We start from the raw sequence: 57,671 nt of genomic DNA, 5'->3' as shown, positions 1-57,671 counted from the left end.
AGCGGCTTGCTGCGACTCGGTTAGCTGAGCAGCAGCGCACGTGGAAAATAACAAACCGCATAGTGCGCCGATAAGAATGTGCTTAATCAATGTTCGGTCCCTCATAACGAATCTTGGTGGCTTGAACCGGCGCAAAGGCCGGCCCTTTATAAACGCGGTCGGAGGTGCAATAACCGTCCAGTCGCCGCCCTAGCTTGGCAGCACACTCACGGTATTCAGCGCGCATATTTGCGTTACCCGGCCCCAATTCCAGAACTCGCTCAGCCATAAACAAGTTAAGCCGTACCCTATTTTCACAGTAGGTCAGCCCTGCCTGCTCCGGACGCACCCCATTGCGGTTCATGCAGATAAGCGCATCCTCGAATTGACGTTGCGCATCGGGCTTGCGCGAGATCCAGATCAGGCATTGGTGAATGGCCTGTTGTTGCAACAACCAAGCTTCGTTCTCACGGAAATGTTCGGGGTCCTTGCCTTCCTCTTTGATGGTAAATGCCCGGGGGGTGCTGATCAGCGCCATCAGCAGCGGCCCCAATGCCTGGGGCGGCAGGTTCAGCACCCAGTCATGCATGACTTCCTGGTTTTTGCCCCGTTTCAAGGTGTAGGCGATCTGCCCGCCGCGGCCGCCGTCGGTCAGGGCCTGATAGAGGGCCTTGATCGTCATGTAACCGCGCAGGTAGAGAAACCCCACGTCAATATTGAGGGCGCCCAGAAACCCCAGTTGCTTGACCAACTGCAAGGCGTCGCTGTCGATCCACTCCAGGTTTTTGTAGTGGTTCCTGGCCATTTCCCGGCACACCAACTCCAGCAGTTGGCCCACGCATTCGTAGCCAATCTCGAACGACATATAGCCTTTGAGGCCCACGCCCCAGATCAGCGAGCGTTGGATGGAGAAGATGAAGCGGCCCTTATGCAGTTGCAGTTTCAGCTCGCCCGAGAGGCCGGCGCCCACACCGGCTGCCACTTCAATGTCGAGCTTGGCCAAGGGCAGCCAGGGGTTGTTCGGGCTGCGGTGGGGGACCGGAGCCGGGGGCAGCACGCTGGCCGGTGGGTACCAGTAGAGTTGGCCGCTGAGCTTGCAACCGGCTTGCGCACCCACGAACAGATTGAACTTGCCCAGCTCGCCTTTCTTCTCGGCGATGTCCAGCCCGGCGATGCTGGTGTAGCCGGTTGCCTGATCCAGAGTCAGGTCGCGGGCCAGCAGCAGACTGGCACCGGTAAACCCCCAGGCCTTGGCGCTCAAGTTGAGCGATAACCGGCCTAAATCCAGGGTTCGACGGCTGCCGTCGTAAGCGATGTAGCTGGGCGTCAGGGGCAGGGCGTTGCTGCGTTTGGGCAGTTCGACATTGAACAGGCTGACCTCACCGCGCCACAGGGCGACATCCAGGGTCAATTGGGCGTTGAGAACTTGCGCGCCCTTGCCCTTTTTCCATTGCGGCCCCTGCACCTTGAACGCGGTTTGCTGCATGCGGTCTGCCGGCAGCAGGCAACGTATCAGCTGTGCCTGGGTGCTGTTGTCGAACAACATCATGTTGCGCAGTTGTCGATCCTCGAAAACCATGGCCTTGAGGGTGGCTCCCCAGCGCTGGCGTTTATCCTGCGCTTGCAGGCTTTCAACCTGAAAGCCGCTGGCCTCTAGAGCGGCAAAGAACTGCTCGGGCACAAACAGGCCATTGTCATCGAACCAGGGGCCTTTTTCGTCTAGCGGATGCGCGCCCTCCTGCTGTAGCCAGGTGCTGAACACCTGATCATCGTCCGCTTGCTTGGCAATCGACTTCGGCAACACCTTAAGGCCGCCGGACGCTGCGCCGAGTACGTCCATGCCCAGCTTGGCGAAGTTCTTGAGGCTGATGTGATTCAACACATCCAAGGCATCTGCGCTGCTGAATTCGCGCAGAGGAATGTCCATCTTGACCAGGCGTTCGATGGGTTGGGGGCTATAGCTTTGCGGGTCCCAGAGAAACAGGCGCGGCGGCAGCGAATCTCGCACCCGCGCCTCAGCGGCGTCTTTGATCTGTTGCGCCTCTTCGTTCAAGCGACGCCACTGGTCTTGCAGTTCAGTAAAAATCTCCCCGGGCGGCGCGACGTTACCGGCTGTGGCCGACACCCAGTGCGCGTAGCGCTCCTCTATACGCACTTCGAGGGCGCGGCGTTCGGCCAAGAGTTTGCCGTAGGCCTGAAAGTCTTCGCTGCCTTGGTTTTGATCATCCGGGCTGAGGGCAAACTCGGGAACGGCGATGCCGCACTCGGCGAGGTTGACAATGGCATCCAGGTAGCTGCGCATTGGCGCCTCAAGGTTGAGGATATTGATCCGGACACCGCGCAGCGCCCTCTCATCGACCACACCGCTGCTGATGAATGTTTCGTGCAGCTTCTTGTAGTCTCGCAGGTGCTCCCAGTACGTCGCGATGTTGCGGCCGCCGGGATCGAACAGGGTGAAACCGCGCTCGACCGCCTTGCGTTGCTCGGCGATATAGACATCCACCGCGTCACGGGCCTCCAAGGCACGCGGGGTGTAGAACACTCCGTTCTCACGTTTGTAGCCAAGGGCCTCTGCACGGCGATAGCCAATCTCATCCAGCTCGGCAATGTTCTGTTGGTGCTTTATGACCCGACGCTGGCTATGGAACAGCGCGCGCTCGGCCTGCATGGCTGCCGTGCTGTCACCCTTGGCCTTGGCGATCTCCCAATCGCTGCGGTACTGGGCTTGTTTGTCCGGTTCTTCGAGGAGCGTGGCTTTGCTGTGTTCATATCGGTGGCGTTCGCCGGTATCGCTTTCGCTGACTTCGAGAAAAGCCTCAGGGCCAGGGGTGATGAAATAGTCCAGCAAGCCGGAGTCGGCAATGCTGCTCATGCGCGCCGCTCTGTCGCTATCAACGGTCTGTTGGCGCAGGAGGAGGATGTTCTCCTGCAACTGATCCTTGACCCGCTTGGGCAATAACCAGAATCGACGCTGGCCGGTGACATAGATGATGTCATGGTAGTTTTTGCTGCAACCGGGCTGGGTGTCCCGGCAGTTCACCTCAGGGTCTACGGCTGCGCTCGGCCCATCAGCCGGGAGCTGTATCGGGAAGTCCGAGTCAGTATTCACTTGCGCTTCAGACGTACCTGTCATGTCAGATTTCCAATCGCTGTATTTTTTCGAATGCCGGTAATTCGCTGCGCAGCACCTCCATCAGGCGAGGATGTTCCCGGAGCGAGCGTTGGCTCAGATGGGGTAGCAAAGGGCCCAGGTGTCGTCCTTCATCAACCCCGTGCTCCACAAGCAGGCGCAGGTTAGCCAGCACTCGCGGCAGTTGTTCGTCGGCCAGGCTGCCTGCCGTTTCGGCTTGATAGGCACGCACCCAATACCACCAGCGGATTTCATCCGCAGCGGGCAGGGTGCTGTCAGGCAAGCGCAGTGGGTAGCCCACATCATGGGAAACCTCACTGACGACCTCAGCCTGCTCCCAGACGCGCCACATCCGGTCGTCGGGATGCGCCGGTGGGGTGTAGACGCTATGCCAGGGGCCAAAGAGGAATGGGCTGGCGGTCGTTAGCGCCAACGCACTCCAAAATGCCGGATCGTAAAATCGCGCCAGGGCCGCACCGTGAGTTGGGCTATGCATCTGCAGCAAGCGACGGGCGTGCTGCAGTGCCTTGGACGGGTCAGTGTTGGAGGTCAACAGGACGCCGGAGCGGCGGGCCTGGCAGAGCCTCGCGACCTCCGATAGCGCCGGGCTTTGCACGTCTACGTGCAACCAAAGCGGGCTCACCTGATTGAGCTCGGCAAACGCAGTGCCTTGAAAAACCTGTTCGATATGCGACACGCCAGTCAGTTGATAGAGCTGCTCCAGAACACGAGGTTGTCGCACGTTGTCGACGAGGCAATACACCTGGCGCTTACCCGCATGGCTCCAGGGTTCCGCAGTTACCGGTCGTTTAAGGAACTCACTCAGCCACGTAGACATGTGCAATCCTCGCGTTTGCAAACACCGTTGGTTTGCAGGCCACAGGTCGGTATCAATGGCAGCCCCTGCCGGCTTTTGCGTAAAAACGGATTGAGCAGCGCAGATGCCGGCAGACTTCCCGGCTTATCCCCATCCGCCACCCGCAACGGCCCCGGCAACAACGGCGCCGCACCAGTGCCACTGCCCGGGCTGCCGCCGGAGTTGTTATTGACCAGGGCGCCGCTGAGGGCCACGCCGCTGCCGTCGATCTTGATCCAGCTACCGCCGCCCTTGAGGGTCAGTTCGCTGCCGGCTTCGAGCACCACTTTCAGGCCACTGGCGAGGTGGATTTCCTGGCCGGCCTCGATGAACAGGCCGTTGCCCAGTTGCAGGTGCTGGCTGCCGGCGATGCTCAGGTGATCACTGGCGCGGGCTTCGACTTTGCGCTCGCCATGCACGGTGTGGTGTTCTTCGGCCTTGAGTTCGCTGTAGCTGTTGGCCTCCACCGTGTCGTGGCGCTGGTGGCCGACGCGGATTTTCTGGTCGTGCTGGACCTGCTGATCCCAGTCGCGCTGGGCGTGGATGAAGATCTGCTCGGCGCCTTGTTTGTCTTCGATGCGCAGTTCGTTGAAGCCGCCGCCGTCGGGGCTGCTCAAGGTCTTGAAGGTGCTGCGGGTCTTGTGCGCCGGCAGCGGATAGGGGACGACGTTTTCCTTGTGGTACAGGCAGCCGGTGATCAGGGGCTGGTCGGGGTCGCCTTCGAGGAAGGTCACCAGCACTTCCATGCCGACCCGGGGGACGGCGATGGCGCCGTACCAGGCGCCGGCCCAGGCCGAGGACACCCGAAGCCAGCAGCTGCTCTTGTCGTTGCCCTGGCCCTCGCGGTCCCAGTGAAACTGCACCTTGACCCGGCCGTGGGCGTCGGTGTGGATGTCCTCGTCCTGAGGGCCGGTGACCTTGGCGGTCTGGCTGCCAAGAATCCGCGGCTTGGGGTGTTCCAAGGGCGGGCGATGGGGCACTTCCCAGGGGGTGGCGGTGAAGCGGTTGCGGTAGCCCTGGTGAAAGCCTTTTCCGGCCCGGATGTCGCTGGTGATGGACTCTTCCAGCACCTGCGGCTGTTTGCCTTCGTGGAGGACTTCGGTCAGCAGCCACAGGTCGTTCCAGGCCGGGTGGGGGTGCCCGCTCAGGGGCAGGAAATGCCCGCTGCGCAGGCTTGGCTGGTCGCTGTGGCCGCTGGCCTGGCGGTAGTCGCTGCGGTGCCGTTCCAGGGCGCGCCTGGCCAGATGCTTGCCGCGCTCGCGGTCGGTGAAGCGTCCGGGGTAGGCGTAGTCTTCAAGGTCCGGCTCGGCTTTTGGCTCTTGCGGTTTGGCCGCTCCCTGCATCAGCAGGCGCGGTTTTTCGAAGTCGTAGTCGCGGCGCGTGGTGCGGCTGGGGCGCGCCTCCAAGCGCAGCTCGAAACGCTTGATCACCGGCTCGCTGGCCACCAGGCCGGAGTCTTGCCGGTAGGCCACCGGGGCCAGTTTGCGGAACACCGTCTGGTCTTCGCCGAACACCAGTCGATGCCCGTCGCGGCTGTGCTGAAAGTGGTAGTGCAGGCCCTCTTCCTCGCACAGGCGCTGGATGAAGCGCAGGTCCGATTCGTCGTACTGCACGCAGTACTCGCGCTCCGGGTAGGGGCCGGCGAGGTGGAAGTGGTAGTCGTTGCCGAGGATGCCGTGTTCCTCCAGCACCCGGGCGATGATCTGCGGCACGCTCAGGTGCTGGAAGATCCGTTGGTTGATGCGCTGGCCCAGATAGGCCAGGCGTGGGCCGAGGGTGATCTGGTAGTGGCTCAGGCGACGACCGCGGTCGCCTTGGGCAATGCGCTGGATCTGCCCGTGAATGCCGCTGCCATCAGCCGCCAGTTGCAGGAAGGCCGGGGTGTGCAGCAGCGCGTCCAGGTCCAGGTTGGAGCGTTCGCTGACCAGCTCCAGGTCGAAGGCAAAGGGCCGGCTGATGCGTTCCCGGCCCTGCAGGCCGAGCACTTGAAAGTCGTGGGGGCGACCCTCCAGGGTCAGGCTGAAATGCGTCTGGTCGGCGGCGGCGAACATTCCCTGTGCCTCGATGCGGGCAGTGCAACTGCTGGATGAATAAGGGCCCGGACCAGCGAAGCTGGCCAGGGCGCGGTAAGGGTCGAGCGGCCTTCCTTAGCCGGTGACCGGGGTCCGCCAGTCATCGGAGCCGGAAGTGCCGGAGACTTCGTGGGTCCAGGTGATCTTGCGGTAGGTGAAGTGCACGTCTTCCAGGTGGGTGAAGTGGGCATTGCCCGGGTCCTGGCAGTTGTGCATGTAGTCCTTGATGTCGACGATGATCGCGTCCTCAAGGGTGGTGGTGTAGTAGTGCTCCTGGGTGCCGGCGGCGGAGGTGCGGTACCACTGGATGACGATCTCGGTCAGGCGCTCGCCCGAGGTCAGCGCCGCCAGCAGCAGCGGCGAAGCCTTGTCGAAGACCTTGGTGATGATCACCGGCTTGTGCACCCGCTGGCCGGTGGGCTGGCCGGACTGCGGATCGCGGGGAATGATCACTTCGTGCTGAAAGCCCTGGACCATGACCTGGTCTTCATGACCTTCCTGGTAGGTGTTACCCACGGAATCGGCGGTAAAGGCCCCGGCGGTGATCAGCCCCTGTTTGGTGCCGGTGACCGACATATACGCTGGCGTTGCCATGCATGCTCTCCTTGCAAATCACTAAAGAAACCCCGGCCGGATGACCGTGGGCTGCAGGAGTGATTACAAGGTCTGTGCCAGCAACTGATTAGTTGTTTTGAATCAGTGAGTTACTGATTAATTGGCGGTGTTTGGCGGACTTTTTCGAGGAAATACCGGGAAAAGTGCGCAACATGTTGCGCAGTGCTGTGCAAGATCTTGCGCACCTTGAAGCAGGCCATGCAGCAAGGCCATTACCGCGATCTGTGCACAGGCTTATCCACAGATGACTGCGCAAGATGTTGCGCAGTTGCAAGATTATCCACAGAGGGCGGGGTTTAGTCGTTTGGCTGCTATCACCGCGCCTCGGGTCCTGGCACCTGCCAACCACCGCCCAGGGCCTTGTACAGGGCAATGCTCGACTGCAGCCGCGACAGCCGCAGTTGCACGTTCAGATCCTGGGCGGCGTACAGGGTGCGTTGGGTATCGAGCACCGTCAGCAGGTCTTCGGCGCCGGCCTGGTAGCGGCTCTGGGCGATCTCGAAGGCCCGTTGCGCCTGATTCAACTCCTCGCTCTGCCACTGACGTTGCTGGTCCAGGCCGCGAATGCTGTTGAGGGCTTTTTCCACGTCGGCAAAACCGTTGATGATCGCCCCGCGATAGCTTTCCAGCAGTTCTGCTTGGCGGGCCGTGGCCTTGTCCCGTTCGGCGCTCAGGCGCCCGGCGTTGAAGATCGGCGCCACCAGCCCGGCGCCGAGGTTGTAGAAGGGACTGCGCAGCAGGTCCGGGGCGTGGCTGGCGCCGGAGCCGAGGCTGGCGGTCAGGGTTACGCTGGGCAGCATCGCTGCGCGCGCCACTTTGACGTCGGTCTGGGCTGCGGCCAGTCTGGCTTCGGCGCTGGCAATGTCCGGGCGCCGGGTCAGCAGGTCGCTGGGGACGCCGGCGTTGATGCTCGGCCATTGCAGTTGGGCGAAGTCCTGTTGGCCCAGGTTGAGCCCCTGCACCGGTTGCCCGAGCAGGGCGGCGAGGGTGATCCGGGCTTCCTCGGCCTGTTGTTGCAGCAGGGGCAACTGGCGTTGCTGGGCGGCGACCAGGCTGCGTTGCTGGGCCAGCTCCAGGGCGGTGGCCGAGCCCGAGTCGTAGCGGGTCTGCACCAGCTTGAGCACGTTCAGGGCGTTGTCCAGATTCAGCCGGGCGATGCGGCTTTGTTCGCTCAGCGCCAGGGCCTGGGTGTAGCTGTTGGCGACGCCGCTGAGCAGGGTTAGCTCCACGGTGGCGCGGTCGAACTCGCTGGCCTTGACGCCCAGCAGGGCGCTGTCGCGGGCGGCTCGCCGGCCGCCCCAGAAGTCGACCTCGTAGCTGGCGCTGAGGCTGGCGTCGAAATAGTCCACGGCCTGGTTGTCGCGGGTGGCGTCCAACTGGCTGTAGCCCTTGCCGCGCAGCAGTTTCTGCCGGTTGGCGTTGAGCCCGCCCTTGAGCTCGGGCAGCAGTGGCGCGCCGGCGATCACCGCGCTGGCCTGGGCCTGGCGCACCCGGGCCACCGCTGCGGCCAGATCGAAGCTGCCCTCGCGGGCTTGGGCGATCAAACGGTCCAGCTCCGGGCTGGCGAACTGGCTCCACCATTGCCGGTTATCGGCCTGGGCGGCGGGGGTATCGGCGGTTTGCCAGGTGGCGGGGGCTTGCAGCCCGCTGTCCGGGCGTGGCGCGGGGCTGTTGCAGGCGGTCAGCAGGAGGCAGGCGGCCAGGAGGCTCAAGGGTGTTTTCATCGATCGATCATTCACTGGTAAGGGCCGTGACCGGGTCGAGCCGGGCAGCTTTGCGGGCCGGCATGAAGCCGAAGATGACGCCGGTGACCAGGGCGCAGCCGAAGGCGCCGAGGACGGCGACCAGGGAGAAGGCGACCGCTACTTCACTGAGGATCAGCACGCCGCCGATCAGCAGGGCCAGGGCGATGCCGGTCAGGCCGCCGACCACCGAGAGCATCACCGCTTCGGTGAGGAACTGGCGCAGGATGTCGCGCTGGCGAGCACCGGTGGCCATGCGGATGCCGATCTCCCGGGTGCGTTCGCGCACGGTCATGAGCATGATGTTCATCACCCCGATACCGCCCACCAGCAGCGAGATCGCGGCAATGGCGCCAAGCATCAAGGATAGGGTGTTCTGGGTGCGGGCCTCGGCCTGGATCATCGCCGCGTTGTTGGTCAGCTCATAGTCGCGCTTGCCGTTGTGCAGGCGCAGCATCAGTTGGTCGATGGCTTGTTCGGTTTCCTTGACCTTGCTCGCGTCCGCCGCGGCGATGGCCACGTACTCCGGATTGCGGCTGCCGAACAGGCGGGTGCTGGCGGCGGAGTAGGGCACGGCGATGCGGTCGTCGCTGTCCTGGTCGCCGGAGCTGGCGCCTTTGCCCATCAGCACGCCGACCACCTGGAACGGCGCGTTTTCGATGAGGATGTACTGGCCGATGGGGTTGGCGACGTCCTTGAGGAGTTTTTCCCGGACCTTCTTGCCGATCACCGCCACCGCGGCGCCGGCCTGTTCGTCGGCCTCGGTGAAGTAGCTGCCTTCGACCACCGGCCAGTTGAAGATGTGCGGGAAGTTGGTGTCGTTGCCGCCCACGTAGCTCATGTGATCGGCGTTGCCGAAGCGCACCACGGCTTCGGCGCCGTTGACCGGCATGATGCGCTTGACCTGGGGCAGGGTGGCCACGGCGGCGACGTCGCTCAGGGTGATGATGCCCTGGGGCGCCCGGGGATTGGGTGCGTGTCCGCTCAGATAAAGAATGTTCGAACCGAACGCCCCCATCTGCGCCATTACCTGGCGCTTGCTGCCTTCACCCACAGCCAGCATCACCACCACCGAGGCCACGCCGATGACGATGCCCAGCAGGGTCAGGGCGGTGCGGAAGCGGTTGATCCACATCACCCGCCAGGCGGCCTGCACCGCATCCAGCAGTTCGCCTTTCCAGGCGCCGCTGGCGTCGCTGCCGTCGGCCAGGCGCTGGCGCAGGTCCACCGCCTGCAGGGCGCCGGGGTTGGTGCTGGTCTGTACCGACGGGTCGCGCTGGGCGGTGTCGCTGATGATCTCGCCGTCGCGGATCTCGATGATGCGCTTGGCCCGGGCCGCTACTTCACGGTCGTGGGTGATGAGGATCACCACGTGGCCCTGGCCGGCCAGTTCGTCCAGCAGGGCCATGACTTCGGCGCCGCTCTGGCTGTCCAGGGCGCCGGTGGGTTCGTCGGCGAGGATGATGTGGCCGCCGTTCATCAGGGCGCGGGCGATGGACACCCGTTGCTGCTGGCCGCCGGACAGTTGATGCGGGCGGTTGCCGCTGCGGCTGGCCAGGCCCAGGCGCTCCAGCAGGGCGGCGGCGCGGGCGTGGCGTTCGGCGGTCGGGGTGCCGGCGTAGATGGCCGGCATCTCGACGTTTTCCTGGGCCGAGGCCGAGGGGATCAGGTGGTAGCCCTGGAACACGAAGCCAAAGGCTTCGCGGCGCAGCCAGGCCAGTTCGTCGCTGTCCAGTTGGGCGACGTTCTCCCCGGCGAACAGGTATTCCCCGGACGTCGGGCGGTCCAGGCAGCCGAGGATGTTCATCAGGGTCGACTTGCCGGAGCCGGAGGCGCCGACGATGGCGACGAATTCCCCGGCGTGGATCGACAGGTCGATGCCGCGCAGGACGTCGACTTGCGGGCTGTCGCCGCCACCGTAGGATTTGCGGATGTCTCTGAGGTCGATCAGCGGGGTCTGCATTCAACCCCCGCTGCTGTTGGCCGGGCCGATCAGCAGGTGCTCGCCCTCGTCCAGGCCGTCCAGGACCTGGATGCGCAGGCGGTCGCTGATGCCGACCCGGACCTTGCGCTCGTCGATCGAGCCGTTCTTGGCCACCACCCGGGCAATCTGCCGGTCCGGCTCGCTGCTGCCCTGCAGGGCGGCGATGGGCGCGGTGAGGACATTTTTCGCCTGGCTGGCGACAAAGAACACCTGGGTGGTCATTTCCGCCATCAACGCGTTGTCGGCGTTGTCCACGTCCAGCAGCACGGTGTACAGCACCACCCGGCCGCTGCCGCTCTTGCTGGTGCTGGTGGGGCTGCCTCCGCCCTGGCTGGTTTCGTTCAACGGCTTGGGCGGGATCGGCAGGATCTGGCGCACGGTGCTGGTCCAGCGCCGGTTGCCGCCGCTCAAGGTGGTGAAGTAGGCCTGCATGCCGGGTTTGACGTGGCCGATGTCGGCTTCCGAGACTTCGGCCCAGACGGTCATCGGCGAAAGTCTGGCGATGCGCAGGATCAGCGGGGTCTGCTGCTGGGCGTTGAGGGTCTGGCCTTCGCGGGCGTCTACCGCCACCACGGTGCCGGACATCGGCGCATAGATGCGGGTGTAGCCCAGCTCGGCCTGGTCGCTGCGCAGGCTGGCCTGGGCCTGGCGGATCTGCGCCTTGTACATGTCGATGCGCGCCTGGGTGGCCTTGAGTTCGGCCAGGGCGGTCTGCACGTCTTCTTCGCGGGTGGCGCCGCCGGCGTTGAGATGCTGCTGGCGCTGGTATTTCTGCCGGGCCAGCTGGTTCTGCGCGTATTGCTCTTGCAGCTGGGCCTGGAGGTTTTCGATGGAGAAGCGGCTGGCGTCGAGCTTGGCCTGCTGGGTGGCGGGGTCGATCTCCACCAGCAGTTGGCCTTCCTTGACCGTGTCGCCGGCCTCGACGTGGATCTTGCGGATCTGCCCGGAAGCCTGGGCGCCGACATCCACATAGCGTCTGGGTTGCAGGGTGCCCAGGGCGGTGACGCTGCTTTCGATATCGCCCCGGCTGACTTGTACCGTGGCGAGCTGGTCGCGTCCGGGGGGAATGAAGGTCCAGGCGCTGATGGCGACAACGGGAATCAGGCACAGCGCTGCCAGCAGGGCGCGCCGGGTATGTCGGGGACGTTTCATGCAGGGTTCCGGCCAGGGGGAAATCGGCCCGTCACAGCAGCCGGCCGCGGGGCGGGCGGCAAGGCTTGCGGCCACCGCGGGAACGGCGAAGACGGGGAGCTGTCAGGTAAACGAGCTGCCACAGGGGGAATTTAACTGCCGACACATGGAGTTACAGCTGTCGCCAGGCTGATAAATCAACCGCTGTGGCGCGGCGCCACTTTAAATCTATATGAGAATTACTATAAATTACGCTGCTGCTAAACAGCCATCACGAATTACCGGGTGCAAGTGGCCATTGACGGCCTTGTTCAAGGACAGAATCGCCCCCCCGGGCGGTCGGGAGCCCAGTTGGAAAACTACTATCGCGAGCTGATGTGCTTCCTCAACGCCAAGCTGGGCAATCGCCAGGTGGCCGAGGATGTGGTGCACGACGCTTATGTGCGGGTCCTGGAGCGCTCCAGCGATACGCCCATCGAGCAGCCGCGGGCGTTTCTCTATCGCACGGCGCTGAACCTGGTGATCGACGGCCATCGGCGCAATGCCCTGCGCCAGTCCGAGCCCCTGGAGGTGCTGGACAACGAGGAGCGCTACTTCAACCCTTCACCGCAGACCAGCCTCGACCACGGCCAGCGCCTGGAGATGCTGCAACGGGCCCTGGCGGAACTGCCGCGGCTGTGTCGCGAGAGTTTTCTCCTGCGCAAGCTCGAAGGCCTGTCCCATCCGCAGATCGCCGAGCAGTTGGGCATCTCCCGCAGTCTGGTGGAGAAGCACATCGTCAATGCCATGAAGCATTGCCGGGTGCGGTTGCGGCAGTGGGACGCTCAATAAGGCGTTGCCATTGCGACGCATTTAGTTAAATTTTTTTTCATTTTCCTCGTCCCTACTCAACAGACGATCCGCTGTCCTGCATGGGCCAGTCGGGTCACCGTGACACTTTATCTCCCGCGTTGAGGCGGTTTATCCAGAGGACACTGGAAATGACACAGGCAATTGCATCGGCCCACGTTCACGATTTGATCGGTATCGGTTTCGGCCCCTCGAACCTGGCGCTGGCCATTGCGCTGGAAGAGCGCGGGCAGGAGCACGGTCCGCTGGATGCGCTGTTTCTCGACAAGCAGGCGGACTATCGCTGGCATGGCAATACCCTGGTGACCCAGAGCGAACTGCAGATTTCCTTCCTCAAGGACCTGGTGACCCTGCGCAATCCCACCAGCCCCTATTCCTTCGTCAACTACCTCAAGCATCACGGGCGCCTGGTGGACTTCATCAACCTGGGCACCTTCTATCCGTGCCGCATGGAGTTCAACGACTACCTGCGCTGGGTGGCCGGCCACTTCCAGGAGCACAGCCGCTACGGTGAAGAGGTGCTGGCCATCGAACCGCTGCTGCACAACCAGCAAGTCGAGGCATTGCGGGTGATTTCCCGGGATGCCCAGGGCGCCGAGTTGGTGCGCACCAGTCGTGCGGTGGTGGTCAGCGCCGGCGGCACGGCGCGGGTTCCGGAGACCTTCAAGGGGCTCAAGGACAATGCGCGGGTGTTTCACCATTCCCAGTATCTGGAGCGCATGGCCAGCCAGCCCTGTGTCAATGGCCAGCCGATGCGCATCGCGATCATCGGCGGCGGGCAGAGCGCGGCGGAAGCCTTCATCGACCTCAACGACAGTTTTCCTTCGGCGCAGGCCGACATCATCATGCGTGGCTCGGCCCTCAAGCCGGCGGATGACAGCCCGTTCGTCAACGAAGTGTTCGCCCCGGCCTTCACCGACCTGGTATTCCAGCAGACCCGCAACGAGCGCGAGCGTCTGGTCAACGAGTACCACAACACCAATTACTCGGTGGTGGATGTCGACCTGATCGAGCGCATCTACGGCATCTTCTACCGGCAGAAAGTCTCCGGTGTGGCGCGCCACAGCTTGCGCACCATGACCACGGTGGAGAAGGCCACGGCCACTGACCTGGGCATCGAGCTGATCCTGCGCAACAACGCCACGGGCGAGCGCGAAGTGCGGCATTACGATGCCGTGGTCCTGGCCACCGGCTACGAGCGGCAGATGCATCGCCAACTGCTGGCACCGCTGCAGGAGTACCTGGGCGATTTCGAAGTGGACCGCAACTATCGGGTGATCACCGACGAACGCTGCAAAGCCGGCATCTACATGCAGGGCTTCAGCCAGGCCAGCCACGGCCTGAGCGATACTCTGCTGTCGGTGTTGCCGATCCGCGCCCAGGAGATCGCCGATTCGCTGTACGAACACGGCAAGACCCGCGGCCACAGCCGTTCGGTACGGGACCTGCTGCTGGCTACCGCCAGCTGATGGCGCGCCGCTGCCGCTGCTGTCGGCAGCGGCGGCCGCTGCCACAAAAACGTCATTTTCTGCCTGTTCCTGAACCTTGGCTGAAGAACTTTTCAATTCCCCGAGCCAGGGTTTTTCCCCGGTTTACTCTGCATAGGGCGCGGCGTAAGCTGCGCGCGTTTTCAACCATTGGAGGCCCAGTGTGGGTACTTGTTCGAGTGACAGGAGTCGGCCGGTCTTGACCACCGGCGCAGTCCCGGCAAGATAGCGCGCAGCCTTTTTCCTGCCGCTGTCTCGCCGTACAGCGAGAGGCGGCATCCCGATCGCGGCCCCTTTGTGGCCCGCTTCCCGACGTCCCTTCTTGACGACTCTGTTTCGCCCCCGGTCCGGCCTTGCGCCGCTCGTGGTGGCATCGACGCGTGGGTCCTGCGACCTGCGGGCCGGCCGTGCGCGGACGCTTGAAGCGTTGCGTCAGGCCTGGCCGTACCTGCCTGTGGTTGTCCTGTGTCGTCCTTGCGGGGGAGCCGTCATGGGTTACATCAGTCAGCGTCATCATCGCCAGCAACATCGTCCGTCCCTGTCGGTGCGATGGCCCCGGGCGTGAGCCCTGTCCCGTGCCTTTGCCCACTACCCTGACTGTTTAGTTGCATCACTGACGTCCCCGTGCCGCTGGCCGGACGTCTGTGCAGGAGTCATCACCATGAAGCTCAGCCTGTTGAAAGAATTTTTCGCCGGATTTCTCCGAACCCGGCACTTTTCCCGGCATTTCCGCCGCCTGGCGCTGCTGGACAGTATTCGCGACGCCAGCGTCAGCCGCGATGTGCCGCCGACCCTGGGGCAGACCCTGGTGGCCGCGGCCAACAGCGACGCCGCGCAACTGCTGGACCAGCTCGGCAGCCACACCGATGGCCTGAGCACCGAGGAGGCCGAAGCCCTGCGTGAGCGCTATGGCCTCAATGAGGTGGAGCACGAGCAGGCGCTGCCCTGGTGGACCCACCTGTGGCACTGCTACAAGAACCCCTTCAACCTGCTGCTGACCCTGCTGGCGGTGATCTCCTGGCTGACCGAGGACATGAAGGCGGCCACGGTGATTTTCTCCATGGTGGTGCTCTCGACCCTGCTGCGGTTCTGGCAGGAGGCCAAGTCGAACAAGGCCGCCGATGCCCTCAAGGCCATGGTCAGCAACACCGCCACGGTGATGCGCCCCGGTTCGGCGCCCCAGGCGGCGCCCATGCTCGGGCGTCTGCTGGGGGCCGCTGCCGAGGCCACGGGCGCACAGCGGATCGAACTGCCGATCAAGCAACTGGTGCCCGGCGACCTGATCGTGCTCTCGGCCGGCGACATGATTCCCGCCGACTGCCGGGTGCTCAGCGCCAAGGACCTGTTCGTCAGCCAGGCGGCGATGACCGGTGAATCCATGCCGGTGGAGAAGTTCCCGCGCCAGCAGGACGCCGATACCAGCAATCCCCTGGACCTGGACAACATCCTGTTCATGGGCACCAACGTGGTCTCGGGCTCGGCCACGGCGGTGATCCTGACCACCGGCAACAGCACCTATTTCGGTGCCCTGGCCCAGCGGGTGAGCGCCACCGACCGCGCCCCGACTTCGTTCCAGAGCGGGGTCAACAAGGTCAGCTGGCTGCTGATCCGCTTCATGTTCGTCATGGCGCCGCTGGTGCTGTTCATCAACGGCTTCACCAAGGGCGACTGGATGGAGGCGCTGCTGTTCGCGCTGTCGATCGCCGTCGGCCTGACCCCGGAAATGCTGCCGATGATCGTCACCTCGACCCTGGCCAAGGGCGCGGTGTTCCTCTCGCGCAAGAAGGTCATCGTCAAGCGCCTGGACGCGATCCAGAACTTCGGCGCCATGGACGTGCTGTGCACCGACAAGACCGGCACCCTGACCCAGGACAAGATCTTCCTGTCGCGGCACGTGGACGTCTGGGGCGAGGACTCCGACGACGTGCTGGAAATGGCCTACCTCAACAGCTACTACCAGACCGGGCTGAAGAACCTGCTGGACGTGGCGGTGCTGGAGCACGTCGAGGTGCACCGCGAGCTCAAGGTCGCGACGGCGTTCCAGAAGGTCGATGAAATTCCCTTCGACTTCACCCGGCGGCGCATGTCGGTGGTGGTGGCGGAAAAGGATCGGCCGCACCTGCTGATCTGCAAGGGCGCGGTGGAAGAAGTGCTGGCGGTATGCCGCAACGTGCGCCATGGCGAGGCCGAGGAAGCCTTGACCGAGAGCCTGCTGGCGCGGATTCGCCAGGTCACCGCCGACCTCAACGAAGAGGGCCTGCGGGTGGTGGCGGTGGCGGCCCGGCCGATGCTCGAAGGGCGCGACACCTACAGCCTGGCGGACGAGCGCGAGCTGACCCTGATCGGTTACGTGGCGTTCCTCGATCCGCCCAAGGAAAGCACCGCCCCCGCCCTCAAGGCCCTGGCCGAGCATGGCGTGGCGGTCAAGGTGCTGACCGGCGACAACGAACTGGTGACGGCGAAGATCTGCCGTGAAGTCGGCCTGGAGCAGCAGGGCCTGTTGATGGGCAACGACATCGAACGCATGAGCGACGAGCAGCTGGCCAAGGCAGTGGAAACCACCAACGTCTTCGCCAAGCTGACCCCGACCCACAAGGAGCGGATCGTCCGCCTGCTCAAGGCCAACGGCCATGTGGTGGGCTTCATGGGCGACGGGATCAACGATGCGCCGGCGCTGCGCACCGCCGACATCGGTATTTCGGTGGACAGCGCGGTGGACATCGCCAAGGAAGCGGCGGACATCATCCTGCTGGAAAAGAGCCTGATGGTGCTGGAGGAGGGCGTGCTGGAAGGGCGCCGGACCTTCGCCAACATGCTCAAGTACATCAAGATGACCGCCAGCTCGAACTTCGGCAACGTGTTCTCGGTACTGGTGGCCAGCGCCTTCATCCCGTTCCTGCCGATGCTGCCCATGCACCTGCTGGTGCAGAACCTGCTCTATGACATTTCCCAGATCGCCATTCCCTTCGACAACGTCGACGAGGACATGCTCAAGCAACCCCAGCGCTGGCAGCCGGCGGATGTCGGGCGCTTCATGGTGTTCTTCGGGCCGATCAGCTCGATCTTCGACATCACCACCTTTGCCTTGATGTGGTACGTGTTCGACGCCAACACCCCGGATCACCAGACCCTGTTCCAGTCCGGCTGGTTCGTGGTGGGGCTGCTGACCCAGACCCTGATCGTGCACATGATCCGCACACCGAAGATTCCGTTCCTGCAGAGCCGGGCGGCCACGCCGTTGCTGGTGATGACCGGGATCATCATGGCGGTGGGGATCTTCCTGCCGATGGGGCCTTTGGCGCACTACTTCAAGCTGCAGGCGCTGCCGTCGCTGTACTTCGTGTTCCTGCCACTGATCCTGCTGGCCTACATGACCCTGACCCAGGCGGTGAAGGGCTTCTACGTGCGCCGCTTCGGCTGGCAGTAATGCTGCCCTGTAGGAGCCAGCTTGCTGGCGAAGGCTTTCTTGCCAGCGAGAGTTACCCTGCTGGCGAAGGCGTCTCTGCCCGCGAAAGTTACCCTGCTGGCGAAGGCGCCCTCACGGGCCGCTTCGCTGGCAAGCCAGCTCCTACGGTCGCCCGTGCGTCCGCGGCAGGCCATGAGACGTTCATGGACCGCTGCTAGAGTCCTCTGGTGCCATTCATGCCCTTCGCTCAAGGACAGTCGCCATGCAAGCTCTGCACAACATCAACCTGGACTCGCTGGTCGACACCCTGGTCAGCCTCAGCGCGGCCTTCATCCTGGGTGGCCTGATCGGTTTCGAACGCCAGTACCGGCAGCGCACCGCGGGCTTGCGCACCAACGTGCTGGTGGCGGTGGGCGCGGCGATCTTCGTCGACATGGCCAACCGTCTGGGCGGTGCCGACGGCGCGGTGCGGGTGGTGGCCTATGTGGTGTCGGGCATCGGCTTTCTCGGGGCCGGGGTGATCATGCGCGAGGAGGGCAACGTCCGCGGCCTGAACACCGCCGCCACCCTCTGGGCTTCGGCGGCGGTGGGGGCCTGCGCCGGTGCCGACCTGATCCTCGAGGCGTTGCTGGGCACCCTGTTCGTGCTGGCCGCCAATACCCTGTTGCGGCCCATCGTCAACAACATCAACCGCCAGCCGCTGGACGTGATCTCCGCCGAGGTCACCAACATCGTCTATGTGATTGCCCACCGTTCGAAACAGAAGGCCGTGTTCGCCTTGCTGGAAGCCGAGCTGGAACGCAGCAACTACCCGGCCAGCGATGTCGACGTGCATGCCTTTGGCAGCGATGAAGTGGAGATCGAGGCGATCCTGGCCACCACCTCGGTGGACGGTGAAGAACTGGATGCGCTGGTGGCGCGGCTGTCCACCTCGGCCCTGGTGCAGCAGGCGTTCTGGAGCCCGAGCACCACCGAGTGAGCGTTGCCCGCTGACAGCCTTGCGCGGTCTTTCTCGGTTTTCAGAGGCGTGTGCCGGTTTACAGGAAAAGCCTTACATCAAAACAAGACCCTGCCCGTCTGCAAAAAGCGGGTGGCGATTTAAGGTAGTCGGCAACCTTTTACCGAGATGGCGATCGGAACTGAGTGACAGCTGACTTGTCCGAAAAAAACGTCGGCAAGCCCGTTCTGGGCGTGGTTTTCAGATTAATCCTAGAGAAAACCCTCCGACACTTCCCTAGCCTTCTACCGATCTAGGAGGAAGGCCGGCAGTCGCCGGTCGTAGTCTCAAAAGCAGGATCCAGAAATGTCCAATAGAGCGCTGCGCATACTGATTGCCGATGATCAACATTTTCATCGGATGCAGATCGAACGAACCTTGAATCAACTCAATTACTACCGCATTGCCCCCGTGCACACATTGGAGGAACTGCTTTCGCTGGTGGAGTACGCCTGTGATCCGTTCGATCTGCTGATCATCAACGGCACCCTGGCCACCCACAGCGGTTTCGATCTGCTGGACTTCTGCCTGGACAACCCCCAGCTCGGCCACGCCCTGATCTATGACAGCCAGCGCTTTCCACCCATCCCCAGCAGCCTGCGGCACCGGATCCAGGCCAGCCGCGCCGAGTTGCCGGACAGCGAGGCGATCCGGCGTCTGATGCAGCAGATCGATCCGCCCGTGTTCCGGACCTCCAGGTCGGGCGGCATTCAGTGGCTGCCGGAACTGCAGCACGGCGGCTGGCGTGCCAGTGCCAATTGATTCAATCGCGCTCTATGCAAAACGGCATCCCCAGGGATGCCGTTTTACGTTGCGCTGCGGACAAGGCGCCGCCGATGCAGGCGGCGTCGGGTTCAGGCCATGTCGCTGTGGCTGAACTCCTCGCCAAGAAAGTCGATCAGGCTGCGCACCGACGGCAGCAGGCCGCGGCGTGACGGGAAGATCGCGTGCACGATCCCGCAGCGCGGCGCCCAGCCGGGCACCAGTTCCTGCAGGCGTCCGGCGTCCAGGTCTTCGCGGACCACCACCTTGGGCAGGTGGACGATACCGATGCCCGCCAGCACCGCATGTCGCAACGCCAGCAGATCGTCGGTGACCATCCGCGGCCGGTGGCGAATCAGCGCCTCGGCGCCGTCGGGTCCCAGCAGCTGCCATTGGTAATCCCGTTGCGCCGCTCCCCAGTGCAGGCTGGGCAGGCCGCTGAGATCGGCCGGGGTCGTCGGGCTCGACAGGCGTTGGAGAAAGTCCGGATGCCCCACCAGGCATTGGGTGCTGTTGCCCAGGACCTTCATCACCAGGTCGGTGTTTTCCAGGGGCGGGAAGCGCACCCGCAGGGCAATGTCGAAACCTTCGTGGATCAGGTCGACCCGGCGGTTGGTGCTTTCGATGAACAGCTCCACCAGGGGGTACTTGAGCATGAAGCGGGTGAGCATCGGTCCGACCCAGGAATTGAGCAAAGCCGTGGGGCAGGCCACCCGCACCAGCCCCTGGGGTTCGGAGCGATTGCGTTCGATGACTTCCGCCGCGCCCTCGGCTTCCACCCGCATGGCCAGGCAGCGCTGGTAATACTCCTGGCCGATCTCGGTCAGGGAGCAATGGCGGCTGGTGCGCTGGATCAGGCGCACGCCGAGGCGCTCCTCCAACTGGGCGATCCGCCGGCTGAGCTTGGACTTGGGCATGTCCAGGGCCCGTCCGGCCGCGGCGAATCCCCGGTGCTCCACCACCTGGGTGAAGTAGTAGAGGGTGTTCAGGTCTTCCAAGATCGTTCTCCAGATAGAACGCTAAGGGCGATTTTCGCAGTCTAGCGCGGCAAAGGTGCGAGTTTTAAGGTGTGCCCATCAGAAAGTTCTGGAGGGCGACATGAAAAACATCATTGGCATCTACACCGCTCCCCGGCCCCATTGGGTCGGCGACGGCTTCCCGGTACGCACCCTGTTTTCCTACGACAACCTGGGCCAGCACATCAGCCCGTTCCTGTTGCTGGATCATGCCGGACCCGCACAATTCAGCCCCACCAGCGCCCGCCGTGGCGTCGGCGAGCACCCTCATCGCGGTTTCGAGACGGTGACCATCGTCTACGACGGTGAAGTGGAGCATCGCGACTCCACCGGCAGCGGCGGCAAGATCGGCCCGGGCGACGTGCAGTGGATGACCGCGGCCTCGGGGATCATCCATGAGGAATTCCACTCCAGCGAGTTCGCCCGGCGTGGCGGCAACCTGGAAATGGTCCAGCTGTGGGTCAACCTGCCGGCGAAGGACAAGCTCGCGGCCCCCGGTTACCAGAGCATCCTCGCGGCGGACATTGCGCAGATCCCGCTGCCGGGCAACGCCGGCAGCCTGCGCCTGATCGCTGGTGAGTATGACGGTCAGCGAGGGCCGGCCCGCACGTTCACCCCGATCGACGTCTGGGACCTGCGCCTGCAGTCCGGCAAGTACCTGGAGCTGCCCCTGCAGGCAGGGCGCAATACCGCCCTGGTGGTGCTGCGCGGCACCGTGCAGGTCAATGGCCGGGAGCGGGTGGAGCAAGGACAACTGGCGCTGTTGGAACGCGACGGCGAGCTGATCAGCCTGCAAGCCGGCAGCGACGCCATTGTGCTGCTGCTCAGCGGCGAGCCCATCGACGAACCCATCGTCGGCCACGGTCCGTTCGTGATGAACAGCGAAGCGCAAATTCATCAGGCCTTCATCGACTATCAGTCGGGACGCTTCGGCCGGATGGACGCAGGCGGTCACTGACCGGCTGCACTGGCGCGGCTTGCATCGGCAACTAGGCTTTGCCAGTCGCGCGCTACACCCCGATGCCCGCCATGACCCGGAGGGCGCGCAGCACGGGTTTCATTCCAGCCGGTTGATCCGGCATCGATCATTAGCGAGGACTCACCATGACTAACGCCTACAAACGTCTCGACAAGGAAAACGCCGCCGTGCTGCTGGTGGATCACCAGGCCGGCCTGCTGTCGCTGGTCCGCGATATCGAGCCCGATCGTTTCAAGAACAACGTGCTGGCCCTGGCCGACCTGGCCAAGTACTTCAAGCTGCCGACCATCCTCACCACCAGCTTCGAAACCGGCCCCAACGGCCCGCTGGTGCCGGAGCTCAAGGCGCTGTTTCCCGATGCGCCCTACATCGCCCGGCCCGGCCAGATCAATGCCTGGGACAACGAGGACTTCGTCAAGGCGATCAAGGCCACCGGCAAGAAGCAACTGATCATCGCCGGGGTGGTCACCGAGGTCTGCGTGGCGTTCCCGGCGCTCTCGGCCCTGGAGGAAGGCTTTGAAGTGTTCGTGGTCACCGACGCTTCCGGCACCTTCAACGCCCTGACCCGCGACTCGGCCTGGAACCGCATGTCCAACGCCGGCGCGCAACTGATGACCTGGTTCGGCCTGGCTTGCGAACTGCACCGTGACTGGCGCAACGATGTCGAGGGCCTGGCGACCCTGTTCTCCAACCACATCCCCGACTACCGCAACCTGATGACCAGCTACAACACCCTGACCCAGGGCAAGTAAGCGCCCCCTGTAGCCACTGCCGCAGGCTGCGACACGCGCTTGAAGAGCGTGCAGCGCTCGCTCGGCGCCCCGGCAGTGGCTGCACCGATTCATGGCAACGGCCGCTGCCACCGGCCGCGCCCGGGGCCCCAGGGCCCTGTGCGTGCTCCGCAGCGCCCTGGCCTTCTTCGATCGGCGACTTTTCCAGCTATACCTGCTCCTGCTGCTTTCGTGCGATCTTGCCGTCCCCGTCTTGCCGGAGTGCTTCGATGTCTTCCCTGTTCAGCGATCATCCGTTGTTGGCCGCGCTGTTCCTGCTGTTCCTGGATGTGTTGCTCTGGCGCCTGATCGGCAGCCGCGGCGACTACTGGAAGCTGGCGGTGCGGGTGCTGATCTTCTCCCTCTACAGCCTGATGCTGTTCAACCAGGGCATGAACCCGATGCAGGCCGCGCCCTGGCCCGACGACGTGCCCCTGCACCTGGCCGCCACCGGCCTGGAAATCGGCTGGTGGCTGTTCGGCGCACGGACCCTGACGGTGCTGCTGGGCACCCTGATGATGCAGCGGGTCGGGCATACCGGACGCCTGTTGCAGGACCTGATGGGCGCGGTGATCTTCCTGATCGCCATCATCGCCGCCCTGGCCTATGTGCTTGAGCTGCCGGTCAAGGGGGTGCTGGCCACCTCCGGCGCCTTGGCGATCATCGTCGGCCTGGCGCTGCAGAGCACCCTAAGCGATCTGTTTTCCGGGATTGTTCTCAACACCACCAAGCCCTATCAGATCGATGACTGGATCGCCATCGATGGCACCGAAGGGCGGGTGCTGGATATTGATTGGCGCGCCACCCGGTTGCAGACCTCCCAGGGCAGCATGGTGGTGATTCCCAACTCCCTGGCGTCCAAGGCCAAGATCACCAACTTCAGCCGGCCGGTGGACGTCCACGGTCTGTCGGTGAGCGTGCAGGTCAGCCCCCACGCGCGGCCGCAGAAGGTCATCGAGGCCCTGGAGCGGGCCACCCTCGGCTGTCGCCTGCTGTTGAACACGCCGGCTGCCAGCGTGGCGATGAAAAGCACCAGCAGCACGGGCGCGGAATACGAGATCAGTGCTTTTGTCGCCAGCATGGGGCACAAGCGCGAGGTGCGGAACCAACTGTTCGACCTGGCTTTCCGCCATCTGCAGGCCAGCGGCATCAGCCTGCTGTCCAGTGGCGAGAGCAGCCAGCCGCTGACCTTGTCGCGGCCCCGGGCACTGCTGGACGCGTCGAGCATCTTTTCCACGCTGCGCCAGGAGGAAAAGGACACCTTCAGCCAGAACATGCACCTGCAGACCTTCCGTGCGGGCGAAACCATCCTGGCCGCCGGGGACGTCAGCGACCACCTGTTCATCATCGAGTCCGGCGTGGTGACGGTGACCATGCAGCGTGACGGCAAGCCCTTCGAGGCGGGGCGCATGGGCCCGGGGGAAGTGATTGGCGAAGCCGGGGTGGTGGCCGAGCAGGCCACGATCGCCGAGTTCTCGGCCAAGACCTTCTGCAGCCTGTACCGCATCGACAATGAGTTCCTCAAGCCGTGCCTGGACGCGCGCCATGACATCAACGAGGCGATGAAGAACCTTCTGGATTTTCGCCGGCACATGGCGCAGACCCTGGCCCAGGCGACCCCCAAGCCGGTGGCCAAGAAAGGCTTTCTGCAATGGCTGCGCAGCCGCACCTGAGGCACCGGCGATAGCAAACCTCGGCCCGGCCAGCGAGGCCGGGCAAAGCCCCCTTGGCGGAGCATTGCCGCAACAGGCCTTGTCACCACAACAAGCCCCTTGCCTGCGAAATGCTTCGTGCTGCCGCTTAAGTGAACAGCCTTACCCCCTTAGCGGAAATACGCCCGCGGCGTGGTGCCGGTCATGGCCTTGAAGAAGGCGATGAAGATGCTGTCGCTGGCAAAGCCCAGCTCGAAGGCGGTGTAGCCGATGCTGCGGCCGGTGGCCAGCAGCTCGATGGCGCGCATCAGGCGCCACTGCTGGCGCCATTGCTGATAGCTCAGGCCGGTTTCGCGCTGGAAGATCCGGCCGATGGTGCGGCTGCTGGCGCCGACTCGGGTGACCAGCACCTGCAAGGGCGGCGGCAGTGACTGCAGATCCGCCAGCAGCGGTTGCAGGCGCTTGTCCCGGGGCAGGGGCAAGGACAGCGGCTGGCGCAGGGCCAGGCGGATTTCCTCGATGCACAGGCCCAGCAGGTGCGGGTAGCGGCCCTGGCTCCAGTCGCAGTCGAAGGCGGCCTGGGCCATGGGTTCCAGCACCGCCCGAAGCAGCGGGCTGACCTCGATCACCGCCACCTCCCCGGGCAGTTGCGGGCTCAGCTCCGGGCAGAAGTACAGCGAGCGGTAGTCCACGCTCTGCTGCATTTGCGCACGGTGCGTCACCCCGGCGGGAATCCACGCCGCCCGCGACGGCGGCAGCAGGCACACGCGGTCGGCCAGGGTGATCCGGGTGCAGCCCTGGCGGGTGTACAGCAGTTGCCCGCGGCGGTGCCGGTGCAGGCCGGAGTCGTGATCGCCGAGGGTCGCGGCGATACCGATCAGCGGCGCGCTGAAGCGATCCGGGTCGAACTGTGCCTGTGGTTCGAGCCAAGCCATGGTTGACGTATTTCCGATAGTTGTTGGCAGGGTTGCGATAATACGCCAGGCGCCGCTGCCTAGAATCGTCGGCAGTTTTTTTGCCGAGTCCTGCCTGATGAATAACCGTTGCCTGTTGCCCCTGGCCCTGGCCCTGCTGATGTTCCCGCAGATCGCCCAGACCCTCTACAGCCCGGCCCTGGGCGATATCGGCCAGGCCTTTGGCGTGGCCCCCGGGCAAGCGGCCCAGAGCCTTTCACTGTTTGTTCTGGGCTTTGCCCCGGGGGTGCTGCTGTGGGGGCGCCTGAGCGATCGCTGGGGCCGGCGCCCGGCCTTGCTGGGGGGGCTGGGGCTGTATGTCCTGGCCCTGGTCATGGAGCTGCAGGTGCAGAGCTTCAGCGCGCTGTTGCTGTGCCAGGCCCTGGCGGCCCTGGGCGCGGCGGCGGGCTCGGTGGTGACCCAGACCCTGCTGCGCGACCGGTATCGCGGCAGCGAGCTGGTGCGGGTGTTTTCCCTGGTGGGCATGCTGCTGGCGGCGAGCCCGGCGATTGGCCTGTTCAGCGGTTCCGCCCTGGTGCAGGCCTGGGGTTACCGGGGCGCCCTGGTCGGCTTGCTGCTGCTGGCCCTGGCCCTGCTTGGCTGGTGCGCCCTGGCCTTGCCGGAAACCCGCCCGCCGGCCCAGCCCCTGGCGCCCCTGGTCGCGACCCTGTGGCAGATGCTCGGCGATCCGGGCATCTGGCGTTCGGCGCTGCTGGTGGCGGTGTTCAACATTGCCTTGCTCAGCTACTACAGCCTCGGGCCGTTCCTGTTCCGCGAGCTGGGGCAGGGCGAGCAGTGGTTCGGCTACAGCGGCGCGCTGCTGGCCCTGGGGTCGGGCCTGGGGGCCTGGCTCAACCGGCGCTTGCTGGCCCGGGGCTGGTCCGCGCGGCGCTTGCTGGTGGCGGCGGCGCTCGGTGTTTTGCTGGGCGCGGGCGGGGTCCAGGCCTTGCAGCACAGCCTGTGGCTGGTGCTGCCGATGTTCGGCGTGGTGCTCGGCTTCGGCCTGGCGATACCGAACATCCTCGGCTCGGCGCTGGCCGCCTACAGCGACCGGCTGGGCAGCGCCGGGGCCTGGTTCGGACTACTTTACTACCTGCTGATTGGGGCCGGCCTGCTGCTGGTGGCCTGGGCCCAGGCCCTGGCTGCGAGCCTGGCCCTGTGTGCCGCCGCGGCCTTGATGCTGGCCTGGTGGCGCGCCGCCGGGCGTGGCTGACACGGCCGGCCGCGAGCGGGCCAATGGCCGATTGCTTGATCATGATCAAGCCCTCGTCGGCATGATCCGCGCAGCCTGTCAGCAGATTTGCGCAGCCACGCAGAACCTTTCCCGGTACTGGAGGACTTGAACATGGCCAAGATGAAAGCAGCGATTTTCGTCGAAAAGAACCGCATCGTGCTGGACGACAAGGACATCCCCGAAATCGGTCCGCTGGACGCCCTGGTGCGCATCACCACCACCACGATCTGCGGCACCGACGTGCACATCCTGCGCGGCGAATACCCGGTGGCCAAGGGCCTGACCATCGGTCACGAACCGGTGGGCGTGATCGAGCGCCTGGGTTCCCAGGTCCGCGGTTTCCATGAGGGCCAGCGGGTGATCGCCGGGGCCATCACCCCCAGTGGCCAGAGCTATGCCTGCCTGTGTGGCTGCGGCTCCCAGGACGGCCCGGACACCCGCCATGGCTTTCGTGCCACCGGCGGCTGGAAGTTCGGCAACACCATCGACGGCTGCCAGGCCGAATACGTGCGGGTGCCGGACGCCCTGGCCAACCTGTGCCCGATCCCCGACGGCCTGAGCGACGAAGAAGTGCTGATGTGCCCGGACATCATGTCCACCGGTTTCTCCGGCGCCGAGCGTGCCGAGGTCAATATCGGCGACAGCGTGGCGGTGTTCGCCCTGGGGCCCATCGGCCTGTGCGCGGTGGCCGGGGCCCGGCTCAAGGGCGCCACCACCATCATCGGCGTCGACACCGTGGCCGCGCGCATGAGCGTGGCGCGCGGGCTGGGCGCCACCCACGTGGTGGACTTCAAGCAGGGCGACGTGGTCAAGCAGATCATGGAGCTGACCGACGGCCGCGGGGTCGATGTGTCGATCGAGGCCCTGGGCACCCAGGGCACCTTCGAATCGGCGCTGCGGGTGCTGCGTCCGGGGGGCAAGCTGTCGAGCCTGGGGGTCTACTCCAGCGACCTGCGCATCCCCCTGGATGCCTACGCCGCCGGCCTCGGCGACCTGAGCATCCTCAGCACCCTGTGCCCCGGCGGCAAGGAGCGCATGCGCCGGCTGATGGAGGTGGTTGCCAGTGGCCAGGTGGACCTCAAGCCGCTGGTCACCCACCGCTTCAAGCTCGATGACATCGAAGCCGCCTACGAGCTGTTCGCCAGCCAGCGCGACGGTGTGATGAAGATCGCCATCACGCCATGACCCGCGCACCGGGTGGCCTTGATGCATATCAAGGCGCCCGGGCCCGTCTGCCTCGACACTTCGGCCATCACCGTCCAAGGAGGTTCACCATGAGCCAGTACCAGCGCCTGTTGCTGATTGCCGACCCCCAGCAGCACCAATCCCCCGCGGCTCGTCGCGCCGCCGCCCTGGCCCAGGCCAGTGGCGCAGCGCTGCATGCCCTGGTGTTCGTCGAACCGCCGGCGCGCACCTACCTGTGGGAAGAACACCTGGAAGACAGCGAACGCCAGGCCTACCTGCAACGCCATGAGCGCTGGTTGCAAGTGGAGGCCGAATGGATGCGCGAGCAGGGCGTCGAGGTCACCACCCAGGTGATCTGGAGCACCCAGGTGCTCAAGGACATGCTGGTCTACATCGACGAGTTCCGGCCCGACCTGTTGATCAAGGACGTGACCCTGGAATCGGCCCTCAAGCGAGTCTTCGTCACCCCGCTGGACTGCCACCTGCTGCGCGAGGCGCCGGTGCCGGTGCACCTGGTCAACGAGGCGCCGCACAAACTGCCCCGGCGCATCGTCGCCGCCGTCGACCCGGCCCAGTCCGACACCCAGATCAGCGGCCTCAACGCTCTGATCATCCAGACCGCCAACGCCCTGGCCCTGCAATGCGATGCCCAGCTGCACCTGCTGTATGCCTACGACCTGATGCCAATGCTCGACGGCGTGGCGCCGGTGGCGTCCACCGCCTGGAGCGTCAACTGCCTGGACGAGCTGCGCGACTCCCTGCACAAGGAGTTCGAACGCCTGGGCGATCAGTACAACGTGCCCCAGGAATTTCGCCACTTCATCATGGGCCCGCCAGTGCCTGGCATCGCCCAGTTCGTCGACGAGTACCTGGTGGACGTGGTGGTCATGGGCACCGTGCACCGCACCGGCTTTGGCCGCTTGATCGGCAGCACCACCGAGCGCGCCCTGTACTCGATGCCGGGCAGCATCCTGGCGGTGAAGGCGCTGAGCCCGAGCTGAAATCCCCGCCTTGACCCCGCCTGCGGCGAGCCTCAGCCCGGCTCGTCGCCCTGGCTGCCCGGCAGGTACGGCAGCAGGCGCGCGGTTTCCTTGCGCACCACCGCGTAGCACTCGCAGCTGTGCTGTTCCAGGCGTGACCGGTCGAGGACATTGATGCGTCCGCGGCTGTACTCGATGATGCCCTGGCGCTGCAGTTTGCCGGCGGCCTCGGTGACCCCTTCGCGGCGCACCCCGAGCATGTTGGCGATCAGCTCCTGGGTCATCACCAACTGGTTGCCCGGCAGGCGGTCCAGGGACAGCAGCAGCCAGCGGCACAGTTGCTGATCGATGGAGTGGTGGCGGTTGCACACCGCGGTCTGGGCCATCTGGGTGATCAGCGACTGGGTGTAGCGCAGCATCAGCAGGAGCATCTCGCCGTGGCGGTTGAACTCGTCCTTGAGGCGCTGCCCGGGCAGGCGCAAGGCGTGCCCGGCACTTTGCACGATGGCCCGGCTGGTGGTGCTCTCACCGCCCATGACCAGGGACACCCCCACCAGCCCTTCGTTGCCCACCACGGCGATTTCCGCCGAGGCGCCGTTTTCCATCAGGTACAGCAGCGACACCACCGCGTCGGTGGGGAAGTACACATGACGCGGGATATCCCCGGATTCGTAGAGCACCTGGCCCAGGCTCAGGGCCACCGGCTTGAGATGGGGCAGCAGGCGCTCCTGCACCACGGCCGGCAGTGCATTGAGCAAGTGGTTGGGCCCGAGCCCAAGGTTGTCGAACATCTCAGAACCACCGGATGGCAAGGCGTCAGCGCTCACTCAGGGTAGTACAGGGCCTGGCCCGCTGTCTGTCATGGCGCCGGCTCGCTGACGGCCGCTGTCAGGGAATGCCCGGCCTGTGGCGGCGCGGCGCTGGCGGGCCAGGTCAGCAACACCCGGTGCGCCCGGCCGTCGTCCAGCAGCGCGATGGCCAGCCCCGGCAGCGGTCGGCCGTCCAGGCTCAGGCTGAGGATGGCCCCGGGGTTCTGCCGCACCTCGATTTGGTACAGGGTTTCGCCAAACCGGTAGTCCAGGCTGTAGCCCGGCCAGTGGGCCGGGATCACCGGTTCGATGTACAGCTGCTGGCCTTCGCGGCGCAGCCCCAGCAGCGACTCGACGATCAGCCGGTACATCCAGCCCGCCGAGCCGGTGTACCAGCTCCAGCCGCCACGCCCGGTGTGGGGCGCCACGCCATAGACGTCGGCGGCCATCACATAAGGCTCGACCCGGTAGGTGGCCACCTGCTCGGCGCTGCGTCGGCTTGCCGGGTTGATCATGCGCAGCAGCTCCCAGGCCCGGGCGCTGTCCCCCAGGCGGGCGAAGGCCATGCAGGCCCAGATGGCCGCGTGGGTGTATTGCCCGCCGTTCTCCCGCACACCGGGCACGTAGCCCTTGATATAGCCCGGGTCCAGCGGGCTGTGGGCGAACGGTGGGTCCAGCAGCAACACCACGCCGCTGTCGCGGCGCACCAGGTGCCGGTCCAGGGATTCCATGGCCTGGCGCTGGCGGGCGTCACTGGCGGCGGCCGACAGCACCGACCAGCTCTGGGCGATGGAGTCGATGCGGCATTCCTGATTGTCGGCGCTGCCCAGGGCCTGACCGTCGTCGAACCAGGCCCGGCGATACCACTGTCCGTCCCAGGCCTGGCTGTCGAGGGCCGTGCGCAAGGCCAGGGCCTGCTCGCGGCAGGTCCGGGCGAAGTCCGGATCGTCGTGCTGTTCGGCGGTGACGGCGAAACGCTGCAGCACCTGATGGCTGAAGAACCCCAGCCACACGCTTTCCCCCAGGCCGCGCTCGCCGACCCGGTTCATGCCGTCGTTCCAGTCGCCGGTGCCCATCAGCGGCAGCCCGTGGACGCCGCGCCGGCTGCCGTGCTCGATGGCTCGCCGGCAGTGCTGGTAAAGGCTCTCCCGCAGCCCGCAGGTTTGCGGCAGGTCGTAGTAGGACTCTTCTCCGGGATTGAGCAGGCGACCTTCCAGGTAACCCACCTCGACCTCCAGCACGCTGCGATCGCCGGTGATCTGCACGTAGCGGCTGGTGGCCAGGGGCAGCCAGAGGAAGTCGTCGGAGCAGCCGGTGCGCACCCCGCGATTCTGCGGCGGGTGCCACCAGTGCTGAACGTCGCCCTCGGGGTATTGATGGGCCGCGCACAGCAGCAGGTGTTCCCGGGCCAGGGCCGGCTCGGCGTGGATCATCGCCATGCTGTCCTGCAACTGGTCGCGAAAGCCGATGGCGCCGCCGGACTGGTAGAAACCGCTGCGCGCCCAGAAGCGGCAGGCGATGGTCTGGTACATCAGCCAGCCGTTGGCCATGACATCGATCGCCGGTTCCGGGGTGTGCACCTGGATGCAGTCCAGGCTGCGTCGCCAGTGCCGGTGCACCGCCGCCAGCTCGCTCTGGGCCATCTGGCTGCCGCGGTATTGCAGGACCCGGCGGGTCGCTGCCTTGGCGTCGGTTTCGGCCCCCAGGCGGAACAGCACTTCCTGGCTCTGGCCGTCGGCCAGCTCCAGCGCCACCTGCATCGCCGCGCACGGATCGAAACCGGCGCCGGAACGCCCGGACAGGCGCTCTCGGGTCAAGGCCGCCGGTGCCGCGAGGCTGCCGTTGCGGCCGATGAACTCGCTGCGGTCGCCGGTAAAACTGCGCACCGCCGAGTCGGTGTCGAGAAACGCCACATGCCCGGAGAACTCCATGTTGTAAGGGTTGCGGGCGAACAGCGCGCCACTGACCGGATCACTTTCAGTGACCACGTGCATGGCCGAGCGGCCGCGCAATTCCCCCAGCACCCATTCCACGTAGCTGGTGACCGTCAGGCGCCGTGGCCGGCCGCTGCGGTTGCCGATCTTCAGCCGCGAGAACTTGATCGGCGCGTCCACCGCGACATACACCGTCAGCTCGCTGTGGATGCCGTTCTCCTCGTGCTCGAACACGCTGTAGCCGAAGCCGTGGCGGGTGCGATAGCTGCCGCTGCCGGGACACGGCTGCGGGGTCGGTGACCAGACCTGGCCGCTGTCTTCGTCGCGCAGGTACAGGGCTTCGCCGCTGGGGTCGCTGACCGGGTCGTCGTGCCAGGGGCTGAGGCGGTATTCGTGGGCGTTTTCGCGCCAGCTGTAGGCGCCGCCGCTTTCCGAGATCACCGTGCCGAACAGCGGGTTGGCCAGGACGTTGGCCCAGGGCGCCGGGGTCGGCTGCCCGGGGTTGAGGGTGATCAGGTACTCGCGGCCGTCGCTGCTGAAACCGCCGTAGGGCGTTTGCAGAATCAGTTCCGGTTGCGCGGCTGCCGGGGCACTGCCGGCCGGTTGCGGCAGGCGCACCAGGGGCGCCTCCAGGCGTGGCAGCGAGGGATCGGCGCGGCGCCGGTGGACCTGCTCGGCGAGGCTGCCGCGGCTGTCGCTGATCACCAGGCGCGCCACCGCCAGCATCAGCACGCGGTCTTCGCCGGACAGCTGCTGGGCCGGGCGCACGAAAATGCCCCCCGGGCGGTCGATCAGGCTGGCTTCGCTGCCGGAGGTCACCAGGCCCATGATCAGGTCCTGGAGTTGCTGGCGATAACCGACCTGATCCTCGTTCCAGATCACCAGGTCCACAGCCAGGCCTTTCTGGCGCCAGTAGGCGTGGGCCTTGATCAGTTGCTGCACCAGGGCGATGTTGGCCAGATCGCCCACCTGCAGCAGGACGATCGGCAGGTCGCCGGAAATGCCCTGGCCCCAGAGCCCGGACTGGCTGCGGCGGTTGCCCAGCAGCAGGCTGCTGTCGGCGCGCAGGCTGGCGTTGGCGTACAGCAGCGAGGCGGCCATCTGCTGGTACAGCCGGGCTTCGGCCAGGGACGCGTTGAGCTGGCGCAGCAACACCTGGCTGTGGGTCCAGGCCAGGTCGAAGACCCGGTCCGCCAGGTGCCGGTCGCGGTATTTGTGGATCAGTTGCAGGCACTGTTCGCGGCTGTCGGCGACCCCGGTCACCAGATCGATGGTGGCGCTCTGGCCGGGTTCGAGGGTGATCCGGCAGCGGATCGCCACGATCGGGTCGAGCACCGGTCCGGCGCTGCCCGACAGCCGCTCGACCTGTGGGTCCAGGGCCAGGGGCGCGGCCAGATCGCGGCCCCGGCCGATGAAGCGCGCGCGGTCGGTTTCATAGGAAATAGCGTCGATGTCCACACCGTGGGCCGCCAGCAGGTGGCACAGCCACGGCACCGGCTGTTCCTGGGAACGCGGTCGGCGGCTGCAGACAATGGCCTGCAACTCCGGCAGCAGTTCGGTCTCGATGAACAGGTTGCTGAAGGCCGGGTGGGACGCGTCGCTCTGGGCCGTGGCCAGGACCACTTCGGCGTAGCTGGTGAGCTCGATGCTGCGTCGTACCCGGGCCCGGTTGCACAGGTGCAGGCGGCGCAGCTCGATGGGGTCCTCGGGGGACACGACGATTTCCGTGTGGCTGTCGAAGTCTCGCTCGCGCACCCGGAATTCGGCCCGGGCATCGGTGAAGATCGCCTCGAAACCCTGCGGCCGGCGGCGGGTCGGCTGGTAGGCGGCGGACCAGAAGTCGCCGCTGGCCACGTCCCGCAGGTAGCAGAACTGGCCCCAGTGATCCCGGGTCGGGTCTTCGTGCCAGCGGGTCACCGCCAGTTCGTTGCAGCGGCTGTAGCCACCACCGGCGCTGCTGAGCATGACGTGGTAATGACCGTTGGACAGCAACTGCACCGCCGGGCGCTTGCGGTCCGGGTCGGCGAACACCCGCAGTTTGTTCTCGTGGGCCCGGGCCGCTTCGTCGGCCGCAGGTGCTCCGGCGGCGTGCAGGTACTGGGCGGCGGTTTTCGGCACCCGTTCCTGCAGCAGCAGGGCGATGGCCTGGAACTGCGGATCGGATTCGAAGCGCCGTTGCATGGGCTGCTCCAGCAGCAACCAGGCCAGGGCCAGCAGGCTCATGCCCTGGTGGTGGGCCATGAACGACTGCACCACGGCGTGATCCTGGCCCCGGGGCAGGCGCGACTCGGTGTAGTCCACGGCTTCATACAGGCCAAAGCGTCCCGCCAGCCCCAGCTGGGCCAGGCGTTGCAGGTTCTGGCAGGCCGCCTGGGGCGCCACCATCAGCGCCAGGACGCTGGCGTAGGGCGCCACCACCCGTTCCGCGCCGAGGCCGCGCTTGAGCCCCAGGCCCGGCACGCCGAACGCCCGGTACTGGTAGTTGAACTGGCTGTCGAGGGTGTTGTAGCCCGACTCGGACACGCCCCAGGGCAGGCCCTGTTGCTGGCCGTACTCGATCTGCAGGGCCACCGCGGCGCGGCAGGTCTGGTCCAGCAGGGTGCCCTGGTAGCTGGGCATCACCAGCATCGGCATCAGGTACTCGAACATCGAGCCGGTCCAGGACAGCAACACCGGGGTTCCGGCGCTGCTGGTGAGCAGGCGGCCGAGGGCGAACCAGCTTTCCTGGGGCAGCTGTCCCTGGGCGATGGCGACAAAGTGGGTCAGGCGCACCTCCGAGGCCAAGAGGTCGTAGTAGCCGGCATCCAGGCGGTGCTCTTCGGCGTTGTAGCCGATCACCAGCAAATGGCGCCGGGTGTCGTAGAGAAAGCCGAAATCCATCTGCGCCATGCTGGCCACGCTGTCCTGCAGGCGGTCGGCGCAGGTGACGCGTTCCAGCGCCAGTTCGCGCACCGCGTTGATGCGCTCGCGGTGCAGCGGCGGCCAGTCTTCCGCGGCCAGTTGCGCCAACTGGCGCCAGCCCAGGGTGCCGAAGCGGCGGCCGTCGGCCATGGGCGGCAGGCAGCGCCATTGCAGTTCGTCATGCAGGTCCTGGCATTGCGCGGCCAGTGCCGCGCGCCAGTAGTCGACATCGTCCGCGCTCTGACCCGGGGCCTGGGCCGCGCCTTGGGCAATCCGTTGCAGCAGCCCGAGCAAGGCATCCGGGGCGACGTCCGCGTGCAGGCTCAGGTGCTCCTGCACGGCGCGGGTTTCCAGGCGCCAGCGCAGCACCGGCGTGGTGTCCTGGCCGGCCGCGGTGAGGGCGTCCTGGAACACGTCGAGGCTGTCCAGCAGACCGTTGGCGATCTGCGGCAGGTGCGGCGGGTTGTCCACCAGCGCCTGCAGGCCGGGGCGCAGGGTCAGCAGCAGGCCCGCCAGGTTGCCGCTGTCCACGGTGGACACATAGCGCGGCGGCAGAGGTTGCAGGCTCTGGGTGTCGTACCAGTTGTAGAAGTGCCCGCGGTAGCGTTCCAGGCGACCCATGCTGGCCAGCATCTGCTCCAGGCGTTGCAGCAGCCGGCGGCTGCTCAGGTAGCCGAAGTCGTGGGCCGTCAGGTGCGCCAGCAGGGCCAGCCCGAGGTTGGTCGGCGAGGTGCGATGGGCGATGCGGCGCTGGGGCTGTTCCTGCAGGTTGTCCGGGGCCAGCCAGTTGTCCTCGGGGCCGACGTACTGGTCGAAGAAGCCCCAGGTGCGGCGGGCCAGGCTCTGCAGAAAACGCCGCTGGCCGGCGCTGGGGACGAAGGCCACCGGGCTTGCGGGGCGGCTCAGCCACCAGGCCAGGGCCGGCCCGGCCAGCCAGGCCAGGAGCAGGGGCGCGGCCATCAGCAGTTGCAGCCGCGGCCACAGCAGCCCCGTCAGCAACAGCGCCAGCAGCGGACCGACCCACATTCGCCGGTACAGCTGCAGCAGGCTGTCGTCCGGGCCGCGCTCGGCTTCCCGCGAGGGCTGCCATTGCAGGCGGTGCCGTTTGCTGATGCCCATGCGCCACAGCGCGCGGGCCATGGCATCCAGGCTGTAGGCGGCCTCATAGGGCAGCCAGGCCAGGGGCAGCAGGGCCCGGGACAGGTGCTGGCCGGCGCTGCTCAGGGCCGCGTTCAGTTGTTGCAGCAACGGCACTTCCGGGGTGTTGTGCAGCAGCTCGCGCAAGGCCGCCGACAGCGGCAGCACCAGCAGCACAATCAGCACCGCCAGGGTCCAGGCCAGGGGCTGGGTGGAGCCCAGCCAGCCCCACAGCAGCATGCTCAGCAGGGCCAGCGGCTCCAGGCTGCGGCGCAGGTTGTCGAGGATCTTCCAGCGCGCCAGGGGGCTCAGGCGATTGCTTTCCAGGCCGCCGGCGGCCCTGGGCGACCAGGGCAGGAGCCAGGGCAGCAGTTGCCAGTCGCCACGGATCCAGCGCTGGCGGCGCTTGACGTCGGCGCTGTAGCGCGCCGGGTACTCTTCGAACAGCTGTACGTCGCTGAGCAGGCCGGAACGGGCATAGCAGCCCTCGATCAGGTCGTGGCTGAGAATCCGGTTGTCGGCGAAGCGCCCGCCCAGGGTCTGCTCGAAGGTGTCCAGGGCATAGATGCCCTTGCCGACGAAGGAGCCTTCCTGAAACAGGTCCTGGTAGACGTCCGACACCGCGCGGGTATAGGGGTCGATCCCGGCGTCACTGGCGAACAGCCGGGAATAGGCGCTGCGCGCGGTGCTCGACAGGCTGATGCCGACCCGTGGCTGGAGAATCCCGTAGCCACTGACGATGCGCCCGCTGAGCGGGTCGGTCTGCGGGCGGTTCAGCGGGTGGTCCATGGCGCCCACGCATTGCTGGGCCACGTCCCGGGGCAGTTGGGTGTCGCTGTCCAGGGTGATCACGTAGGTGATCTCGGGCAGCGCCTGGATCAGCAGGAAACGCTCGTGGCCACGGCCCCGCAGCAGGGCGTTGAGGTCTTCGAGCTTGCCGCGCTTGCGTTCGTGGCCCATCCAGCAGTGTTCGCCGGGGTTCCACAGGCGTGGCCGGTGCAGCAGGTAGAAGCGATCCACCGCCTCTTCGGGGTACTTCAGGTTCAGCGCCTCGATGCCTTGTCGGGCCAGCGCCAGCAAGGCAGCGTCGCCGTCCTGGGTTTCGCTGGGGGCGTCGAGAAAGTCGCTGAGCAGGGCGAAGTACAGCTGGGCATCGCGGTTGGCCAGAAAGCGCACTTCCAGGCCTTCCACCAGCTCTTCGACATCCGCCGTGCTGCCGAACAGGCAGGGCACGGCCACCAGGGTCCGGGCGCGAGGGTCGATGCCTTCGCTGTAGTCCAGACGCGGCAGAATGCCCGGGGCCACGGTCAGGGTCACCAGGCCGTTGATCAGGCCGATGGCCAGGCGGCTGGAGAGCAGCAACGCCGGCACGGCCCACAGTGCCAGCCAGTAATGGCCGGGGGCGGCTTCCTGGTACAGGGCGTCGAGAAACGGCCAGGCGAACAGCGCCGAGAGCAGCATCACCGGCCCCAGGAAAAAGCCCAGGGGCGCCTGGGTCAGCAGGCGCCGGCCCCGTTCGGCCAGGGGCACCCGAGCCTGGATGTGTTGTTCAAGCGTGCGGCGTCCGGCGCCGATCAGGTAATGCCCGACATGGCCGGCCACGGCTTCCGGAGCTTCGGCGCGATAGTGGGCCCGGGCCAGTTCGATGCACTGCCGGGCCACCTGCTGTTCGCTCAGGGGGCAGTGGCGGGCCAGGCGTTCGAGCACATGCCGGTAATGGTCGCGGGTGGCAAAATCCATGCGCCGGTAGACCTTGGCCGGGTCCTCCTGCAGTTCCTGTTCGACCCGGCTCATCAGCTCGACGAACTCGCGCCAGTTGCTGGCCGAGAGCAGGCGCAGGCTGGAAATGCTGTTGCTGATGGACACCTGGTCGGCGGCCTGCTGCTGGGCGTCGAGCTGCACCAGGCGCTCGATGTTCAGCCCGGTTTCCCCCAGCAGTTGCTCGATCCAGGCCAGGGGCAGCACCAGGGCGGCGTTCTGCCCTTGCAGGCGGCGCGCCAGTTCGGCGACGAAGGCGGCACTCATGGGCGGCGCCGAGCGGGCCATGTCGGCCACCGCCAGCACCACGCTCTTGGCGTCCTGCTCGGCGGTTTCCATCAGGCGGTCGGCCCAGTCGTTGGCCAGATTGCGCTCGCTCCAGTTGGCCATGACCCGGAAGGCCACCCGGCGCAGGTTTTCGATCAGGGCCAGGCGCAGCATGATCGGGATCGCCCACAGCTCGCCGAGCATCAGCGGGGTGACGCTCTGGTAGCTGTCGACGAAACGCCCCAGGCTTTCGCTGTCGACCCGGCCGTCGCCGTGGGAAATGGTTTCCAGGGCAATGTCGTAGACCCGGGGCAGGCCCGCCGACTGACCGTTGGCCAGGCGCGGCAACTGCCGGCTGTAGCCCCGGGGCAGGTGGGTGCGGGTGATGCGGATCTGCTCTTCCAGCAGGTAGTAGTTGTCCAGCAGCCACTCGGCGGCGGGGGTGGCCCGGGGCGAGTTGCCGGTGGCGGCGGTCAGGCTCTTGCAGCAACTGGCCAGGGCGCCGGCGTTGTCCGCCAGGCGTGCCAGCAGCCAGTCCGGGTTGCGACTGCGACTCAGGCGGTGCTGTTGCGCCAGCAGGGTGCCGTGGCTGGCCATCTGCTCACTGCTGAACAGTTCCGAGCGCAGCGGCGCCTGGTATTCGACGCTGTTGCGCGAGGCCTTCCATTGGCCGTATCTGGCGGTGGGCAGCTGCCAGAACCTCAGGAATGCGTGGGTCCAATGACTGTCCATGTTTTCCTTGGCATAACAGAGCCGTCCCTCGGCACGGGGTGCGAGGGAGGGCCGGGAGCGGGGCGTGCGGTCAAATCGATGCACCGTCGCGACGAACGTTTCAGGCAAAAAGCTGCAACCTTGACGGTGGCGGCCAGGGGGGAGGGTGTCTGTGCGCTGGGGCACATAGGCGGGCGATCTGCCTTTCTGCTGGATGGGGTGTGCCCCCCTTGTAGGCGCTGCCGAAGGCTGCGAACGGGCGAGCATCGCCGGGCCAGTCGGCGCGGGTCAGGTACAGCGCCGATACGAAAATAGGGCGGCGGGATTGTGAGCGGGCAGGTTGCTGACAGGCTAACCCGGGGGAACAAACAGCCTCGCCACAGAGTCGTGGCTGTTTCAGAGAGTGCTGAAAGGTGCTTGGAACTACGCCGATTCGCTTTCTTTTGTAAGGCAAATCCGAGAAACTGCCGGCCGCTTGAATGCGCCAGGTGAGCGGGCTAGGGTGCTGAAGCCATCGCCCAATCGATGGCTCGGATGTGCAAGTCCGGTCATGTCGGCGCATCGTTGTCAAAAGCAGTTTCCGGGCTTTCTTGCCCTTCGTTTCTGCGTTATGGCAGCCGTGCGTGGGAGACTTTCGAGTCTGCTGGGTTCCGATATGCCCGGTCTTGCACACCTGCGTACGGCTGCCACCTTATTCGTGTGCAAGCGAACGGTGGCGGCTCCCATGAGTTTCATATCGGAGTTTGACCATGAAAAAGATTGTCCCCGATCCCCCCACGTCCTATCGCGATCCCCAACTCAAGGCCGCCAACGCCACCCTGCGCGTGGCTCTGGCCCGGCAACCACAGGACCCGGCGCTGTTCCAGCGCAACACCCAGGCCAAAGCCGTTACCCCCGACTCGCTGTTCAGCGTGCGTCCAGGCGTCAGTGCTGAAGAGGCATTGGTGCATGTGGCGTTGTTGCTCAAATGCGCCGAGGAGGTCTGCGATGAAATCACCCAGCAGGGCAGTGGCATCGAGCGTGGGCTGATCTGGTCCATGGTGCATTCGGTAGAGATGGCCCGGGCGGTGGTGGAGGCGTTGCTGGACGCCCGCCCGCGAGGCGCTCTGGAGCACGCGATCTCGGAAGAAACCGGCCGCTTGTAGGAGCCGGCTTGCCGGCGAAGAGGCCCGTAAGGAGTGCGTCGTCCGGGCTGACGCCTTCGCTGGCAAGCCAGCTCCTACGGAGGAGCAACTGCCGCACCCCCGCTGTAGGAGCCGGCTTGCCGGCGAAGAGGCCCGCAAGGCGTGCGTCGTCTGGGCCGACGCCTTCGCTGGCAAGCCAGCTCCTACGGAGGAGCAACTGCCGCACACCCGCTGCAGGAGCCGGCTTGCCGGCGAAGAGGCCCGCAAGGCCTGCATCGTCTGGGCTGACGCCTTCGCTGGCAAGCCAGCTCCTACGGAGGAGCAACTGCCGCACACCCGCTGCAGGAGCCGGCTTGCCGGCGAAGAGGCCCGCAAGGCATGCGTCGTCTGGGCTGATGCCTTCGCTGGCAAGCCAGCTCCTACGGAGGGAGACACCGCTTCAGCGGCGGACCGGCCGCAAGGCCGCCGTCGCGCTTGATCTGCCTGCATCTTCAACCCGCTGCAAAAACCAAGCGCCCGCACTTTAGTTCTGGTCCGATCCTCGGCCCTTAGGGCTTCGGCTATAAAGCTCGCCACAACCTCACCGCTGGCGGCGCCCTGAGTTTTGCTCGCCATGCTTTGGTGATTTTCCAGTGCTTTTTTCACTGTTAATCTTGCCGCCATGACCCAAGCCCCCTCACATCGCCCTCACATTGCCTGGACGCTGTATTTCTGCGTGCTGTTCAACGTGTTCGTCTGCGGTCTGGGTCATGGACAGATGGCGGCGCTGGAAATCATCGGCGTGGGCGGGCAGTTCTGTCACGCCCTGGGCGAATCGGCCTCGACCCTGGATGAAGGCCCCAGCGACAAGACCGCCCCCGGCGCCATGGGGGCCTTTGTCTGTCCCCTGTGCTCGGCGGTGAGCCTGGGCCTGGGGCTGCTGTTCTGCCTGGCCTGGCTGCTGCTGGGGCGGCGTCAGGCGCGAGTCCGGGTCGAGCAGCGCAGCAAGGCACCACCGCGTTATTCCTGGCCGTCACTCAATCCTCGGGCTCCGCCTCTGAGCGCCTAGCGCTGCTGCGCGACGGCCCTGGCCGTCGCGTCTTTGTCATCCCCCGAGACCTTCCTGCCGTCGCGATGGCGACGGCGGCCGGGGGCTGTTCGATGATTTTTTCGAGTCCGAGTCCATGACGTTCCCTTATCGCTCCTCCAGTTGCGCGGCGCTGTGCTGTGCGCTGTCGTTCAATGCCCTGGCCGATGCCCCGCTGCAATTGCCGCAGATGCGCATCAGCGCCGACGAGTTGCCTCAACCCGGCCTGCAACTGGATACCCAGACCAGCACCGGCTCGCGCCTGGGCCTGACCCCGCGGGAAACCCCGGCGTCGGTCAATGTGGTCAACCGCCAGCAGATCGAGCAGCGCGGCGCTGCCAACACCCAGGACATACTGGCCAGCGTGCCGGGGATGAACGCCGCGGCATCGCCGGGCATCCCGGGGTTCGTCTCCTACCGCGGCTTCTCCGGGCCGCAGATCACCCAGTTGTTCAACGGCATCAGCGTGCAATACGACTCCATTGCCGCGCGTCCGGTGGACAGCTGGATCTATGACCGGGTCGAGGCGGTGGGCGGGCCGTCGAGTTTCCTTTATGGCACCGGCGCGGTGGGCGGTTCGATCAACTACATCACCAAGCTGCCTTCGCGCACCGAGTCGTTCAATGAAGGGCGAGTCAGCTATGGCTCCTTCGACAGCCGCGAAACTTCCTTCGGTTTCAACCATGCGCTGAACGACGGCGCCGGGCCGCGGCACTACGCGCGCTTCGATGTCAGCCACACCACCAGCAACGGTTATGTCGACCGCGAGCAGCGCGATGCCTGGACCACGGCGTTTTCCCTGTTGACGGATTTCAACGACCAGCTGTCCCACACCCTGGCCTACGAGTACCAGAACGAAAGCGTCGACAGCCCTTACTGGGGCACCCCGGCGCTGAACCCGCTGGGGGGCAAGATGGAGGTGGACAAGAGTCGGCGCTTCGAGAACTACAACGTCAGCGACGGTCGCTATGAACAGCGGGTGCAGTGGCTGCGTTCGATCATCGATTATCAGGTCGACGAGCGCACGTCGCTGCGCAACACCCTGTACCACTACAACGCCGATCGCGAATACCGCAACCTGGAAAACTACGCCTACAACAGTGACAACAGCCAGGTGGTGCGTTCCGGCATCCTGCTCCAGCGTCACGCCCAGGAGCTCAATGGCAATCGCTTCGAACTGCTGCACCACAACACGCTGTTCGGTCTGGACAGCCAGTGGTCGGCGGGCCTCGACTACAGCCACAACGTGATGAGCAACTACCCGCGCTCGGTGTCGGGCTCGCTGCCCGGCGTTGCTCCGGGCGACTTCGACCCGGGCAGTTTCTGGGACCTGCCGGGCATGCGGCGCGGTTTCGAAAAGAACCGCCGCAACCAGGTGGACACCTGGGCGCTGTTCCTGGAAAACCGCCTGCAACTGACCGATCGCCTGTCCCTGCTCAGCGGCCTGCGCCATGACCAGATCGATCTGCAAGTGACCAACTACCGCGCCGTCACTGAAGCCAACCCGGCGTTCTTCCAGCGCAAATACCGGCCCACCACCGGGCGCCTGGGGCTGGTGTACGAATTGACCCCGGCGGCCAACGTCTACGTGCAATACAGCACCGCTGCCGACCCGCCCGCCGGGATCCTCACCACCGCCAGCTATGGGCAGGTGCGCGACTTTGACCTCAGCACCGGCAACCAGTGGGAGATCGGCAGCAAGCTGGACTTCCTCGACGGCCGTGGCTCGGCGACCCTGGCCGCCTACCGCATCGAACGCAAGAACCTGTCCACCGCCGACCCGGGCAACCCCGGCAGCAGCCAGCCGGTGGGCCAGCAATCGTCCCGCGGGGTGGAGCTGGCGACTTCGTTGCGGGTGACCCCCAAGCTGTTGGCCGAAGGCAACCTGGCCTATGTCGATGCTCGGTACGACGAGTTCTATGAAAACGTCGGCGGGCGTTCGGTGTCGCGCAAGGGCAACAGCCCCACCAATACCCCGGACAAGGTGGCCAACCTGTGGCTGACCTACGACCTGGCCCCGTCCTGGCAGGTGGGCACGGATGCGCGCTACGTGTCGTCGGTGTACGCCAACGCGGCCAACACCCGCTATGCGTCGGCCTATACGATCTTCGGCGCCTTTGTCGGCTACCAGCTCAATGCCGATACGCGGATCACCGGCCGAGTGCGCAACCTCACCGATCAGGTCTACGCCCGCACCACGGGGCCGACCCAGTTGTACCTGGGGGCACCACGGACCTTCGAGCTGGCGCTGCAAACGCGCTTTTAACCTGAGCCAGCGGGGCGCCCGACAGCGCCCCGCGCCTCTGTGAGATGGCTGTTCTGTGAGATGCCTGCGATGAAGCGTTATCTGTACCTCTGGCACCGTTGGCTGGGCATTGTCGCCTGCCTGTTCATGGCCCTGTGGTTCGTCTCCGGGGTGGTGATGCTGTATGTCGGCTACCCCAAACTGACCCCAGCCGAGCGTCTGGCGCATTTGCCGGTGCTGGTCCTTGAGGAAGGGGGCGTCGACCTGGAGCAGGTGCTGTACGCCGCCGATCCCGAACAGGCGCCGTCGAGCATCCGCCTGACCACGGTGGCCGGTGCACCCCGTTACATCCTCGAATACCCAGGGCCGCGCAAGGTGGCGATCGAGGTCGACAGCGGCCTGCAGGCGCTGCCCACCGACCGGGTCGAGGCCCTGGCGGCAGCCCGGCAGTTCGCACCGGGCGTAGCGGTGCGCGATCGCGGCGCGGTACAGGGCGACATGTGGAGCCAGTCCCGGGCCCTGGACGCCGACCGGCCCTTGCACCGGGTGGCCACCGCTGATGCCGAGCGCCGCCTGTTGTATGTCTCGGGCAGCACCGGCGAGGTGGTGCGCGACGCCACCGCCACCGAGCGCGGCTGGAACTGGATCGGGGCCTGGCTGCACTGGCTGTACCCGCTGCGGGGCATCGGCATCGATGGCGCCTGGGGGCCGATCGTGACCTACCTGTCCCTGGCCGCGACCCTGATGACCGTGCTCGGCCTGGCCGTGGGCCTACTGCGCTGGCGCTTCACCCGCACCTATCGCAACGGCTCGCGCTCGCCGTACCAGGGCTTTGCCCGCTGGCATCACCTGGGCGGGCTGCTGTTCGGGGTACTGGCCATCACCTGGATTTTCAGCGGCCTGATGTCGATGAACCCGTGGCAGATCTTCAGCAGCACCCAGCCCTTGTCGCTGGCCGCCTATCAGGGCGCACCGCTGCACCCGGCGGCCTTTCCCCTGAGCGCGAGCCAGGCCCTGCAACGCTTTGCCGACGACGGCCTGCGGGCCCGGGAGCTGGAGTGGCGGATAATCGGCGGCAAGGGGTACGTCATCGGCTACGACGGCGCCGGGCGCACACGGATTCTGGCCATGGCCGATGGGCAGGTCCTGCGCCAGTTCAGCCCGGGCACCTTGCAGCAGGCGGCCTGGGCCATCCGCCCCGAGCGGCCGATGATCGTCCAGCAACTGGCGGCCTACGACTTCTATTACTACGCCCGCGAGCCCCACAGCATGATGGGGCATCTGCAGCAGCGCCTGCCGGTGCTGCGGGTGCGCTTCGACGACCCGGCCCAGACCTGGCTGCACCTGGACCTGCACACCGGCGCGGTGGTCAGCCAACTGGACCAGCCGCGTCGCGCCTCGCGCTGGCTGTTCGCCCTGTTGCACAGCTGGGACTGGCTGCCCCTGCTGGGCAACCGGCCGTTGTGGGATGCATGGATGATCCTGTTCAGCGCCGGAGGTTTGCTGATCAGTGTCAGCGGCGTGGTGCTGGGCTGGCGACGCCTGGGACGTTCGTTGAAGCGGGGCAGGGGGTAGGTGCAGGGGCTGGGTCCTGGCGGGCTCCCGTGCCTGGGCAGCATTCCAGATGGCTGCCAATTTCAGATAGCTCCCATGCCCCTCCAGCGTCGCGGCTTGTTAAGTTGCAGGGCCGTTTTTGCGTAATGGCTCCACAGTCGACGATGTTCCCGTCGCCTGGGAGCGCTTCGGCTAATGGACTTAGCCGCAACACGTCAAGGAGCGACCCATGTTCAGCCCGGCCGACCAGACCCACTTCAGCCTGGACATCCAAGGCATCCAGCACGACTTCCAGGTGCTCGCCTTCCAGGGCACCGAGGCCATCAGCCAGCCGTTTCGCTTTGACCTGCAACTGGTCAGCGAACGCCCCTTCATCGACCTCGAACCCCTGCTGCACCAACCGGCCTTTCTCGCCTTCGACCCCCAGGGCCACGGCATCCATGGGCTGATCCAGCGCATCGCCCAGGGCGACTCCTACCAGTTCCAGATCCAGCAGTCCTGCCCCGGGGCGTACGGCTACAGTCGCTAAACAGTATGCCGAAGCAAGACTGCTTGCACTTGGAGGTGCGCTATGAGGACTTTATTATTCGTTTGCATCTTGCTATGGAACAGCATTTCTTACGCAAGTATTGAGTGTGATGTGGACCTGAATGGAGATGGGCAGTGTGATTCGTATTCTGTTGTTGGTTCGGAACTTGATAGCGAACTTTCAGAGATAACCATTAAGGTTGGTGGTGCCGGGCAGGAGAGGAAAGGGGTTTTTAGTTTGGGTAATGGTGGTCTGCTTCCTGGGTATATTCCTGGTGATTTTTCATTGCTGTTGGATTTCTACACGCGAAATACTGATTTGACCAAGTACGACTTTAGATGGGTGCCGGCGCTGAAGGACTGGGTACTTTACAAAACCTCGACTTGGGTGGAGCCAAGCAGGGATGAAAGATACTCTCTTGATAACGAAGTGCTTCCAGATGAGGCGAGGTTTCCACAGCAGTTTCATGTGCGGCGTATAAAGTGCTGTGCATTGTTTTCTGAGTTTTTAGGTAATGGTCCTGCTCTGCAGGAATTATCTTCCGAGGATGCTGCGCGTGAAGTCAGCAAGGACCTTCAGTTTGTGCTTGAAAACTATCGCTTAGGTGAGGGCGGCTCGCTGCTTTATACAGTGGATGATAAAGGTGAGAAAAGACCGAAAGTTACGCCCAGGGATTTTTTATACGAGATGACTCTGGTTCTTGGAGAGGATAATGTTTCATCGATGAGTGACTATGCCGACTTTTTGTATCAAAACGAAAATTTCGTGATGTCTGCATTTCTCCTCAGGGAAATACATAGGAAATACCCTGAAAGAGTAGAGGCGACCGTCAGTTTGGCAGATGCTTATTCGCGTATGGGTATGCAGGAGGAAGCTTGTTCTCTGTATAAGGAGTACTTGGATAAAATGCGAGCTCTTGGTCGTGAAGATAAAGTTTCCGAATCGTCAAAATCAAAGGCGCGCTGTATGTGATTTTTTATGTTGGGCGAATTTTTCCTGGCTGGCTTTGAAACTGAGTTTGCTCGTTATCAAAATTCAGTAACTAATAAGATTCAGAAGAAAACGGCGTTATTGATTTAGGAGGGGAAGCCTCATTTTGAGAGTTGATTAAATTCCGCTTCTTGAACTTTTAATGTTCTTGAGTGTGCACTCTTGGGGAGCAAGAGGAAAAAGCGCGCAAACGAAATTTTTTGGGGCAGCACATAGTCGTATACGCCTTGAACGGGTGTTGTTCTTCCCCGGAGCCATGACCCGGATCATGCTTTTGTTTCTCCCGGAGCAATTTAAGCCACCGGCACCGCCCCCAGCGGTGATAATGCGCGCCAGCCCATCCTCTTCAGCAACGGAGCCCATCGCGCCCATGTTCGTCATCACCCCGCAGGACCCTGAGACTTACCGGCGGCAAACCCGTCGCAGCACCTTGATCATCGCGCTGGTGTTCATCGCCCTGGCCATGCTGTTTTCCAGCGCGGCGGTGGCGCTGTTCGGTCAGCCCGGTGGCGACAACCTGGTGTGGAACGCGGCGGGGGTGTTCACCGGTCTGCTGATCAGTGCGGCGCTGCTGCGCAGTGTGTTCTGGAACAAGCCGTGGATGGCCGCGGCGGTCTATGGCTGGCGTCTCAAGCGCAGCCTGATGCGGGTGACCAATGTCATGCATCAGGTCACCGCCGGGGTAGCGGCGGGCGATCCGGCGGCGCTCAAGCTGCTGCGTTTCTATCACCTGGGGCTGCTGCAGATGCATCAGCTGGACGCCAACTCCAGCGCCCACGGGCAGATGCTGGGCGAGGTGGAGCGGCATCTGGCGCTGCTGGCCGAGCAGGGCATCGACCCGCAGCAGGAGCGCCTTGAGGCGTCATGGCTGGAAGCGGTGAAGCGGCACAAGACCCCTTGAGCGCCATTTGGCAATCTCATGCCGCTGACAGGTCACCTGTGGCGAGCGAGCGTGCTCGCGCTGGGCTGCGTAGCAGCCCCTTTCGGCGCTATTGCAGATACCGCCACAACGCCTGGGCAATCGCGCTGGGCCGGCACTGGGTGCCGAACAGTTGCTGGCCGATGCCCAGGCCCAGTTGCCGGTAACTCTCGAACTGCGCCTCGTCGAAAAACTGGTCCACGGTGCTCTGGTTGGGAAAGCTCGGGTTGGCCCGGGCGTAGTTGACGACGTCCGGCGTCAGTCCGGCGATCAGTCGCGGCTTGAGCACCAGGATCCGGCAATGGGGCGTCTGGCACAGGTCATCGTCACGGCCCGGGGAGTGGGCATGGACATTCAGCAGCAGGGCGCATTTCTGGTTATCGGCGCTCGGCGGCTGGCGAAACTCTTCCAGGCTGGCAAATACCGTCTTCAGTTGCGGATGGTTCAGCACGCCCGGGTCTTCGCGGATCTCCAGGGCCTGATCGATGCGCGCCAGGCGCACCAGGTTGGCCAGGTCGTCGAACTGGTAGTCGGGATCGCAGCCGCTGTCGCAGGTGATGATCAACTCCACCTTGCGCCCCTGGCGCAGCAGTTCGTAGGTGCCGGTGTTTTCGAAGTGCCCGCCGTCCGACAGGTACTGGTAGTCGCGGCGGTAGCCGTGAAAGCGCGCGGTCAGTTCATAGAACAGGTAGGCCTGGGTGCTGTAGCGGATCCAGGGCTTGAGGTCCCGGGGCACCCAGTGCGATTGCCCGGGGTCGAGAAAGTGGCTGGGCCACCAGATGCCCAGGCGCACGTTGGCCAGCCCCAGGACCAGCGACATGCCAAGGCTGGTGGCGCGGCCCAGGCCGGTGCTGAAGGCGGCGCCGGAAACGCCGATCCACTGGCCCAGGGTCAGCGGGCGCATGATTTCCGAGGCCGGGCCATGGTCGAGGTCGCGGCGATAGGCCTGGCCGTCGAGGAGGTAGCGTTCTGCCGGGCAAGCGCTGGTTGGCGCCGGGCTGTCGGGGGCCCAGTTCGGGGCGATGCACAGCGGCTTGCCCTTGCGGTCGCGTTGCACCAGCTGTTCGGCCGGGTCGACGGTGAGGTTCATGGTGACGTTGATCAGGTGCACCGGGCCGGCGCTGGGACTGGCGTAGTACTGCTGCAGCGACAGGTCGTCGCTGGCCATCGGCTCGGCCACGCTCATGTAGGTGCGGCGCTGTTGCGCCGGGCCGTTGAAGCGCCGGCCATTGGAGGCGCCGAGGTAGGCGCGGGTCAGGCGCGCCGAGTAGAAGGCCTGCAGCGACGAGGTATTGAGAAAGCCGATGAAGCGCCCGCTGAGGTGGGTCAGCAAGGCCGCCAGCAGGCTCAGTGCCGCGAGGCGCCAGGCCACGGCGTGATCGCCGGCAATCACCCCGCCGTCGTAGGCGATCCATTGCACCAGCAAGCCCCAGCACAGGCACAGCAGGCTCAGCAGCAGGCCACCGGCAAGCAGCGCGAGGACCTCCAGCGGTAGCTTGTGCATCCAGCCCGGCAGGCTTTTTTCATCCTTGAGCAAGGCCAGGCGCCGCACCAGCCACACCCCTGCGATCAGCAACAGCAGGCTGCCCAGGGCCCGCAGGTCATGCAGGTAGTGGTACAAGGCCTGGGCCGCGGTCACCAGCAGGGCGAGGAAGCCCAGCACGGCCACCGCGGCCATGGCCCGACCCAGGGCCCGGGTGATCTGTATCCGATAGTTGCGCACGCTGTTGGCGCAGGCGTTGTCCTTGGTCGGGTCGCGGTTGTCGGCCAGGTGCCTCACCAGTTGTCGGGTGATCAGCAAGGCGCCGCTGCCCACCAGGGCGCCGGCCAGGGTCAGGGCACCCACCGCATGCCACTGGGCCAGCCAGTAGGCCAGGGCGCCACAGAGCCACAGGCCGCCGACCACGCCGAGCATGCTCCGGTACGCCGCGTTGCCCATGCTCGGTGGCCGGTCCAGGTCGCCCTGGGGAATGATCAGCCAGTAGGCCACGGCGCAGGGCAGGGCGAAGAGTACGCCGGCCATCAGCGGCCAGAGCAGCAGGCTGGCGTGACTGAGCACCTGGAACAGGGTCAGCAGACTGAGCACCAGCAGGATCGGCAGGCCGATCATGGCCTGCAGCGACAGCCAGTTGCGCCAGGTCATGGCCAGGGCGTAGAGCATGTCGCCGGAGCCGGTGGGGGTCAGGTAGCGGCCGTTCTCCCGCAGCCAGGCCGTGGGCCCCTGGCCCGGCGGCTGCCGGGCGTAGTCGACGCCGGTGCTGATCCGCCCCGGCGGTTCGAAGCGCAGGGCCTGGTAGGCATCGCGGGCGGCCTGGCCCACCGGGTCCTGGGGCGCCGCGGGGCGCAAGCGCCCGGGGAGAAACAGGCTGGAAAAGAAACTGCCGATGTAGCCGCCGCCACTGACCGTGGACAGGTAGTCGATGCGCGACAGCAGGCTGGGCTCGGCGTCGGCGTCGGCGTCGGCGTCGGCGTCGGCGTCGGTTGCCGGTGGCGCTGGCCGGGTGCTCGCGCTGGGCGCCGGGGCCCGGGCCAGGGCTTGCAGGACGCCCAGGCAGAAGGTTGCGCTGCGGATGCCGCCGCCGGACAGGGCCAGGCCCCAGTTGCCACGGGCGGCCGGGGTGGGCCCGGGGGCTTCCTGGCCCAGGCTCAGGCGTCGAAAGCGGATGCGTTGGTGCTCGATCTGGTACGGGTTCTCGTCAGGTGTCATGGACCTTCCTTGGGGGGACGGAGGGGCTGCGGTCCGGGCCGCGCCCCGGCAAGCGCACGGCAGGATAGCGGATGCCGGGGGCCGTCGTGCAAGCTCCGGGTGCCTTGGCGGCGGGCGCGACAGCGGAGGGCGCGGCTTCGGGGCACCAGGGGCATGGGACTTGTGCAGGTCGCAAGCGGACAGGGCGCTTGATGCGCCGGCTGCATGGAAAAAACGCTCTTGGTTATAACGTTAGATTTTATTTATATAAATGGACATAAGCTTTAGCCGCTATGCTGCCGCCAGTTTTTGACCTGGCCGCGTGATCTGTAGGGTTTTTTATCGATGGATGTGGGTAATTTCGGTTTTGTAGTCGCAGGCCTGGTAGTGGGTTTCATCGTGGGCATGACCGGTGTCGGAGGCGGTTCGCTGATGACCCCGATCCTGCTCTGGTTCGGCATCAACCCGGCCACCGCAGTGGGCACCGACCTGCTGTACGCCGCCATCACCAAATCCGGTGGGGTGCTGGTGCATCAGAAGAACCGCAATATCGACTGGCGCATCACCGGCTGGCTGACCCTGGGCAGTGTGCCGGCGGTGCTGGCCACCCTGTGGTTCCTGAAGAACCTGGACTCCGATCCCCATGCGTTGAACGCGGTGATCAAGCAGGGTCTGGGCTTTGTCCTGTTGCTCACGGCCCTGGCCATCGTCTTCAAGAAAAAGCTCATGGCCTTTGCCCAGCGCCACGGCAGCGAATACCAACCCAGCCCCGGCGGTCTCAACGGCCTGACCGTGGTCACCGGGCTGATCCTCGGCACCATGGTCGCCCTGACCTCCATCGGCGCCGGCGCCCTGGGCACCGTGGCGCTGTTCATTCTCTATCCGTTCCTGGCCACCAAGCGCCTGGTGGGCACCGAGATCGCCCACGCCGTGCCGCTGACCCTGGTGGCCGGCCTGGGCCACGCCAGCATGGGCAACATGGACTGGAACCTGCTGGGCTTCCTGCTCATGGGGTCGCTGCCGGGGATCTGGATCGGCAGTCACATGACCGGGCGGGTGTCCGACGAGATCCTCCGGCCGTGCCTGGCGCTCATGCTGTTCTCCATCGGCTACAAGCTGGCCTTTTAAAAGCAGCGGCAAGCCGCCAGCTTCAAGCGGCAAGCCAAAAGCACCTGTCAGTTGCGGCGGTAGAGTGCCAAAAATGCCGCCAGCGACAGCATGGTCGCGCCGCAGCATCGATTGAGCCGGCGCATGCCGCTGGCGGTGAGGAATTTCGCCGCCTGCACGCCGCCCGCGGCATACAGGCCCATCACCAGCACCTCGACCAGCGCCGTCACCAGCGCCAGGGTGGCGTACTGGATGAAGACCGGTTGGCCGGGGTCGATGAACTGCGGCAGGAAGGCGGTGAAAAACAGCAGCACCTTGGGGTTGGTCATGGCTACCGAGAAGCTGCGTCGGAACACCTCGCCACGCCGCGAACCGGCCCGCACCTGCTGGGCACCGAGGGCCTGGGGCGCACTGCGCCAGAGCTGGATGCCCAGCCAGGCCAGGTAGCACACGCCGACCCATTTCAAGACCATGAACAGCTGCTGCGAAGCCATCAGCATCGCCCCCAGGCCGAGGCCCACGGCGGCGATGATCAGCACATCCGAGAGCGCCGCGCCGGCCATGCCCACCGCCACCAGCTGGCGATTGCGCGAGGTGCCGTTGGCCATGGCCAGGAGCGAGGTCGGGCCGGGGATCAGCGCACCGATAAAGCAGCTTGAGGTATAGAGCAGCAGGGTGGTGGTGTTCATCGCGGTGTTCTCGTCGGGCAGGTGGCGCAGTCGACGCAGCATGCACCAGCTCGATGCGGGTTTAAAAGGTGTTGGTCGAGGCCTGGGCGGCCGTTGTTGAATCGGCCTCCCGGTTTGCCAACTTCTGTGGATTCCCAGGGTCAGTTATCCTGAGCCGGCCGTTGGCGTGCAATCTTGCCCCTTTCCTCTTCTGTGATCTGTCCATGACCCGTTCTCCTCCTTGTGGTGCCGCTCCCCAGACCTTGCGCGGTGGCCAGACCGGTGCCGCGATCCGCCAGTACGACTGGTCGCACACGGCCGTGGGGCCTCGGGAACAGTGGCCGAGCCTGTTGCACAGCACCTTGAGCCTGGTGCTGGAATCCCCCGAGAGCCTGTACCTGCTGTGGGGGCCGCAGAAGCAGTTCTTTTTCAACGACGCCTATCGTCCGGTGCTCGGGCCGCGCCTGGCCAATGCCCTGGGACAGACCATCGAGACGCTCTGGGCCGACGCCTGGCCGGACGTGCAGCCCATGGTGGAGCAGGCCTTCCTCGGGCAGTCGTGCCGGCACGAAGACCTGCCGGTGAACATGCAGCGCTACCCCGGCGAGGAGTTGACCTGGTGGTCGTTCTCCATGAGCCCGGTGTTCGACGAACGCCAGGAGCAGGTGCTGGGGGTGCTCTGCCATACCGTGGAAACCACCGAACGGGTCCTTCTGGGCCAGCATGCCCGGCTCACCGAGGCCCGCCTGCGAGAAACCCGCGAGCTCAACACCCGGGTGCTGGCCAGCAGCAATGACTGCATCAAGGTGCTGGACCTCGATGGTCGGTTGTCGTTCATGAGCGAGGGCGGGCGGCGGGTCATGGAAGTCAGCGACTTCAATGCGATTGTCTGCTGCCCCTGGCCGGATTTCTGGCAGGGCCAGGGCAACCTGGAGGCCCGGGCGGCGATTGCCGCGGCCCAGGCCGGCGAATCGGCGCGGTTCCAGGGCGCGGCCAATACCCTGGCCGGCACCGCCAGATGGTGGGATGTGCAGGTCACGCCCATGTTCGATGCAAGCGGCCGGCCGGAGAAGATCCTCTGCATCTCGCGGGACATCAGTGCCACCCGCGCGGCGGAGGAAGAGCTGCGCCGCTTGAATGAGTCCCTGGAGCAGCGGGTCCAGGAGCGCACCCAGGAGCGGGACCGGATCTGGCAGCTGTCCACCGACCTGATGCTGGTGGCGGATTTCGACGGCCGCATCGTGGCGGTCAATCCGGCCTGGACCTCGCTGCTGGGCTGGCAGCGCGACCAGCTGGAGGGCCGCAGCTTCTACGATTTCATCCATCCTCAGGACCGCGTGGCGGCCGCCAGTGCCAGTGCCGAACTGGCCCGGGGACAGAGCTATTCCCGGGTGGAAAACCGCTTCCGGCACCAGGACGGCAGTTATCGCTGGGTGTCCTGGAGCGCCGTGCCCGACCCCCAGCATATCCATGCCGTGGGCCGCGACATGCAGGCCGAGCGTGAGGCGGCGCAAGCCCTGCGCAAGACCGAGGACATCCTGCGGCAGGCGCAGAAGATGGAGGCGGTGGGGCAGCTCACCGGCGGCGTGGCCCACGACTTCAACAACCTGCTGACGGTGATCCGCTCGTCCACCGACCTGTTGCGCCGCAACCTCAGCGAGGAGCGTCGACAGCTGTATATCGAGGCCATTTCCGACACCGTCGACCGCGCCAGCAAGCTCACCGGCCAGTTGCTGGCCTATGCCCGTCAACAGAACCTGCGCCCGGAAACCTTCGACGTCGGCGCCAGCGTGCAATTGGTGGCGCAGATGATCAATCCGTTGATCGGCGCCTGCATCGAACTGCGTCTGGAGTTGCCGCAACAGCCCTGCCACACCCACGCCGATGTCGGTCAGTTCGATACCGCCCTGATCAACATGGCGGTCAATGCCCGGGACGCGATGCAGGGCGAAGGCTTGCTGGTGATTGCCGTGGAGCGGGTGATGCAGATTCCCGCCACCGCCGGGCAGGGCGCCCAGGTCGGGGATTTTGTCGCGGTGTCGCTGACCGATACCGGGGCCGGCATCGAGCCGCAGCAGATCGAGCGGATCTTCGAGCCGTTCTTCACCACCAAGGAGGTGGGCAAGGGCACCGGCCTGGGGCTGTCCCAGGTGTTCGGTTTCGCCAAGCAGTCCGGCGGCGGCCTGGAGGTCCACAGCCGGCCGGGGCAGGGCACGCGCTTTACCCTTTACCTGCCGCGTACTGAGGCCTTGGTCAGCGTGCCGCTGCCGGCCAGCCCGGTGGCGTTGCCGGCGGATGGGCAGGGCGCGACCCTGCTGGTGGTGGAGGACAATCCGCAAGTGGGACGGCTATTGGCCCAGTCCCTCAATGAACTGGGTTATCAGGTCGAGTGGGCCACCAGCGCCGCCGAGGCGCTGCGTCGCCTGAGTCAGGAGCAGGACAGGTTCCAGGCGGTATTTTCCGATGTGGTGATGCCCGGCATGAGCGGCATCGAGCTGGCCGGGCGGATCCGCAGCGACTACCCCGGGTTGCCGGTGATCCTCACCAGCGGCTACAGCCCGGCCCTGGCCGAAGGCCGCACCCGGGAGTTCGTGTTTCTGCAGAAACCCTACTCGATCGCCGAACTGGCCCAAGCCATCGATAGCTGCAGGTGCTAGGCGGCAAGCTCCAGGCGACAGCAAGCTTGGCGCTGGCCGCTTACAGCTTGCCGCTGTTCCTCAGCCATTCCTGCGCCGAACGCCACAGGCAGATCCCCAGAAAATAGGTGGAAGCCGCCAGCCACAGGCCCATGATCGACGGGCTGTGCAATGGGTGGCTGAGGATCAGCAGCGCGCCACTGAGCAGCCAGACGAAGGTCACGATGATGTTCAGCCCCATCCACTTGCGCACCCGGAACGGATGCAGGAACTGCAGCCGAGTGGCGGTCAGCAAGGCCAGGGCGAAGATGCTCAGCAGGGTCGGCCAGGGACCGGGCTCGATCAGGTAGAAGCACAGGGCGACCACGTTCCAGGCGGCGGGAAAACCCTGGAAGTAGTTGTCGTGGCTCTTCATGTTGACGTTGCAGAAGCACAGCAGCGATGAAAGCAGGATCAGCGAGGTGGCCAGCAGCGCGCTGTACTCCGGCAGGGGAATGTAGCGGTAGATGAACAACGCCGGGATGAACACATAGGTCAGGTAGTCGATCACCAGGTCCAGCACCGAGCCGTCGATGTTGGGCAGCACCGAACGGGTATTGACCTTGCGCGCCAGGGAGCCGTCGACCCCATCCACCAGCAGCGCCACCCCCAGCCACAGCAGGCAGGCCTTGGGCTGGTTGTCGAACAGCGCCAGGGTGGCGAGCAAGGCACTGACCACACCGGTGGCGGTAAAGCCATGGGCGCCCCAGGCTTTGATTCTGGCGATTTGCAGGGTCGATATCACAGGGCGTGTCTCCGGCGGCTGGGGGGCCTGGAGTCCCCGCGTCGCTCAAGCGGCGACGCGGGTCCAGGTTGCAGTTATCGACCGAAAAGCCTGGCAGAAGGTTCAGCGTGATCCTGGAAACAGGCCCTTGTCGCAACCCTTGGCAGCCGATTGCCCGGCCTGGCCGGGGTGAGCGGTCGAGGGGATTTCCAGAGTCTAGGCGCGATGGCCGAAGCGACAAGAAAAACGCCACGTGAGCGCAGCCGGCACGTGGCGTTTGGTTGTTCCGGCGCGGGCCGGGGCGGTGCTGGAGCGCTTAGCGGGCCGCCTCAAGCGCGCCGAGAATCCCATGGGCGGCCTTGACCCGCTCTTCGTTGGGGTAGTTCTTGTTGGCCAGCAGGACGATGCCGATCTGCTTGCCGGGGACAAACAGCACATAGGCGCCGAAGCCGTTGGTGGAGCCGGTCTTGTTGTACAGGGCGTCGGCTTGTGGCGCCTGGGCCGGCGTCAGCCACTGCACCGGGTGCGGCTCAAGGGCCATGGCCGATGAGTTGCCGGCCAGCAGCCGCGCCAGGGGCACCGGGTAGGCATAGCGTTCCCAGCCCAGGCCCTGGGTCATGTCGCCCACCCGGTAGTAACCGCTCTGGGTACTGGCAATGGCGCGCTGCACGGTGGCGTCGAGCTGCCCCGGTTGCAGGTTGCCGGCAACGAACTGCAGCAGGTCGGCGGCGCTGGTCTTGACCCCGTAGGCCTCGCTGTCCATGGCACCGGGGCCGACCCGACTCGGCTTGTTCTGCTTGTCGTAGCCCTGGGCGTAGTGGCTGCGCTGATCCTGCGGGACGCGGACGTAGCTGTGCTTGAGGCCCAGCTTGGGAAACAGCGTCTGTTCCATCAACTGATCGAACGGCTGGCCCAGGCTGCGCGCCGCCAGGTAGCCGAACAGCCCGAGGCTGGGGTTGGAATACAGGCGCTGGGTGCCGGGGCTGAAGGTCGGTTTCCAGGTGTTGTAGTAGTCCAGGGTCTTGTCTTCGCCCTTGACATCGTCGGGGAACTGCAGGGGCAGGCCGCCGGCGGTGTAGGTGCCCAGCTGCAACAGGCTGATACCGTCGAAGGCGCTGCCGCGCAGGGCCGGCAGGTACTGGCTGGCGTGGTCGTTGAGGGCCAGCTTGCCGCTGGCCTGGGCGTAGGCAGCCAGGGTCGCGGTGAAGGTCTTGCTCACCGAGCCGACCTCGAACAGGGTGTCGTGGTCCACCGGACGCTGATTGTCCTTGGAGGCGACACCGTAGTTAAAGTAATGTCGCTTGCCATCGACGATGATCGCTACCGCCATCCCGGGGATGCCCTGCTGCTGCATCAACGGACGGATGGTGGCGTCCACCGTGGCTTTCAGGGCGCTGTCCGGGGTGATTTCGGCCAGTGCCTGGGAGGCACCAAGAAGCAAGGCACAGGCGCCGAACAGGCCCCGTCCGGTTAAGGTTATTTGCCGCATGATGGGTGGTTTTCCATATTTTTTGCTTATTTTGACCGCAGGGTTCCAAGCGGCCTTCCGGCCTTGATCTTCGTCGCGCGAATTCAAGGGGTACACGGCTCGCCAGGTCTTCCGGGCAGGGGGTGCCGGGGCGGCGGCTGGCGAGCGAGGCCACTGTAGGCAGTCTGCGGCGGACCGGCAAACGACGATATTTCGCGGCAGCCATTAGAAAAATTAGGGAATAGTCATGCTCCGTCCTCATCTGCCCTTGAACGCACTGCGCGCCTTCGAAGCCTCGGCACGTCATTTGAGCTTCACCCGCGCGGCCATCGAGCTGTGCGTGACCCAGGCGGCGGTCAGCCATCAGGTCAAGAGCCTGGAGGCCCAACTCAAGGTCACCCTGTTCAAGCGCCTGCCCCGTGGGCTGATGCTCACCAGCGAAGGCGAGACGCTGCTGCCGGTGCTGCGCGAGTGCTTCGACCGCATCGCCCAGACCCTCGGGCGGTTCGACGGCGGGCACTACCGCGAGGTGCTGACGGTGGGCGCCGTGGGCACCTTCGCGGTCGGCTGGTTGCTGCCGCGCCTGGGGGACTTCCAGGCCCGCCATCCGTTCATCGACTTGCGCCTGAGCACCAACAACAACCGGGTGGACGTGGCCGCCGAGGGCCTGGACTACGCCATCCGCTTCGGCACCGGGGCCTGGCACGGCATCGATGCCCTGCCACTGCTGCAGGCGCCGCTGTCGGTGCTGTGCGTGCCGGAGATTGCCCGCCAGTTGCACAGCCCGGCGGACCTTCTGGGCCAGACCCTGTTGCGTTCCTACCGCACCGACGAGTGGCCGCAGTGGTTCCAGGCGGCGGGGCTGGGCAGCAACAGCCTGTTGCCCCAGAGCGTGGTCTTCGACTCGTCCCTGGGCATGCTCGAAGCCGCCCTGCAGGGCCTGGGCGTGGCCCTGGCGCCGCCCTTGATGTTCGCGCGGCAACTGGCCAGTGGCGCGGTGGTGCAGCCGTTCGACATCGGCATCGTCACCGGCAGCTATTGGCTGACGCGCTTGCAGTCACGGGCGGAAACCTCCGCCATGAGCGCCTTCAAGGCCTGGCTGCTGGAGGCGGTGGCCGCCTAGGCCCCGCTCAATAGCGCCAGTGCCCCGGCGTCCAGACCCACTGGCCGGCGTGCCAGCGGTAATGTCCGGCCACCCAGTGGTAGCTCGGTGCCGGCGCCATCGGTATCACTTCAACGAGGGGCGGTGGCGGCGGCCGGCGTGGATGGACCGGCTCGACCACGCAACCGGCCAGGGTGGTGCCAAGCAAGCTGGCAAGGAGGAGGCTTTGGAGAACACGAGGCATGGGCGCTGTCCTTGGGAAGAGGCCGTGGGCCCGCGGTCATCGCGGGCGCTCAAGGGTTGAACGCGGCCCGGGGCGAAATCCGTCGCCGACGTTTCAATCGCGATTGGCCGCGCGGTTTTTTCCCGGGCCCCGCAGGTACATGGACTCCACCAGTTGCTGGCGTTCCTTGAGCGACAGGCCGCCGGCAAAATTGGCCAGGGCTTCATCCACCCGGGCCCGCAGGGCGATGTCGGCCTCGCGGGACTTGCCCAGTTCGGCGTCCAGGGCGCGGCGGTCCAGCGAGTCGGCGCCGAGCTCGCGAACCACCCCCTGGCGGGCCTCGCGCGCGGCGATGATCAGCGGCTGGCTGTCGATGCGGGTCTGGCGCAACAGCTGGCGCAACTGGCGGCGGCGCTCGTCCGGCATCTGCGTCATGGCCTGGCGCAGGCCCTGTTGCGGCATCGCCAGGGCCTGGGTCGGTTTGGGCTGGCCGAACCATTGGTAGAGGCCACCGGCAACGCCGCCGATCAGGAACACATTGAGCAGCAGCGACAGCAGCAGCAAGGTTTTCAGTGGGCGGGGGGACAGGTTCACTGTTCAGCCTCCTCGGCGTTGATGCTCAGGACGAATTCCGCGTCGCTCTGGTCCAGGACACTGGGCAAGGCCTCGGCGGAGGGCGGCAGCGGCAGGCTCAGGGTCACCGCCAGCATGCCGGTGGCGGCACCGCTGAGGCCGACCCCGATCCAGCCCAGGGAGGTCAGCCGGCCGGCATAGCGCTGCCAGAGCGTCGGTGCCGGCTGGCGCATGCTTGCCGTGGCGATGATCCGCTGCACCAGTGCCGGGCTTGGTTCCGGCACCTGGTAGCTGTCCAGCCGGGTGTCGAGCCAGCGCGCCTCTTGCAGCGCTTGCCGGGCCGCGCCATGGCCGGCGTCGAGCAGGGCCTGGGCAGCGGCGCGCTCGGCACTGGGCCAGCGTTGCAGGTCCGCGCCATAGGCGTCGGCCAGGTAGGCAAAGCGTTCGGGGGTCATGGTGTTCTCCTTCCTGAGAGGTCCGCGCCGGGGGCCTCGGCGAGGTGGCTGCGCAGAGTGCGTCGGGCCCGCGACAGCAGGCTTTCCAGAGCCTCGACGCTGATGTTCATCAGCGCTGCGGCCTCGGTGTTGGACAGCTCCTGGTAGTACTGCAGGACGATCGCTTCGCGCTGGCGCTCCGGCAGCCGGTCCAGGGCCTGGGCCATGCGGCGCCGCTGGCTTTCGGCTTCCAGCTGCTGCTCCGGCGTGGGGCCGCTGTCCGCTGCC

39 protein-coding genes and 2 pseudogenes (2 of these 41 running past the window's edge) are annotated in these 57,671 nt (G+C 65.6%); 21 read left to right on the top strand and 20 right to left on the bottom strand.

The window, feature by feature from the left end:
* From PST29_RS20310 to PST29_RS20275, 8 genes are all read right to left on the bottom strand, one after another.
* Positions 1 to 90 carry the start of a tetratricopeptide repeat protein gene (locus PST29_RS20310; RefSeq protein ID WP_060845161.1) on the bottom strand. It extends 897 nt beyond the left edge of the window, so 90 of the gene's 987 nt are visible here — the first part of the coding sequence; the start codon lies at positions 88 to 90; its stop codon lies beyond the left edge, outside the window.
* A complete protein-coding gene (locus PST29_RS20305; RefSeq protein ID WP_060844191.1) occupies positions 83 to 3,019 on the bottom strand; it encodes a hypothetical protein in 2,937 nt (978 codons plus the stop codon). The genes PST29_RS20310 and PST29_RS20305 overlap by 8 nt, the downstream gene beginning before the upstream one ends.
* 94 nt (positions 3,020 to 3,113) lie before the next feature.
* Entirely contained in the window at positions 3,114 to 3,947 is an 834-nt protein-coding gene (locus PST29_RS20300) for a DUF4123 domain-containing protein (protein WP_060844190.1), read from the bottom strand.
* On the bottom strand, positions 3,932 to 6,016 hold the full coding sequence (gene tssI, locus PST29_RS20295; RefSeq protein ID WP_082729280.1) for a type VI secretion system Vgr family protein: 2,085 nt from the start codon (positions 6,014 to 6,016) through the stop codon (positions 3,932 to 3,934). The genes PST29_RS20300 and tssI overlap by 16 nt, the downstream gene beginning before the upstream one ends.
* A gap of 96 nt (positions 6,017 to 6,112) precedes the next feature.
* A complete protein-coding gene (locus PST29_RS20290; RefSeq protein WP_047305413.1) occupies positions 6,113 to 6,631 on the bottom strand; it encodes an Hcp family type VI secretion system effector in 519 nt (172 codons plus the stop codon).
* Positions 6,632 to 6,966: 335 nt separating this feature from the next.
* Positions 6,967 to 8,376 carry an efflux transporter outer membrane subunit gene (locus PST29_RS20285; RefSeq protein ID WP_060844189.1) on the bottom strand — a complete coding sequence of 470 codons (1,410 nt, stop codon included), beginning with the start codon at positions 8,374 to 8,376 and terminating at the stop codon, positions 6,967 to 6,969.
* A 7-nt stretch (positions 8,377 to 8,383) separates the two neighbouring features.
* Positions 8,384 to 10,357 (bottom strand): MacB family efflux pump subunit, encoded by a 1,974-nt coding sequence (locus tag PST29_RS20280; protein WP_060844188.1) that lies wholly within the window; start codon positions 10,355 to 10,357, stop codon positions 8,384 to 8,386.
* Positions 10,358 to 11,530 (bottom strand): efflux RND transporter periplasmic adaptor subunit, encoded by a 1,173-nt coding sequence (locus PST29_RS20275; RefSeq protein ID WP_060840274.1) that lies wholly within the window; start codon positions 11,528 to 11,530, stop codon positions 10,358 to 10,360.
* A gap of 330 nt (positions 11,531 to 11,860) precedes the next feature.
* Here PST29_RS20275 and PST29_RS20270 point away from each other — a divergent pair, with 330 nt between their 5' ends.
* From PST29_RS20270 to PST29_RS20245, 5 genes are all read left to right on the top strand, one after another.
* On the top strand, positions 11,861 to 12,340 hold the full coding sequence (locus tag PST29_RS20270; protein WP_060840273.1) for a sigma-70 family RNA polymerase sigma factor: 480 nt from the start codon (positions 11,861 to 11,863) through the stop codon (positions 12,338 to 12,340).
* 149 nt (positions 12,341 to 12,489) lie between these two features.
* On the top strand, positions 12,490 to 13,827 hold the full coding sequence (locus PST29_RS20265) for a lysine N(6)-hydroxylase/L-ornithine N(5)-oxygenase family protein (RefSeq protein WP_060844187.1): 1,338 nt from the start codon (positions 12,490 to 12,492) through the stop codon (positions 13,825 to 13,827).
* A 679-nt stretch (positions 13,828 to 14,506) separates the two neighbouring features.
* Positions 14,507 to 17,272 carry a magnesium-translocating P-type ATPase gene (mgtA, locus tag PST29_RS20260; protein WP_060840271.1) on the top strand — a complete coding sequence of 922 codons (2,766 nt, stop codon included), beginning with the start codon at positions 14,507 to 14,509 and terminating at the stop codon, positions 17,270 to 17,272.
* 241 nt (positions 17,273 to 17,513) lie between these two features.
* Positions 17,514 to 18,230 (top strand): MgtC/SapB family protein, encoded by a 717-nt coding sequence (locus PST29_RS20250; protein ID WP_060844185.1) that lies wholly within the window; start codon positions 17,514 to 17,516, stop codon positions 18,228 to 18,230.
* 324 nt (positions 18,231 to 18,554) lie between these two features.
* Positions 18,555 to 19,010 carry a response regulator gene (locus tag PST29_RS20245; RefSeq protein WP_060840268.1) on the top strand — a complete coding sequence of 152 codons (456 nt, stop codon included), beginning with the start codon at positions 18,555 to 18,557 and terminating at the stop codon, positions 19,008 to 19,010.
* 92 nt (positions 19,011 to 19,102) lie between these two features.
* Here PST29_RS20245 and PST29_RS20240 read toward each other — a convergent pair whose 3' ends face one another.
* Positions 19,103 to 20,011, bottom strand: a complete 909-nt coding sequence (locus PST29_RS20240) for a LysR family transcriptional regulator (RefSeq protein ID WP_060840267.1) — start codon at positions 20,009 to 20,011, stop codon at positions 19,103 to 19,105.
* A 97-nt stretch (positions 20,012 to 20,108) separates the two neighbouring features.
* Here PST29_RS20240 and PST29_RS20235 point away from each other — a divergent pair, with 97 nt between their 5' ends.
* The 3 genes from PST29_RS20235 (at position 20,109) to PST29_RS20225 (ending at position 23,448) form a co-directional block, all read left to right on the top strand.
* Positions 20,109 to 20,984 carry a pirin family protein gene (locus PST29_RS20235; RefSeq protein WP_060844184.1) on the top strand — a complete coding sequence of 292 codons (876 nt, stop codon included), beginning with the start codon at positions 20,109 to 20,111 and terminating at the stop codon, positions 20,982 to 20,984.
* Between the two features lie 146 nt (positions 20,985 to 21,130).
* Positions 21,131 to 21,757, top strand: coding sequence for an isochorismate family cysteine hydrolase YcaC (gene ycaC, locus PST29_RS20230; RefSeq protein WP_060840265.1), 627 nt, complete (start codon positions 21,131 to 21,133; stop codon positions 21,755 to 21,757).
* 248 nt (positions 21,758 to 22,005) lie between these two features.
* Positions 22,006 to 23,448: a mechanosensitive ion channel family protein gene (locus PST29_RS20225; protein ID WP_060840264.1), complete on the top strand. Its 1,443-nt coding sequence runs from the start codon at positions 22,006 to 22,008 to the stop codon at positions 23,446 to 23,448.
* Positions 23,449 to 23,597: 149 nt separating this feature from the next.
* Here the strand turns inward: PST29_RS20225 and PST29_RS20220 are convergent, their stop codons facing one another.
* On the bottom strand, positions 23,598 to 24,362 hold the full coding sequence (locus tag PST29_RS20220) for an AraC family transcriptional regulator (RefSeq protein ID WP_060844183.1): 765 nt from the start codon (positions 24,360 to 24,362) through the stop codon (positions 23,598 to 23,600).
* A gap of 97 nt (positions 24,363 to 24,459) precedes the next feature.
* Between PST29_RS20220 and PST29_RS20215 the strand changes: the two genes are divergently transcribed.
* The 3 genes from PST29_RS20215 (at position 24,460) to PST29_RS20205 (ending at position 27,800) form a co-directional block, all read left to right on the top strand.
* A complete protein-coding gene (locus PST29_RS20215; RefSeq protein WP_060844182.1) occupies positions 24,460 to 25,593 on the top strand; it encodes an MFS transporter in 1,134 nt (377 codons plus the stop codon).
* A 132-nt stretch (positions 25,594 to 25,725) separates the two neighbouring features.
* A complete protein-coding gene (locus PST29_RS20210) occupies positions 25,726 to 26,799 on the top strand; it encodes an NAD(P)-dependent alcohol dehydrogenase (protein WP_060840261.1) in 1,074 nt (357 codons plus the stop codon).
* Positions 26,800 to 26,888: 89 nt separating this feature from the next.
* Positions 26,889 to 27,800, top strand: a complete 912-nt coding sequence (locus PST29_RS20205) for a universal stress protein (RefSeq protein ID WP_060844181.1) — start codon at positions 26,889 to 26,891, stop codon at positions 27,798 to 27,800.
* 32 nt (positions 27,801 to 27,832) lie between these two features.
* On the opposite strand, the gene PST29_RS20200 is transcribed toward PST29_RS20205, so the two are convergent.
* Positions 27,833 to 28,570 carry a Crp/Fnr family transcriptional regulator gene (locus tag PST29_RS20200; protein ID WP_060844180.1) on the bottom strand — a complete coding sequence of 246 codons (738 nt, stop codon included), beginning with the start codon at positions 28,568 to 28,570 and terminating at the stop codon, positions 27,833 to 27,835.
* Between the two features lie 68 nt (positions 28,571 to 28,638).
* Positions 28,639 to 37,317, bottom strand: coding sequence for a glycoside hydrolase family 94 protein (locus PST29_RS20195; protein ID WP_060844179.1), 8,679 nt, complete (start codon positions 37,315 to 37,317; stop codon positions 28,639 to 28,641).
* Positions 37,318 to 38,045: 728 nt separating this feature from the next.
* Here PST29_RS20195 and PST29_RS20190 point away from each other — a divergent pair.
* The 7 genes and pseudogenes from PST29_RS20190 to PST29_RS20160 all read left to right on the top strand — a co-directional run bounded on the left by PST29_RS20190 (position 38,046) and on the right by PST29_RS20160 (position 45,705).
* Complete coding sequence (locus PST29_RS20190) at positions 38,046 to 38,441, top strand: DUF6124 family protein (RefSeq protein WP_060844178.1); 396 nt, start codon at positions 38,046 to 38,048, stop codon at positions 38,439 to 38,441.
* A 640-nt stretch (positions 38,442 to 39,081) separates the two neighbouring features.
* Positions 39,082 to 39,468 carry a DUF2946 domain-containing protein gene (locus PST29_RS20185; RefSeq protein ID WP_060840257.1) on the top strand — a complete coding sequence of 129 codons (387 nt, stop codon included), beginning with the start codon at positions 39,082 to 39,084 and terminating at the stop codon, positions 39,466 to 39,468.
* A gap of 115 nt (positions 39,469 to 39,583) precedes the next feature.
* On the top strand, positions 39,584 to 41,752 hold the full coding sequence (locus PST29_RS20180; RefSeq protein WP_060844177.1) for a TonB-dependent receptor: 2,169 nt from the start codon (positions 39,584 to 39,586) through the stop codon (positions 41,750 to 41,752).
* Positions 41,753 to 41,821: 69 nt separating this feature from the next.
* Positions 41,822 to 43,306: a PepSY-associated TM helix domain-containing protein gene (locus tag PST29_RS20175; RefSeq protein WP_060844176.1), complete on the top strand. Its 1,485-nt coding sequence runs from the start codon at positions 41,822 to 41,824 to the stop codon at positions 43,304 to 43,306.
* 208 nt (positions 43,307 to 43,514) lie between these two features.
* Positions 43,515 to 43,760 (top strand): annotated as a pseudogene (locus PST29_RS20170) (contractile injection system protein, VgrG/Pvc8 family); the annotation flags it as partial.
* 96 nt (positions 43,761 to 43,856) lie between these two features.
* Positions 43,857 to 44,786, top strand: a complete 930-nt coding sequence (locus tag PST29_RS20165) for a tetratricopeptide repeat protein (RefSeq protein ID WP_060844174.1) — start codon at positions 43,857 to 43,859, stop codon at positions 44,784 to 44,786.
* A 388-nt stretch (positions 44,787 to 45,174) separates the two neighbouring features.
* Positions 45,175 to 45,705, top strand: coding sequence for a DUF3087 domain-containing protein (locus PST29_RS20160; RefSeq protein ID WP_060844173.1), 531 nt, complete (start codon positions 45,175 to 45,177; stop codon positions 45,703 to 45,705).
* Between the two features lie 88 nt (positions 45,706 to 45,793).
* On the opposite strand, the gene PST29_RS20155 is transcribed toward PST29_RS20160, so the two are convergent.
* On the bottom strand, positions 45,794 to 48,430 hold the full coding sequence (locus PST29_RS20155) for a hypothetical protein (RefSeq protein WP_060844172.1): 2,637 nt from the start codon (positions 48,428 to 48,430) through the stop codon (positions 45,794 to 45,796).
* A gap of 324 nt (positions 48,431 to 48,754) precedes the next feature.
* On the opposite strand from PST29_RS20155, the gene PST29_RS20150 reads away from it, so the two are divergent.
* A complete protein-coding gene (locus tag PST29_RS20150; protein WP_060844171.1) occupies positions 48,755 to 49,537 on the top strand; it encodes a sulfite exporter TauE/SafE family protein in 783 nt (260 codons plus the stop codon).
* 47 nt (positions 49,538 to 49,584) lie between these two features.
* On the opposite strand, the gene PST29_RS20145 is transcribed toward PST29_RS20150, so the two are convergent.
* The gene (locus tag PST29_RS20145) at positions 49,585 to 50,247 is read right to left on the bottom strand and encodes a LysE family translocator (RefSeq protein WP_231978975.1); all 663 of its coding nucleotides are present in this window, start codon (positions 50,245 to 50,247) and stop codon (positions 49,585 to 49,587) included.
* Between the two features lie 161 nt (positions 50,248 to 50,408).
* Here PST29_RS20145 and PST29_RS20140 point away from each other — a divergent pair, with 161 nt between their 5' ends.
* A complete protein-coding gene (locus tag PST29_RS20140; RefSeq protein ID WP_060844170.1) occupies positions 50,409 to 52,841 on the top strand; it encodes a PAS domain-containing protein in 2,433 nt (810 codons plus the stop codon).
* A 40-nt stretch (positions 52,842 to 52,881) separates the two neighbouring features.
* Here PST29_RS20140 and pcsA read toward each other — a convergent pair whose 3' ends face one another.
* Positions 52,882 to 53,604 (bottom strand): phosphatidylcholine synthase, encoded by a 723-nt coding sequence (gene pcsA, locus PST29_RS20135; protein ID WP_060844169.1) that lies wholly within the window; start codon positions 53,602 to 53,604, stop codon positions 52,882 to 52,884.
* Positions 53,605 to 53,899: 295 nt separating this feature from the next.
* On the bottom strand, positions 53,900 to 55,072 hold the full coding sequence (ampC, locus tag PST29_RS20130; protein WP_060844168.1) for a class C beta-lactamase: 1,173 nt from the start codon (positions 55,070 to 55,072) through the stop codon (positions 53,900 to 53,902).
* Between the two features lie 226 nt (positions 55,073 to 55,298).
* On the opposite strand from ampC, the gene PST29_RS20125 reads away from it, so the two are divergent.
* On the top strand, positions 55,299 to 56,174 hold the full coding sequence (locus PST29_RS20125; protein WP_060844167.1) for a LysR substrate-binding domain-containing protein: 876 nt from the start codon (positions 55,299 to 55,301) through the stop codon (positions 56,172 to 56,174).
* Positions 56,175 to 56,181: 7 nt separating this feature from the next.
* On the opposite strand, the gene PST29_RS31165 is transcribed toward PST29_RS20125, so the two are convergent.
* The 4 genes and pseudogenes from PST29_RS31165 to PST29_RS20110 all read right to left on the bottom strand — a co-directional run.
* Positions 56,182 to 56,397: a YXWGXW repeat-containing protein gene (locus PST29_RS31165; RefSeq protein ID WP_082729279.1), complete on the bottom strand. Its 216-nt coding sequence runs from the start codon at positions 56,395 to 56,397 to the stop codon at positions 56,182 to 56,184.
* A 93-nt stretch (positions 56,398 to 56,490) separates the two neighbouring features.
* Complete coding sequence (locus tag PST29_RS20120) at positions 56,491 to 56,970, bottom strand: periplasmic heavy metal sensor (protein ID WP_060844166.1); 480 nt, start codon at positions 56,968 to 56,970, stop codon at positions 56,491 to 56,493.
* Positions 56,967 to 57,404: a hypothetical protein gene (locus PST29_RS20115; protein WP_060844165.1), complete on the bottom strand. Its 438-nt coding sequence runs from the start codon at positions 57,402 to 57,404 to the stop codon at positions 56,967 to 56,969. Before PST29_RS20115 ends, PST29_RS20120 begins: the two co-directional genes overlap by 4 nt.
* Positions 57,401 to 57,671, bottom strand: a pseudogene (locus tag PST29_RS20110) (RNA polymerase sigma factor) (its annotated part continues 320 nt past the right edge of the window); the annotation flags it as partial. The gene PST29_RS20115 and the pseudogene PST29_RS20110, both read right to left, overlap by 4 nt.

Source organism: Pseudomonas sp. St29 (assembly GCF_001547915.1).
Taxonomy (GTDB): domain Bacteria; phylum Pseudomonadota; class Gammaproteobacteria; order Pseudomonadales; family Pseudomonadaceae; genus Aquipseudomonas.
Note: the sequence above shows the minus strand (reverse complement) of the source record. Positions and strands in the feature narration are given on the sequence as shown.

What these genes read in the sequence shown, in the direction of transcription:
- PST29_RS20190 (WP_060844178.1), top strand. Translation starts at nt 38,046, where the DNA reads ATGAAAAAGATTGTCCCCGATCCCCCCACGTCCTATCGCGATCCCCAA.
- PST29_RS20285 (WP_060844189.1), bottom strand. Translation starts at nt 8,376, where the DNA reads ATGAAAACACCCTTGAGCCTCCTGGCCGCCTGCCTCCTGCTGACCGCC.
- PST29_RS20280 (WP_060844188.1), bottom strand. Translation starts at nt 10,357, where the DNA reads ATGCAGACCCCGCTGATCGACCTCAGAGACATCCGCAAATCCTACGGT.
- PST29_RS20290 (WP_047305413.1), bottom strand. Translation starts at nt 6,631, where the DNA reads ATGGCAACGCCAGCGTATATGTCGGTCACCGGCACCAAACAGGGGCTG.
- PST29_RS20235 (WP_060844184.1), top strand. Translation starts at nt 20,109, where the DNA reads ATGAAAAACATCATTGGCATCTACACCGCTCCCCGGCCCCATTGGGTC.
- PST29_RS20175 (WP_060844176.1), top strand. Translation starts at nt 41,822, where the DNA reads ATGAAGCGTTATCTGTACCTCTGGCACCGTTGGCTGGGCATTGTCGCC.
- ampC (WP_060844168.1), bottom strand. Translation starts at nt 55,072, where the DNA reads ATGCGGCAAATAACCTTAACCGGACGGGGCCTGTTCGGCGCCTGTGCC.
- tssI (WP_082729280.1), bottom strand. Translation starts at nt 6,016, where the DNA reads ATGTTCGCCGCCGCCGACCAGACGCATTTCAGCCTGACCCTGGAGGGT.
- PST29_RS20180 (WP_060844177.1), top strand. Translation starts at nt 39,584, where the DNA reads ATGACGTTCCCTTATCGCTCCTCCAGTTGCGCGGCGCTGTGCTGTGCG.
- ycaC (WP_060840265.1), top strand. Translation starts at nt 21,131, where the DNA reads ATGACTAACGCCTACAAACGTCTCGACAAGGAAAACGCCGCCGTGCTG.
- PST29_RS20205 (WP_060844181.1), top strand. Translation starts at nt 26,889, where the DNA reads ATGAGCCAGTACCAGCGCCTGTTGCTGATTGCCGACCCCCAGCAGCAC.
- PST29_RS20220 (WP_060844183.1), bottom strand. Translation starts at nt 24,362, where the DNA reads ATGGCTTGGCTCGAACCACAGGCACAGTTCGACCCGGATCGCTTCAGC.
- PST29_RS20265 (WP_060844187.1), top strand. Translation starts at nt 12,490, where the DNA reads ATGACACAGGCAATTGCATCGGCCCACGTTCACGATTTGATCGGTATC.
- PST29_RS20200 (WP_060844180.1), bottom strand. Translation starts at nt 28,570, where the DNA reads ATGTTCGACAACCTTGGGCTCGGGCCCAACCACTTGCTCAATGCACTG.
- PST29_RS20165 (WP_060844174.1), top strand. Translation starts at nt 43,857, where the DNA reads ATGAGGACTTTATTATTCGTTTGCATCTTGCTATGGAACAGCATTTCT.
- PST29_RS20160 (WP_060844173.1), top strand. Translation starts at nt 45,175, where the DNA reads ATGTTCGTCATCACCCCGCAGGACCCTGAGACTTACCGGCGGCAAACC.
- mgtA (WP_060840271.1), top strand. Translation starts at nt 14,507, where the DNA reads ATGAAGCTCAGCCTGTTGAAAGAATTTTTCGCCGGATTTCTCCGAACC.
- PST29_RS20140 (WP_060844170.1), top strand. Translation starts at nt 50,409, where the DNA reads ATGACCCGTTCTCCTCCTTGTGGTGCCGCTCCCCAGACCTTGCGCGGT.
- PST29_RS20215 (WP_060844182.1), top strand. Translation starts at nt 24,460, where the DNA reads ATGAATAACCGTTGCCTGTTGCCCCTGGCCCTGGCCCTGCTGATGTTC.
- PST29_RS20155 (WP_060844172.1), bottom strand. Translation starts at nt 48,430, where the DNA reads ATGACACCTGACGAGAACCCGTACCAGATCGAGCACCAACGCATCCGC.
- PST29_RS20225 (WP_060840264.1), top strand. Translation starts at nt 22,006, where the DNA reads ATGTCTTCCCTGTTCAGCGATCATCCGTTGTTGGCCGCGCTGTTCCTG.
- PST29_RS20185 (WP_060840257.1), top strand. Translation starts at nt 39,082, where the DNA reads ATGACCCAAGCCCCCTCACATCGCCCTCACATTGCCTGGACGCTGTAT.
- PST29_RS20300 (WP_060844190.1), bottom strand. Translation starts at nt 3,947, where the DNA reads ATGTCTACGTGGCTGAGTGAGTTCCTTAAACGACCGGTAACTGCGGAA.
- PST29_RS20210 (WP_060840261.1), top strand. Translation starts at nt 25,726, where the DNA reads ATGGCCAAGATGAAAGCAGCGATTTTCGTCGAAAAGAACCGCATCGTG.
- PST29_RS20275 (WP_060840274.1), bottom strand. Translation starts at nt 11,530, where the DNA reads ATGAAACGTCCCCGACATACCCGGCGCGCCCTGCTGGCAGCGCTGTGC.
- PST29_RS20245 (WP_060840268.1), top strand. Translation starts at nt 18,555, where the DNA reads ATGTCCAATAGAGCGCTGCGCATACTGATTGCCGATGATCAACATTTT.
- PST29_RS31165 (WP_082729279.1), bottom strand. Translation starts at nt 56,397, where the DNA reads ATGCCTCGTGTTCTCCAAAGCCTCCTCCTTGCCAGCTTGCTTGGCACC.
- PST29_RS20125 (WP_060844167.1), top strand. Translation starts at nt 55,299, where the DNA reads ATGCTCCGTCCTCATCTGCCCTTGAACGCACTGCGCGCCTTCGAAGCC.
- PST29_RS20145 (WP_231978975.1), bottom strand. Translation starts at nt 50,247, where the DNA reads ATGCTGCGTCGACTGCGCCACCTGCCCGACGAGAACACCGCGATGAAC.
- PST29_RS20115 (WP_060844165.1), bottom strand. Translation starts at nt 57,404, where the DNA reads ATGACCCCCGAACGCTTTGCCTACCTGGCCGACGCCTATGGCGCGGAC.
- PST29_RS20150 (WP_060844171.1), top strand. Translation starts at nt 48,755, where the DNA reads ATGGATGTGGGTAATTTCGGTTTTGTAGTCGCAGGCCTGGTAGTGGGT.
- PST29_RS20195 (WP_060844179.1), bottom strand. Translation starts at nt 37,317, where the DNA reads ATGGACAGTCATTGGACCCACGCATTCCTGAGGTTCTGGCAGCTGCCC.
- PST29_RS20250 (WP_060844185.1), top strand. Translation starts at nt 17,514, where the DNA reads ATGCAAGCTCTGCACAACATCAACCTGGACTCGCTGGTCGACACCCTG.